52 protein-coding genes, 1 tRNA gene and 1 riboswitch (1 of these 54 cut by a window edge) are annotated in these 55,950 nt (G+C 70.5%); of the genes, 30 read left to right on the top strand and 23 right to left on the bottom strand.

The window, feature by feature from the left end:
• On the bottom strand, positions 1 to 101 hold a 101-nt coding region (locus AB0E24_RS38405; protein WP_158786612.1), incomplete at its 3' end, for a biotin carboxylase N-terminal domain-containing protein.
• Positions 102 to 446: 345 nt separating this feature from the next.
• On the opposite strand from AB0E24_RS38405, the gene AB0E24_RS38400 reads away from it, so the two are divergent.
• Complete coding sequence (locus tag AB0E24_RS38400) at positions 447 to 893, top strand: hypothetical protein (protein WP_093701423.1); 447 nt, start codon at positions 447 to 449, stop codon at positions 891 to 893.
• Between the two features lie 113 nt (positions 894 to 1,006).
• Here AB0E24_RS38400 and AB0E24_RS38395 read toward each other — a convergent pair whose 3' ends face one another.
• The 4 genes from AB0E24_RS38395 to AB0E24_RS38380 form a co-directional block, all read right to left on the bottom strand.
• Positions 1,007 to 1,636, bottom strand: coding sequence for a Maf family protein (locus AB0E24_RS38395; RefSeq protein WP_359384226.1), 630 nt, complete (start codon positions 1,634 to 1,636; stop codon positions 1,007 to 1,009).
• 193 nt (positions 1,637 to 1,829) lie between these two features.
• Entirely contained in the window at positions 1,830 to 1,961 is a 132-nt protein-coding gene (gene mmpB, locus AB0E24_RS38390) for a morphogenic membrane protein MmpB (RefSeq protein WP_256114580.1), read from the bottom strand.
• A 116-nt stretch (positions 1,962 to 2,077) separates the two neighbouring features.
• Positions 2,078 to 2,284: an acyl-CoA carboxylase epsilon subunit gene (locus tag AB0E24_RS38385; RefSeq protein ID WP_069873468.1), complete on the bottom strand. Its 207-nt coding sequence runs from the start codon at positions 2,282 to 2,284 to the stop codon at positions 2,078 to 2,080.
• Positions 2,285 to 2,297: 13 nt separating this feature from the next.
• On the bottom strand, positions 2,298 to 3,896 hold the full coding sequence (locus AB0E24_RS38380) for an acyl-CoA carboxylase subunit beta (protein ID WP_069873466.1): 1,599 nt from the start codon (positions 3,894 to 3,896) through the stop codon (positions 2,298 to 2,300).
• A 232-nt stretch (positions 3,897 to 4,128) separates the two neighbouring features.
• On the opposite strand from AB0E24_RS38380, the gene AB0E24_RS38375 reads away from it, so the two are divergent.
• The 6 genes from AB0E24_RS38375 (at position 4,129) to hutH (ending at position 12,471) form a co-directional block, all read left to right on the top strand.
• Positions 4,129 to 5,010: a biotin--[acetyl-CoA-carboxylase] ligase gene (locus AB0E24_RS38375; RefSeq protein WP_069873464.1), complete on the top strand. Its 882-nt coding sequence runs from the start codon at positions 4,129 to 4,131 to the stop codon at positions 5,008 to 5,010.
• Positions 5,011 to 5,155: 145 nt separating this feature from the next.
• Positions 5,156 to 6,334 carry an adenylate/guanylate cyclase domain-containing protein gene (locus AB0E24_RS38370; RefSeq protein ID WP_102934887.1) on the top strand — a complete coding sequence of 393 codons (1,179 nt, stop codon included), beginning with the start codon at positions 5,156 to 5,158 and terminating at the stop codon, positions 6,332 to 6,334.
• 392 nt (positions 6,335 to 6,726) lie between these two features.
• Positions 6,727 to 8,064 carry a cytochrome P450 family protein gene (locus tag AB0E24_RS38365; RefSeq protein ID WP_231981420.1) on the top strand — a complete coding sequence of 446 codons (1,338 nt, stop codon included), beginning with the start codon at positions 6,727 to 6,729 and terminating at the stop codon, positions 8,062 to 8,064.
• A gap of 272 nt (positions 8,065 to 8,336) precedes the next feature.
• On the top strand, positions 8,337 to 9,131 hold the full coding sequence (locus tag AB0E24_RS38360) for an enoyl-CoA hydratase/isomerase family protein (RefSeq protein ID WP_069873458.1): 795 nt from the start codon (positions 8,337 to 8,339) through the stop codon (positions 9,129 to 9,131).
• A gap of 197 nt (positions 9,132 to 9,328) precedes the next feature.
• On the top strand, positions 9,329 to 10,528 hold the full coding sequence (locus AB0E24_RS38355; RefSeq protein WP_435865370.1) for a GGDEF domain-containing protein: 1,200 nt from the start codon (positions 9,329 to 9,331) through the stop codon (positions 10,526 to 10,528).
• 398 nt (positions 10,529 to 10,926) lie between these two features.
• Positions 10,927 to 12,471, top strand: a complete 1,545-nt coding sequence (gene hutH / locus AB0E24_RS38350) for a histidine ammonia-lyase (protein WP_069873455.1) — start codon at positions 10,927 to 10,929, stop codon at positions 12,469 to 12,471.
• A gap of 184 nt (positions 12,472 to 12,655) precedes the next feature.
• Here hutH and AB0E24_RS38345 read toward each other — a convergent pair whose 3' ends face one another.
• The gene (locus AB0E24_RS38345; protein ID WP_435865368.1) at positions 12,656 to 12,961 is read right to left on the bottom strand and encodes a hypothetical protein; all 306 of its coding nucleotides are present in this window, start codon (positions 12,959 to 12,961) and stop codon (positions 12,656 to 12,658) included.
• A gap of 100 nt (positions 12,962 to 13,061) precedes the next feature.
• Here AB0E24_RS38345 and AB0E24_RS38340 point away from each other — a divergent pair, with 100 nt between their 5' ends.
• The 3 genes from AB0E24_RS38340 (at position 13,062) to AB0E24_RS38330 (ending at position 15,984) form a co-directional block, all read left to right on the top strand.
• The gene (locus AB0E24_RS38340; protein WP_167459919.1) at positions 13,062 to 13,388 is read left to right on the top strand and encodes a hypothetical protein; all 327 of its coding nucleotides are present in this window, start codon (positions 13,062 to 13,064) and stop codon (positions 13,386 to 13,388) included.
• A 271-nt stretch (positions 13,389 to 13,659) separates the two neighbouring features.
• Positions 13,660 to 14,937 carry a L,D-transpeptidase gene (locus AB0E24_RS38335; RefSeq protein ID WP_079257927.1) on the top strand — a complete coding sequence of 426 codons (1,278 nt, stop codon included), beginning with the start codon at positions 13,660 to 13,662 and terminating at the stop codon, positions 14,935 to 14,937.
• Between the two features lie 264 nt (positions 14,938 to 15,201).
• The gene (locus AB0E24_RS38330) at positions 15,202 to 15,984 is read left to right on the top strand and encodes a VOC family protein (protein ID WP_359384218.1); all 783 of its coding nucleotides are present in this window, start codon (positions 15,202 to 15,204) and stop codon (positions 15,982 to 15,984) included.
• Positions 15,985 to 16,062: 78 nt separating this feature from the next.
• Here AB0E24_RS38330 and AB0E24_RS38325 read toward each other — a convergent pair whose 3' ends face one another.
• Positions 16,063 to 17,526, bottom strand: coding sequence for a DUF2079 domain-containing protein (locus AB0E24_RS38325; protein ID WP_069873444.1), 1,464 nt, complete (start codon positions 17,524 to 17,526; stop codon positions 16,063 to 16,065).
• Positions 17,527 to 17,609: 83 nt separating this feature from the next.
• Here AB0E24_RS38325 and AB0E24_RS38320 point away from each other — a divergent pair, with 83 nt between their 5' ends.
• From AB0E24_RS38320 to AB0E24_RS38305, 4 genes are all read left to right on the top strand, one after another.
• Positions 17,610 to 18,305, top strand: coding sequence for an HNH endonuclease family protein (locus AB0E24_RS38320; protein ID WP_232637958.1), 696 nt, complete (start codon positions 17,610 to 17,612; stop codon positions 18,303 to 18,305).
• Between the two features lie 144 nt (positions 18,306 to 18,449).
• On the top strand, positions 18,450 to 19,067 hold the full coding sequence (locus AB0E24_RS38315; protein ID WP_359384216.1) for a SurA N-terminal domain-containing protein: 618 nt from the start codon (positions 18,450 to 18,452) through the stop codon (positions 19,065 to 19,067).
• A complete protein-coding gene (locus tag AB0E24_RS38310; RefSeq protein WP_202543849.1) occupies positions 19,028 to 20,074 on the top strand; it encodes a nucleoside triphosphate pyrophosphohydrolase in 1,047 nt (348 codons plus the stop codon). Before AB0E24_RS38315 ends, AB0E24_RS38310 begins: the two co-directional genes overlap by 40 nt.
• Positions 20,075 to 20,183: 109 nt before the next feature.
• Positions 20,184 to 20,603: a DUF6479 family protein gene (locus AB0E24_RS38305; protein WP_167501988.1), complete on the top strand. Its 420-nt coding sequence runs from the start codon at positions 20,184 to 20,186 to the stop codon at positions 20,601 to 20,603.
• Between the two features lie 137 nt (positions 20,604 to 20,740).
• Here AB0E24_RS38305 and AB0E24_RS38300 read toward each other — a convergent pair whose 3' ends face one another.
• The 7 genes from AB0E24_RS38300 to AB0E24_RS38270 all read right to left on the bottom strand — a co-directional run bounded on the left by AB0E24_RS38300 (position 20,741) and on the right by AB0E24_RS38270 (position 27,492).
• On the bottom strand, positions 20,741 to 22,114 hold the full coding sequence (locus tag AB0E24_RS38300; RefSeq protein ID WP_069873434.1) for a tryptophanase: 1,374 nt from the start codon (positions 22,112 to 22,114) through the stop codon (positions 20,741 to 20,743).
• Positions 22,115 to 22,164: 50 nt separating this feature from the next.
• Entirely contained in the window at positions 22,165 to 23,313 is a 1,149-nt protein-coding gene (locus AB0E24_RS38295; RefSeq protein WP_079257922.1) for a tryptophan dimethylallyltransferase family protein, read from the bottom strand.
• A gap of 346 nt (positions 23,314 to 23,659) precedes the next feature.
• Positions 23,660 to 25,006: a cytochrome P450 gene (locus tag AB0E24_RS38290; RefSeq protein WP_079257921.1), complete on the bottom strand. Its 1,347-nt coding sequence runs from the start codon at positions 25,004 to 25,006 to the stop codon at positions 23,660 to 23,662.
• A 9-nt stretch (positions 25,007 to 25,015) separates the two neighbouring features.
• On the bottom strand, positions 25,016 to 25,606 hold the full coding sequence (locus AB0E24_RS38285; RefSeq protein ID WP_079257920.1) for a GTP-binding protein: 591 nt from the start codon (positions 25,604 to 25,606) through the stop codon (positions 25,016 to 25,018).
• Positions 25,581 to 25,952 (bottom strand): DUF742 domain-containing protein, encoded by a 372-nt coding sequence (locus AB0E24_RS38280; protein ID WP_069873427.1) that lies wholly within the window; start codon positions 25,950 to 25,952, stop codon positions 25,581 to 25,583. Before AB0E24_RS38280 ends, AB0E24_RS38285 begins: the two co-directional genes overlap by 26 nt.
• Positions 25,949 to 26,350 (bottom strand): roadblock/LC7 domain-containing protein, encoded by a 402-nt coding sequence (locus tag AB0E24_RS38275; protein ID WP_069873425.1) that lies wholly within the window; start codon positions 26,348 to 26,350, stop codon positions 25,949 to 25,951. Before AB0E24_RS38275 ends, AB0E24_RS38280 begins: the two co-directional genes overlap by 4 nt.
• Positions 26,347 to 27,492 carry a sensor histidine kinase gene (locus AB0E24_RS38270; RefSeq protein WP_069873423.1) on the bottom strand — a complete coding sequence of 382 codons (1,146 nt, stop codon included), beginning with the start codon at positions 27,490 to 27,492 and terminating at the stop codon, positions 26,347 to 26,349. The genes AB0E24_RS38275 and AB0E24_RS38270 overlap by 4 nt, the downstream gene beginning before the upstream one ends.
• Before the next feature lie 668 nt (positions 27,493 to 28,160).
• Between AB0E24_RS38270 and AB0E24_RS38265 the strand changes: the two genes are divergently transcribed.
• From AB0E24_RS38265 to AB0E24_RS38225, 9 genes are all read left to right on the top strand, one after another.
• Complete coding sequence (locus AB0E24_RS38265; protein ID WP_359384210.1) at positions 28,161 to 29,414, top strand: cytochrome P450 family protein; 1,254 nt, start codon at positions 28,161 to 28,163, stop codon at positions 29,412 to 29,414.
• A 153-nt stretch (positions 29,415 to 29,567) separates the two neighbouring features.
• Entirely contained in the window at positions 29,568 to 30,566 is a 999-nt protein-coding gene (locus AB0E24_RS38260; protein WP_359384208.1) for a transglycosylase family protein, read from the top strand.
• Between the two features lie 253 nt (positions 30,567 to 30,819).
• Positions 30,820 to 30,987: riboswitch (cyclic di-AMP (ydaO/yuaA leader) on the top strand.
• A gap of 7 nt (positions 30,988 to 30,994) precedes the next feature.
• Positions 30,995 to 31,681: a transglycosylase family protein gene (locus tag AB0E24_RS38255; protein ID WP_147966224.1), complete on the top strand. Its 687-nt coding sequence runs from the start codon at positions 30,995 to 30,997 to the stop codon at positions 31,679 to 31,681.
• 228 nt (positions 31,682 to 31,909) lie between these two features.
• Complete coding sequence (gene eno / locus AB0E24_RS38250; RefSeq protein ID WP_069873415.1) at positions 31,910 to 33,190, top strand: phosphopyruvate hydratase; 1,281 nt, start codon at positions 31,910 to 31,912, stop codon at positions 33,188 to 33,190.
• Between the two features lie 92 nt (positions 33,191 to 33,282).
• On the top strand, positions 33,283 to 33,765 hold the full coding sequence (locus AB0E24_RS38245) for an FtsB family cell division protein (RefSeq protein WP_069873413.1): 483 nt from the start codon (positions 33,283 to 33,285) through the stop codon (positions 33,763 to 33,765).
• 70 nt (positions 33,766 to 33,835) lie between these two features.
• Positions 33,836 to 34,384: a DUF501 domain-containing protein gene (locus tag AB0E24_RS38240; protein ID WP_099014010.1), complete on the top strand. Its 549-nt coding sequence runs from the start codon at positions 33,836 to 33,838 to the stop codon at positions 34,382 to 34,384.
• Positions 34,381 to 35,340 (top strand): Ppx/GppA phosphatase family protein, encoded by a 960-nt coding sequence (locus AB0E24_RS38235; protein ID WP_359384204.1) that lies wholly within the window; start codon positions 34,381 to 34,383, stop codon positions 35,338 to 35,340. The genes AB0E24_RS38240 and AB0E24_RS38235 overlap by 4 nt, the downstream gene beginning before the upstream one ends.
• Positions 35,341 to 35,735: 395 nt before the next feature.
• Entirely contained in the window at positions 35,736 to 37,115 is a 1,380-nt protein-coding gene (locus tag AB0E24_RS38230; protein ID WP_079257915.1) for an NAD(P)/FAD-dependent oxidoreductase, read from the top strand.
• A gap of 218 nt (positions 37,116 to 37,333) precedes the next feature.
• A complete protein-coding gene (locus AB0E24_RS38225; RefSeq protein ID WP_099014009.1) occupies positions 37,334 to 38,644 on the top strand; it encodes an SAM-dependent methyltransferase in 1,311 nt (436 codons plus the stop codon).
• Between the two features lie 75 nt (positions 38,645 to 38,719).
• On the opposite strand, the gene AB0E24_RS38220 is transcribed toward AB0E24_RS38225, so the two are convergent.
• Together AB0E24_RS38220 and AB0E24_RS38215 are read right to left on the bottom strand one after the other, a co-directional pair.
• A complete protein-coding gene (locus AB0E24_RS38220) occupies positions 38,720 to 41,260 on the bottom strand; it encodes an ABC transporter permease (protein ID WP_359384201.1) in 2,541 nt (846 codons plus the stop codon).
• 94 nt (positions 41,261 to 41,354) lie between these two features.
• Positions 41,355 to 42,137, bottom strand: a complete 783-nt coding sequence (locus AB0E24_RS38215; RefSeq protein ID WP_069873402.1) for an ABC transporter ATP-binding protein — start codon at positions 42,135 to 42,137, stop codon at positions 41,355 to 41,357.
• Positions 42,138 to 42,540: 403 nt separating this feature from the next.
• Between AB0E24_RS38215 and AB0E24_RS38210 the strand changes: the two genes are divergently transcribed.
• Both AB0E24_RS38210 and AB0E24_RS38205 read left to right on the top strand, forming a co-directional pair.
• Positions 42,541 to 42,623 (top strand) — tRNA-Leu (locus AB0E24_RS38210).
• 185 nt (positions 42,624 to 42,808) lie between these two features.
• Positions 42,809 to 43,705 carry a Bax inhibitor-1/YccA family protein gene (locus AB0E24_RS38205; RefSeq protein ID WP_069873400.1) on the top strand — a complete coding sequence of 299 codons (897 nt, stop codon included), beginning with the start codon at positions 42,809 to 42,811 and terminating at the stop codon, positions 43,703 to 43,705.
• 156 nt (positions 43,706 to 43,861) lie between these two features.
• On the opposite strand, the gene AB0E24_RS38200 is transcribed toward AB0E24_RS38205, so the two are convergent.
• Entirely contained in the window at positions 43,862 to 44,092 is a 231-nt protein-coding gene (locus tag AB0E24_RS38200; RefSeq protein WP_069873484.1) for a DUF4287 domain-containing protein, read from the bottom strand.
• Positions 44,093 to 44,220: 128 nt separating this feature from the next.
• On the opposite strand from AB0E24_RS38200, the gene AB0E24_RS38195 reads away from it, so the two are divergent.
• Positions 44,221 to 44,553 (top strand): hypothetical protein, encoded by a 333-nt coding sequence (locus AB0E24_RS38195; RefSeq protein WP_435865369.1) that lies wholly within the window; start codon positions 44,221 to 44,223, stop codon positions 44,551 to 44,553.
• Between the two features lie 166 nt (positions 44,554 to 44,719).
• Here AB0E24_RS38195 and AB0E24_RS38190 read toward each other — a convergent pair whose 3' ends face one another.
• From AB0E24_RS38190 to AB0E24_RS38180, 3 genes are all read right to left on the bottom strand, one after another.
• On the bottom strand, positions 44,720 to 45,643 hold the full coding sequence (locus AB0E24_RS38190) for a hypothetical protein (protein WP_079257912.1): 924 nt from the start codon (positions 45,641 to 45,643) through the stop codon (positions 44,720 to 44,722).
• A 202-nt stretch (positions 45,644 to 45,845) separates the two neighbouring features.
• Entirely contained in the window at positions 45,846 to 47,066 is a 1,221-nt protein-coding gene (locus tag AB0E24_RS38185; protein ID WP_359384195.1) for an acetyl-CoA C-acetyltransferase, read from the bottom strand.
• A 474-nt stretch (positions 47,067 to 47,540) separates the two neighbouring features.
• Positions 47,541 to 48,572, bottom strand: coding sequence for an SGNH/GDSL hydrolase family protein (locus AB0E24_RS38180; protein WP_069873392.1), 1,032 nt, complete (start codon positions 48,570 to 48,572; stop codon positions 47,541 to 47,543).
• Between the two features lie 197 nt (positions 48,573 to 48,769).
• Between AB0E24_RS38180 and AB0E24_RS38175 the strand changes: the two genes are divergently transcribed.
• Positions 48,770 to 50,155, top strand: coding sequence for a cystathionine beta-synthase (locus tag AB0E24_RS38175; protein WP_069873390.1), 1,386 nt, complete (start codon positions 48,770 to 48,772; stop codon positions 50,153 to 50,155).
• Positions 50,156 to 50,523: 368 nt separating this feature from the next.
• Here AB0E24_RS38175 and AB0E24_RS38170 read toward each other — a convergent pair whose 3' ends face one another.
• Positions 50,524 to 50,961, bottom strand: a complete 438-nt coding sequence (locus AB0E24_RS38170) for a hypothetical protein (RefSeq protein WP_069873388.1) — start codon at positions 50,959 to 50,961, stop codon at positions 50,524 to 50,526.
• Between the two features lie 123 nt (positions 50,962 to 51,084).
• Here AB0E24_RS38170 and AB0E24_RS38165 point away from each other — a divergent pair, with 123 nt between their 5' ends.
• Together AB0E24_RS38165 and AB0E24_RS38160 are read left to right on the top strand one after the other, a co-directional pair.
• A complete protein-coding gene (locus AB0E24_RS38165) occupies positions 51,085 to 52,464 on the top strand; it encodes an acyl-CoA synthetase (protein WP_174885199.1) in 1,380 nt (459 codons plus the stop codon).
• An 85-nt stretch (positions 52,465 to 52,549) separates the two neighbouring features.
• On the top strand, positions 52,550 to 52,825 hold the full coding sequence (locus tag AB0E24_RS38160) for a hypothetical protein (RefSeq protein WP_174885198.1): 276 nt from the start codon (positions 52,550 to 52,552) through the stop codon (positions 52,823 to 52,825).
• Positions 52,826 to 52,847: 22 nt separating this feature from the next.
• Here AB0E24_RS38160 and AB0E24_RS38155 read toward each other — a convergent pair whose 3' ends face one another.
• The gene (locus AB0E24_RS38155) at positions 52,848 to 53,627 is read right to left on the bottom strand and encodes a helix-turn-helix domain-containing protein (protein ID WP_359384191.1); all 780 of its coding nucleotides are present in this window, start codon (positions 53,625 to 53,627) and stop codon (positions 52,848 to 52,850) included.
• A gap of 350 nt (positions 53,628 to 53,977) precedes the next feature.
• Here AB0E24_RS38155 and AB0E24_RS38150 point away from each other — a divergent pair, with 350 nt between their 5' ends.
• The gene (locus AB0E24_RS38150) at positions 53,978 to 55,285 is read left to right on the top strand and encodes a tetratricopeptide repeat protein (RefSeq protein WP_359384188.1); all 1,308 of its coding nucleotides are present in this window, start codon (positions 53,978 to 53,980) and stop codon (positions 55,283 to 55,285) included.
• Positions 55,286 to 55,364: 79 nt separating this feature from the next.
• Here the strand turns inward: AB0E24_RS38150 and AB0E24_RS38145 are convergent, their stop codons facing one another.
• Positions 55,365 to 55,950, bottom strand: partial view of a purine-cytosine permease family protein gene (locus AB0E24_RS38145; protein ID WP_359384185.1) — the 3' end only. The gene runs 890 nt beyond the window's last position; only the last 586 of its 1,476 coding nucleotides appear in the window; its start codon lies off the right edge, out of view; the stop codon is at positions 55,365 to 55,367.

Raw genomic sequence — 55,950 nt, 5'->3', positions numbered from 1 at the left:
GGATCGGCGTAGACGGCAACGCTCGCGATCCCGGCATCCCGGCAGGCACGGGCAACACGGACAGCGATCTCGCCACGGTTGGCGATGAGCACCTTGCGCACGATGGCTCCCTCCTTGAAACAAGCCGAGTTTAGGTACAGGCGACACCTCGCGCCGAGAAGACTCCAGGCGTGAGCTTGACCACACGGAGCGTGAACCTCGCATTGGGCGAACGGCCGAAACCCCCGTCGCTCCACGGTACGCCCGGTTTTCGGGTCCGGTGTGCCGTCCGCGATGTGGGCAAGGTCTCCGGCACACCGTGCTGCGGCGCTTCACGTTTCTTTGTGGAAACCCTACGAATGCCGGGCGGAAACTTTGCCACGGCGTTCTGCTCGTCCGCACCCCTTGTCGCGGCGCTTACCCGTTAGTAGCGTGCTTCGGCACCAACAGAGTGGAGGGGGAACGCGGTGGCGCGCAGACCAGTGGCCGCGGTGGCGGCCGTCACGCTGATGCTCGAAGCGGTCGGCATAGCGCTGCTGAACTGGATCCTCGGCCTGGTCGTGGACCGTCAGCAGATGTCCATGGGCGGTATCGACACCGACGCGATGTCCGTCGGCACCTGGGTCGCGGGCGGCCTCTTCGGCCTCTATCTGCTGGTGTGCGGAGTGGTGCTGCTGCGCACCGCCGTGCGCGATCGCGCGCCCGGCCGCCTGGCCCGCATTCTGCTCATCACCTGTGCGGTGGTGCACGGGCTGTTGGGCGCGTTCTCGGTCGGCCTGGTGGGCTGGCCGGCGTTCGCGTTCATGATGGTGGTGCTGGGGCTGATTGTGCTGACCCTCCTGGGGTACGAGGCGGAGTCGGCCGCCGGGCCCTCCGCCGAGACCGCGAGTGGAGACGCCCCCAGCCCGGCCTGATCCAGGGAAACTCCTAGCCGAAAATGCCTAGCCGGGGTCCGCCACGGGGTGTTCGGCGGACCGCGCGGGCTTGCCCCTGGACCCTGGGGGAGGGAAGCGGCCCGCCGCGGGCGTCAGGATTCGGCGGACACCACCCCTTGGTCGCTCCAGAGGTCCGTGATCCGCACGTCCAACTCGGCCAGCAGCCGGCGGAGCAGCGGCAGGGACAGCCCGATCACGTTCCCCGAGTCGCCCTCGATGCCGTCGATGAACGGCGCCGAACGGCCGTCGAGGGTGAACGCGCCCGCCACGTGCAGCGGTTCGCCACTGGCGACGTACGCTGCGATCTCCTCGTCCGTCGGCTCGCCGAAGTGGACGGTGGTGGACGCGGTGGCCGAGGCGCGGCGGCCGTTCGCCGTGTCGATCACGCAGTGTCCGGTGCGCAGCACCCCGGCCCGGCCGCGCATCGACTTCCAGCGGGCGGTGGCCTCCTCGGCGTCCGCCGGTTTGCCGAGTGCCTGCCCGTCGAGCTCCAGCACCGAGTCGCAGCCGACCACGAGGGAGCCGGCGGTCCCGGGCAGTCCGGCCACGGCGGTGGCCTTCGCCTCGGCCAGCACCCGGGCCAGCTCGGCGGGTGTCCCGGCGCTGAGCGCGTCCTCGTCCACCCCGCTGACGATCACCTTCGGCGCGAGCCCGGCCTGCCGCAGCAGCCCGAGCCGGGCGGGTGAGGCGGATGCGAGAACGAGAGTGCGCTGCGCAGTCATGCGGACCAGGGTAAGCCGCCCCCGAAACGGCCCGGCCAGGGGCCGGAGCCCGGCCATGGCCCCCTCATCCCGGCCGGATCAGGACCATGCGCCGATCACGGCCGCATGGCTCGGGAGCATGCGCTCGAAGGCCGTGTGCTTCAGGGGCAGAAGGCCGTGTGCTTCAGGGGCACATGCTTCGGGGCCGCATGCTTCAGGGCCACATGCCGAGGAGGCACATCGCCAGCAGCACGGAGACCGTCAGGACCGTGCGGGCGCGGCGGAGCATGGCCTCGGCGCGCCGCAGCTCCTCGGGCGGCTCATCGGGCGGCTCGGACCACAGCATGGAATCGATCCTGAGGCCATGGACGCCGGGGCGCCTGAGTACGCGTACTCAGGCGCCCCGGCGCGATGGTGCCATTCCGGCCTGCCGTGCTCCTCTCACGGCCTGCCGTGCTCCTCTCAAGCGGGCCAGTACGTGGTGCGCCATGCCTTGGGGCCCGGATGCGGCACCCGGCGGCTGGGGACGGTGCGGGCCGGGTCGGACCACTCCTCCGGATCGTCCTCGCTGTGCGCAGCGGCCGTGCGGGCCGCCGCGCGTGCTTGCACCACCGCCAGAGCGGCGGCCAACTCCTCGGGGGTCGGGTTGCCCCGGACAATGCGGATCATGGAACACCCTTCGCTAGAGGGGGATGTTGCCGTGCTTCTTGGGGGGCAGCGCTTCGCGCTTGTTCCGCAGCGTCCGCAGGCCGCGGACGATGTGGCGGCGGGTCTCGGAGGGCATGATCACAGCATCCACATACCCTCGCTCGGCCGCGGTATACGGATTGAGCAGGGTGTCTTCGTAGTCCGCGATCAGCTCGGCGCGGGTGGTCTCCGGGTCGTCGGAGGCGGCGATGGTGCGCCGGTGGAGGATGTTGACCGCGCCCTGGGCACCCATGACCGCGATCTGCGCGGTGGGCCAGGCCAGGTTGAGGTCGGCGCCCAGGTGTTTGGAGCCCATCACGTCGTACGCGCCGCCGAACGCCTTGCGGGTGATGACCGTGATCAGCGGGACGGTGGCCTCGGCGTAGGCGTAGATCAGCTTGGCGCCGCGCCGGATGATGCCGTTGTACTCCTGGTCGGTGCCGGGCAGGAAGCCGGGCACGTCCACGAAGGTCAGGACCGGCACGTTGAACGCGTCGCAGGTGCGTACGAAGCGTGCGGCCTTCTCGGAGGCGTCGATGTCCAGGCATCCGGCGAACTGCATCGGCTGGTTGGCCACGATGCCCACCGGGTGGCCCTCGACCCGGCCGAAGCCGGTGATGATGTTGGGCGCGAAGAGGGCCTGGGTCTCCAGGAACTCGTTGTCGTCCAGGACGTGCTCGATGGCCTTGTGCACGTCGTACGGCTGGTTCGCCGAGTCCGGGATGAGGGTGTCCATCTCCCGGTCCTCGTCCGAGACCTCCAGGTCGGCCTCGTCGGGGAAGGCCGGGGGCTGGGAGAGGTTGTTGGAGGGGAGGTAGGACAGCAGGGTCTTGACGTATTCGATGCCGTCCTTCTCGTCCCCGGCCATGTAGTGCGCGACACCGGAGGTGGTGTTGTGGGTCCGGGCGCCGCCCAGCGCCTCGAAGCCGACGTCCTCACCGGTGACCGTCTTGATCACGTCGGGGCCGGTGATGAACATATGCGAGGTCTGGTCGATCATCACCGTGAAGTCGGTGATCGCCGGGGAGTAGACCGCCCCGCCCGCGCATGGGCCCACGACCAGGCTGATCTGTGGGATCACACCGGAGGCGTGGGTGTTGCGGCGGAAGATCTCGCCGTACATGCCGAGTGAGACCACGCCCTCCTGGATGCGGGCGCCGCCGGAGTCGTTGATGCCGATGACCGGGCAGCCGGTCTTCAGCGCGAAGTCCATGACCTTGACGATCTTCTCGCCGAACACTTCCCCGAGCGCGCCGCCGAAGACCGTGAAGTCCTGGGAGAAGACGGCGACCGGGCGGCCGTCGACCGTGCCGTATCCGGTGACCACGCCGTCCCCGTAGGGGCGGTTCTGGTCGATGCCGAAGTTGGTCGAGCGGTGCCGGGCGAACTCGTCGAGTTCGGTGAAGGACCCCTCGTCCAGGAGGAGGCCGATGCGCTCGCGGGCGGTCAGCTTGCCCTTGGCGTGCTGCTTCTCCACCGCGCGCGCGGACCCCGCGTGGGTCGCCTCTTCGATGCGGCGCTGAAGGTCCGCGAGCTTCCCCGCGGTCGTGTGACGGTCTGGAATCTCGGGGGCGGTCTCCGGCTCGGTGGACATCGGGTTGCGGCTCCTGCTCGTCCTGGGGGCGGATACGGCGGACTGCTTCAGGGTCGGGGGGAAACGGGGGAAGGGTTCGGGATCGTGATCAGACGGGGCCTATGGGGGTTCCGGCGTTTTCGGACCGTTCGGCGGCTTTGCGCTGGCTGGGCTACCGGCACGTAGCGTATCGGCGGCACCGCCCGGTGGCACTGCGTCGTTGGCCACACCTCCTGACCCTAGGCTGGCCCCCATGACGCCTTCTGACACCTCAGGGAGCCCAGGTGACGGCCGCTGGTCGGACCTGGAGCGGCCACCGCTGAACGCCGCCGCGCTGCGCCGGGGGCTGGTGCGCCCCGGCGGGCTGTGGACCGAGCTCGAGGTGGTGCGGGCGACCGGCTCGACCAATACGGATCTGGTCACCCGGGCCCGGGCCGGAGCCCCCGAGGGCGCGGTGCTCATCGCCGAGGAGCAGACCGCCGGGCGCGGCCGGCTCGACCGCACCTGGACGGCCCCGGCCAGGTCCGGGCTCTTCTTCTCCATCCTGCTACGACCCGGCGGCGCCGGCGTGCCCACCGAGCGCTGGGGCTGGCTGCCGCTGCTGGCCGGGGTCGCGGCCGCCGGGGCGCTCAGCCGTACGGCGGGCGTGGACACCACCCTGAAGTGGCCGAACGACCTGCTGGTGAAGGTCGAGGGCGAGGAGCGGAAGTTCGGCGGGATCCTCGCCGAGCGGGCCGGGGACGCGGTGGTCATCGGCATGGGGCTGAACGTCTCGCTGCGCGCCGGTGAACTTCCGGTGCCCACCGCGGGGTCGCTGGCCCTGGCCGACGCGATCACCACCGACCGCGATCCGCTGCTGCGGGCCGTGCTGCGCTCGATCGCGGAGTGGTACGGGGAGTGGCGCCGCTTCGGGGGCGACCCCGGGGCGAGCGGGCTCCAGGACGCCTACGCGGCGGGCTGTGCGACCCTCGGGCGCCTGGTGCGCGCCGAGCTTCCGGGCGGCCGGGAGCGCGTCGGCGAGGCGGTCGCGATCGACCGGGACGGGCGGCTGGTTCTGGCCACCGAGGGCGGGGTTCAGGAGCCGGTCTCCGCCGGGGACATCGTGCATCTACGCTCCGTATCCAGGGAGGAATGACCCTCCCGCGCAAGAGTGAGCTACGGCACACCTGACGTATCGTGGTCGCGGTCGCTCCAGCTCGGGGCGGCTGTGGACGGGTCGAAACCCCACCGGGAAGAGGGAACGGAAGGGCAGTGCGCAGGGATCGGACAGGGGGCGGACGGTGACCGCCGACGACGCGGGTTCCGGCACGGCCGAGGAGCGCGAGGCGCACGACGCCGCCGCGCCCGACGGGGCCCTACGGGACACCGGGGCGCGGGAGAGCGCCGCCGCGGAGGCCCCCGAGGAGGACGACCAGCCGGATCCCATCGCGCTCCGGCTGGAGCAGCTGATCCTCGGCGCCGAGCGGCGCTACACCCCCTTCCAGGCGGCCCGCAGCGCGGGCGTCTCGGTCGAGCTGGCCACCCGCTTCTGGCGGGCCATGGGCTTTGCCGACATCGGCCAGGCAAAGGCGCTCACCGAGGCCGATGTGCTGGCGCTGCGGCGGCTGTCCGGTCTGGTCGAGGCCGGGCTGCTGAGCGAGCCGATGGCCATCCAGGTGGCGCGGTCCACCGGCCAGACCTCGGCCCGGCTCGCCGACTGGCAGATCGACTCGTTCCTGGAGGGGCTCACCGATCCCCAGGAGACCGGGATGACCCGGACCGAGATCGCGTATCCGCTGGTCGAGCTGTTGCTGCCGGAGCTGGAGGAGTTCCTGGTCTATGTCTACCGGCGCCAGCTCGCGGCCGCGACGGGCCGGGTGGTGCAGGCGGCGGACGACGTGGAGATGGTGGACCGGCGGCTGGCGGTCGGCTTCGCGGACCTGGTGAGCTTCACCCGGCTGACCCGCCGGCTGGAGGAGGAGGAGCTCGGCGAGCTGGTCGAGGCGTTCGAGACCACGGCCGCGGACCTGGTGGCGGCGCACGGCGGGCGGCTGATCAAGACCCTCGGCGACGAGGTGCTCTACGCGGCCGATGACGCGGGCATCGCCGCCGAGATCGCGCTGCGCCTGATCGAGACGCTGACGCATGACGAGACGATGCCCGAGCTGCGGGTCGGGATCGCGTTCGGCACGGTCACGACCCGGATGGGCGATGTCTTCGGCACCACGGTGAATCTGGCCAGCCGGCTGACGTCCATAGCGCCCAAGAACGCGGTCCTGGTGGACGGCGCGTTCGCGGAGGAGCTGAGCCGCACCGGGGAGGCCCCGGTGTCGGAGGCGGAGGCCGCGGAGGCGGCCGCCGCGGCGGAGAAGGAGGGCGAGGAGCCGCCCTCGTACCGCTTCGCGCTCCAGCCGATGTGGCAGCGGCCGGTGCGTGGTCTGGGGGTCGTGGAGCCGTGGCTGCTGAGCCGTCGCGCATGACGCCGTGCGGAGCGCGCGGGGCCGCCGCGTCCGGGTAGCTCCGGGTGGCTTCGGCTGGATCATTCCGGTGGCCGCGGCGGGATCGTTGAAGTGGGGGCGGAGCGAAGCCTGTTGGGCTAGCCTACGTGCGGCAAGATCCACTCGATGGATCCCAGGTCCTGTCGTCGAAGTAGCACCGTCCGCGACCGCCCGCGGGGTGGGCCCGGCGGTGTCCAGGAGCGCGTGTGTCACAGCTTTTCGATTCGAGTGCTCAGCGTCCGGGCGCCTTACCTCCACAGGGCTGTCCCGCCCATCCGGGGTCCGGTGCCGAACCGCTCCACGCGCCCGAGTTCGGGAGAGACCCGTTCGCGGTCTACCGGCGCCTGCGCGAGGCGCACGGTCCGCTCGCGCCGGTGGAGCTGGACCCAGGTGTCCCGGCCATGTTGTGCCTGGGGTACGACACGGCGCTGGAGATCATGCGGCGCCCCGAGACCTTCTCCAAGGACCCCCGTCACTGGCGGGCCAGGAACGAGGGCGTGCTGCCCGAGGGCAGCTATGCCCCGCACATCATCAGGCCCCGGCCGCAGGTCGACTTCGTGGACGGCGAGGAACACCGGCGGCTGCGCGGCGCGATCGAGGACACCACCGGCCGGATCGACTCCGCCGCGCTGCGGAACTATGTCGAGCGGATCGCCGACTCGCTGATCGACCAGTTCTGCGAGGCGGGCGAGGCCGAGCTGATCGGGACGTACTGCGCCCTGGTCCCGATCATGGTCAGCAGCCAGCTCTTCGGCTGCCCGCAGGAGATCATGGACCAGCTGCTGCGGGGCGTGGCGTCGTTCATCGACGGCTCGGACCCCTCGGGCGGGGACCGGACCTCCGGCGCGGCGCTGCGCGAGCTGATCGACCTCAAGCGGCGTGAGCCCGGCGCCGACATCACCTCGTGGCTGATCGCACATCCGGCGCGGCTGACCGACGAGGAGCTGATCGAGCAGCTTCTGCTGCTGATCGGGATGGTGACCGGGGTGGTGCCCGGTCTGATCGGCAACTCCCTGCGGGTGCTGCTCACCGACGAGCGGTTCTCGGGCGAGCTCATGGGCGGCAGCATGCTCGTCGAGGACGCCCTGGACGAGGTGCTGTGGACCGACCCGCCGGTGGCCAACATGGGGCTCTACTTCCCGGTCCATGACACCAACCTCGCCGGGAAGCGGCTGCGTGCCGGTGACGCCGTGATGATCAGCTTCGCGGCGACCAACCGGGACGCCCTGCTGAGGTCGCCGCACAAGCAGGGCAACCGGGCCCATCTGGCGTTCGGCGCGGGCCCCCACGCCTGCCCCGGCCGCAGCTCGGCCCGGCTGATCGCCTCCGTCGCGCTGGAGAAGCTGCTGGACCGGATCCCCGACCTCGCCCTCGCGGGGGAGATCGAGGAGCTGAAGTGGCTGTCCGGGATCTTCGTACGGGGTGTGATCACCCTGCCGGTGCGGTTCGCCCCCGTCGCCCGGCCGGGTGGCCGGCTCACCTCGGCGCCCCCCGCTCGTCCGGGCGAGCCTGACCAGCGGCAGGATCTGCCGGCGGGGGCGCCCCCGCCGCCGCCCATCCCGCCGATCTCGCTGCCGTTCGCCACCGACGCGGCCTCCGAGGGCGAGGCCCTGATGGGGCCGGGGCCGGAGCTGGAGCAGCAGGCGGAGGACCGGCAGAAGCAGCAGTCGTCCCTGCTCGGCTTCCTGAACCGGTGGCGGCGGGCCCGCTGAGCGCTCCGCGGGAGGTGCCCTGAGGTGCGGTCGATCGTCTGCGGCGCCGTCGTGGCTGGTCCCACGCGGCGGAGCCGCATATCGACACAGCCGCGGCGGAGCCGCATATCGACACGGTCCCGCGCCCCTTCGGGGCGTCGTTCGAACCGCGGCCGACTTCCGGCCGATCTGTTCAGGGCCCGTACGGGCGGCTCACAGGTTCCGCACGCCCCGGGGAGCTGGAATGATCGCGGGCAGTGGGTTCACGGTCGTTAACCGGGAGGGTGTGGGTGATGAGTGAGCAGCGGTACGGGGAGTGGGTCGCGGTCCGCAGGGACGGCTTCGTGGCCGAGCTGGTGCTGGACCGGCCCAAGGCCATGAACGCCGTCTCCTCGGAGATGGCGCGCGGTATCGCGGCGGCCTGTACGGCGCTGTCCGAGGACCGTGACGTCCGGGCCGTCGTGCTGACCTCGACCCATGAGCGGGCCTTCTGCGTCGGCGCGGACCTCAAGGAGCGCAACTCGCTCTCCGACGCCGAGATGATGCGGCACCGGCCGGTCTCCCGCGGCGCCTACACCGGGGTGCTGGAGCTGCCGGTGCCCGCCATCGCCGCGGTGCACGGCTATGCGCTGGGCGGCGGCTTCGAGCTGGCCCTGTCCTGTGACGTGATCGTCGCCGACCCCACCGCCGTGGTGGGGCTGCCCGAGGTGTCGGTCGGGGTGATCCCGGGCGGCGGCGGCACCCAGCTGCTGCCGCGCCGGGTGGGCGCCGCCCGCGCCGCCGAGCTGATCTTCTCGGCGCGCCGGGTGGCCGCCGCGGAGGCCCATGAGCTGGGCCTGGTGGACCGGCTCGTGGCGGAGGGCGAGGACCGGGCCGAGGCGCTGGAGCTGGCCCGGGGGATCGCCGCCAACTCCCCGGTCGGCGTGCGGGCCGCCAAGAAGGCGCTGCGGCTGGGGCAGGGGCTGGATCTGCGGGCCGGTCTGGAGGTCGAGGACGCGGCATGGCGGACGGTGGCCTTCTCCGGCGACCGGGCCGAGGGCGTCGCCGCGTTCAACGAGAAGCGTCCCGCGAACTGGCCGGGGGAGTAGCCGACCCGGACCGGGGAAGCCGACCGGATCCGGGGAGTGGCCCCGGATCCGGGGCGAGCGGTGTCACCGGGGTGCCGGGGGTGACCGTTCGCTCGGATACCCGGGGTGAACGGCCCGCAGCGGATTGTTCTCGACGTTCTTACGCTGGAGAGCAGAGCGAACGTATGCATGGCCGTGAGGAATGCGAGGCCGTCGTGATGGACAACGGGGTGATCGGCAGACGGCCCGGCGGGGTCGACGGACGATTGCGGGCCGTCGTGCGGCTCGCCCAGGAGATGGCGGCGGCGCACACTCCGCAGGAGGCGGTGGGCGTGGCGGCCGAGGCGGCCCGCCGCGCCCTCGACGGCGGCTTCGCGGCGATCTCGATGTGGGAGCGCGAGCGGGGGCGGCTGCGGGTCCTGGTCAACGTGGGCGAGCTGATGGCGGGCGAGGAGCCGCTGCCGGAGGACGAGTCGTATCCGGTGCACGACTTCCCGGAGATCGCCGAGTTCCTGCACGACCACTGGGCCGCGGGCGGCGAACCGCACGCCTGGGTCGAGACCGCCGAGGGCGCGGGGGCCGGCCCGGCCCCGCACGACCGCCAGGGGGCCCCGCCCAGCGGCAGCTGGGGGAGGGTGGCCGCCCTGCGGCGGCGCGGCCGCGGCAGCTGTGTGGTGGCCCCGATCGTGCTGCACGGGCGGGCGTGGGGCGAGCTGTACGTGGCCCGGGCGGTCGGACGCCCCGTCTTCGACCGCGACGACGCCGACTTCGCGACCGTGCTGGCCTCGGTGACCGCCGCCGGGCTGGCCCAGACCGAACGGCTGGAGGAGGCCCGCCGCCTCGCCTTCACCGACCCGCTGACCGGCCTCGGCAACCGCCGCGCGGTGGACATACGGCTGGACGAGGCGCTGGAGGCGTATCACGCGGACGGCACCGTGGTGAGCCTGGTCGTCTGCGACCTCAACGGCCTCAAACGGGTCAACGACACCCTCGGCCACGCGGTCGGCGATCGCCTGCTGGAACGATTCGGCTCATTGTTGTCCATATGTGGCGCGATGCTGCCGGGGGCGCTGGTGGCCCGGCTGGGTGGCGACGAGTTCTGTCTGCTGGGGGTCGGGCCCCCGGCGGACGAGGTGGTCCGGGTCGCCGACGAGCTGTGCCGGCGGGCCGCCGAGCTGGAGATGGGCGAGGGTGTCGCCTGTGGCATCGCCTCCACCGGCGATCCGATCGGGCCCGTACCGTCCGCCCGCCGCCTCTTCCGCCTGGCGGACGCGGCCCAGTACCGGGCCAAGGCGGCCCGCTCGCCCAAGCCGGTCGTGGCGGGCCGCGAGGGTGGGCCCGAGGACCCGGTGATCCGGCTGGCCGACACGTCTTCCGCGCGTCCGCCGGAGCGGCGGCGCTTCCGGGGGCGCCGCTGATGGCGGCCCCCCCCACGGCCGGGGGGGGCCGGGGCCTTGCCCCGGGCCCCGCTCCTCAAGCGCCGGAGGGGCTGAAGCGGGGGCTCCCGCCGGACCCCAGGGTGGGGCTTCGCCCCGGGCTGAGCGTTCCGCTGTAGTGCCCCTGACGTGTCGTTGATTCTCTGCGGCGCCGTTGTGGCTGGTCGCGCGCACGCGGCGGAGCCGCACATCGACACAGCCCCGCGCCCCTTCGGGGCCCTGCCGGGCCGTAGCCGGGTTTCACCGTGTGCCTGGGGCCCGTTCAGGCTCTCCGGCGGTTGAGGAGTGGGGGCCGGGGCGGGGTCCCGGTTCGGGGAGGGGCGGGGTGGGGAAGGCCGCCGGGGTGACACTTGGCGATTCACTCTCTAGGGTGCCTGAATATGGATATGCACACTGTGGTGGTGGGTACCTCCGGAACAACCGCCGACGACGTCATCGCCGTGGCCCGCGGCGCCGCGCGCATCGAGATCTCCGAGGCGGCGCTGGAGGCCGTCGCCGCGGCACGGCAGGTGATCGACGATCTCGCCGCCAAGCCCGAGCCCGTCTACGGCGTCTCCACCGGCTTCGGCGCGCTGGCCGTACGCCATATCAGCCCCGAGCTGCGCGCCCAGCTCCAGCGCAACATCGTCCGCTCGCACGCCGCCGGCATGGGCGAGCGGGTCGAGCGCGAGGTGGTGCGGGCGCTGATGTTCCTGCGGATGAAGACGCTCGCTTCCGGCCATACCGGGGTCCGGCCCGTCGTGGTCCGGACGATGGCCGCGCTCCTCAATGCGGGGATCACCCCCGTGGTGCGTGAATACGGTTCGCTGGGCTGCTCCGGCGACCTCGCGCCGCTGTCCCACTGCGCGCTGACCCTGATGGGCGAGGGCGAGGCCGAGGGGCCCGACGGGGCGGTGCGCCCGGCGGCCGAGCTGCTGGCCGAGCACGGTATCGAGCCGGTCGAGCTCCGCGAGAAGGAGGGGCTCGCGCTGCTCAACGGCACGGACGGGATGCTGGGCATGCTGATCATGGCCTGTGCCGATCTCGCCCGGCTGTTCACCGTCGCCGATGTGACCGCCGCCCTCTCGCTGGAGGCGCTGCTCGGCACGGACCGCGTCCTCGCGCCCGAGCTCCACGCGATCCGCCCCCACCCGGGGCAGGCCGCGAGCGCCGCCAACATGCTGCGGGTGCTGGAGGGTTCGGGGCTCACCGGGCACCACCAGGACGACGCGCCGCGGGTTCAGGACGCGTACTCGATCCGCTGTGCACCGCAGGTCGCGGGCGCGGGCCGGGACACGCTCGCGCACGCCCGGCTGGTCGCCGAGCGCGAGCTGGCCTCCGCCGTGGACAACCCCGTGGTGCTGCCGGACGGGCGGGTGGAGTCCAACGGCAACTTCCACGGCGCGCCGGTGGCGTACGTCCTGGACTTCCTGGCCATCGCCGCGGCCGACCTCGCCTCGATCGCCGAGCGCCGTACCGACCGGCTGCTGGACAAGAACCGCTCCCACGGTCTGCCGCCCTTCCTGGCCGGCGACCCGGGCGTGGACTCCGGGCTGATGATCGCCCAGTACACCCAGGCGGCGCTGGTGAGCGAGATGAAGCGGCTGGCGGTGCCCGCCTCGGTCGACTCCATCCCGTCCTCCGCGATGCAGGAGGACCATGTCTCGATGGGCTGGTCGGCGGCGCGCAAGCTGCGTACGGCGGTGGACAGCCTGGCCCGCGTCCTGGCCGTCGAGCTGGTCGCCGCCACCCGCGCCATCGAGCTGCGCGCGGGGCTGGAGCCCGCGCCCGCGAGCCGGGCGGTGCTGACGGCGGTGCGCCGGGCGGGCGTCGAGGGACCGGGCGAGGACCGCTATCTGGCGCCGGACTTGGCGGCGGCGGACGCGTTCGTACGATCCGGAGAGCTGATCGGGGCCGTGGAGTCGGTGACGGGTCCCCTGGACTGAACGGGGCGGGCGCCGGTACACCTCTCCGGGTGGGACCGAGCGGATCGGTGGACGTCGGCCGTGGTTCGGAAGGCGCCCTGAAGGAAGGGGCGCTGGGCCGTGTCGATGTGCGGCTCCGCCGCGACCGGCCACGGACGCTGCCGCGGATGGTCGACGGCAGGTCAGGGCCCTTCCGGCGGAGCGCTCAGTACGCTTCCGGGCGGGTGCGCCGCACGGAGGCGGTCACCATGGCGACGCCCAGGCCCAGGAAGGCCGTGCCGCCGAAGAGATACGGGGTGATGTCCACGCTGCCGGTGTCGGCCAGATCCCCGTCGGGCACGGCCTCGGTCCTGGGCCCGGCCCCGGTCGAACTCCCGGGCGTCTGCGAGGTCGCCGATGACGACCCAGGGTCCTCGACCGTGGCGTTGGCGGACGGGACGAACCACAGGGCGCACAGCAGCGAACCGGCAGCGGCGGCGGTCAGCAGCGGTCGGCGTGCGGACAACGGCATCCTCCTTGAGGCTGCGGCAATTTGACCCCGTGCGCCCGATCGTAGTGACAACTGCGGGTCGTGCGGAAGCGAGACGGGTTGGACCCCTAACCTCCGTCGCATGACGAGTACCGAGACATCACGGTTTGTCCGTCTTCGCGTGGACCTTGTGGTGGAGATCGCCGATCCGGACCAGCTGCGGCGGGCGACGTACGAGCAGATCGACGGCGATGAGTCCTTGGCCGAGGAGGAACGGGGCCACGCACGCCGCATGGTGGAGTCGGACGAGGCCGAGGCGCTGGCCTATCTGGTCGAGCCGTTCGAGCTGGTGGAGGAGGTGCCCGGGGTCGAACTGGTTCAGGCGTCCTGGAGCAGCGAGCATGTCGACTACGATCCTCGCGCCGCCGAGTGGTCAGGGGCCTTCGTCGATCTGGACGAGGACGATTGAGGGCAACGGAGGGCAACTGAGGGCAGCCGAGGACGAATGGGACGGCCGGGACGGTCGGTCGGCATCGGTCACCAGCCATCAGTCGGTACTTCGAGCGGTCACGACGGCGGAGCCGTACGGGTCCGGGTACCGGAGGGACTTAGGCTTGGGCCATGCCTTTGCTAAGTGGCCTTGCACACAGTTTTACTGTGCGTGGAACCGGCCAAAAGGTACAGGCGTTCTTGTCAGGCAGGTCCGGGGTTTCTGGGGTCCAGATCAAGATCCAGGTCAAATGGAGAAGCGTGTGATGACGGACGGCAAGCGCCGTAAGGGGCTGGTGGCCGTGGCCGCCGTGCTCGGCGGCGTACTCACTCTCGCCGCGTGCGGTGGGGATGGCGGCGGCGACGACGCCAAGAACGACGGGCACAAGTCGCAGTCGGAGGTCGACGAGGCGGCCGCCAAGGACGCGTCGGACGCCCACATCAAGATCACGCCGAAGGCCGGTGCGACGAACGCGGGCATCAACAGTGACACCAAGGTCACGGTCAGCGGGGGCAAGCTCTCCTCCGTCACGATGACGTCCGCGGCGACCGGCAACACCGTGGCCGGGACCATATCGGCCGACAAGACGTCCTGGAAGCCGAGCGGGCAGCTGGAGCGGTCCACCCAGTACAAGATCACGGCGTCCGCCGAGGACTCCAAGGGCCGTAAGGCGACCGAGAACTCGTCCTTCACCACCGTCTCGCCCGCCAACAGCTTCATCGGCAACTTCACGCCGGAGGAGGGCTCCACCGTCGGTGTGGGCATGCCGGTGTCCATCCGGTTCGACAAGGCGGTGACCAACAAGAAGGACGTCGAGTCGCACATCAAGGTCACCTCCAGCAGCGGCCAGCAGGTGGTCGGCCACTGGTTCGGCGGCAACCGGCTCGACCTGCGCCCGCAGGACTACTGGAAGGCGGGCTCGACCGTCTCCCTGAAGCTGGACCTGGACGGCGTCGAGGCGTCGCCCGGTGTCAAGGGCGTCCAGGAGAAGACCGTCAACTTCAAGATCGGCCACTCCCAGGTCTCCACGGTCGACGCCGAGTCGAAGGAGATGAAGGTCGTCCGCGACGGCAAGCTGCTGAAGACCATCAAGATCTCGGCCGGCAGCCCCGAGAACACGACCTACAACGGTCAGATGGTGATCTCCGAGAAGTTCAAGGAGACCCGGATGAACGGTGCGACGGTCGGCTTCACGGACGACGACGGCAAGGGCGAGTACGACATCAAGGACGTGCCGCACGCGATGCGGCTGTCCACCTCGGGCACCTTCATCCACGGCAACTACTGGGGCGCCAAGTCCATCTTCGGCAACGTCAACACCAGCCACGGCTGTGTGGGTCTGTCGGACACCAAGGGCGCGGGCGACCCCAAGACGGACGGCGCCTGGTTCTACGACAACTCCCAGGTCGGTGACGTCGTCATCGTGAAGAACTCCAAGGACAAGACCGTCCAGCCGGACAACGGCCTCAACGGATGGAACATGGACTGGAACCAGTGGGTGGCCGGAAGCGCCGTCGGCGGCGCCTGACACACCCTCACCCTCACCACCGCCGGGCGGCGGTCGGCCTTCGGGCCGGCCGCCGCCCGGCGGTTTGACGTGGGGGACGCGGCGGGTGCGACCACGATGGATCCGGGAGCGGCTGGAGAGCCGGGTGACGGCCTGTCCATGGGCGGGTGCGCGCGGTGGCCGTCCCCGCCGAGTGGCGTGACGGCCCGGCCGGAGGAGAATGGGCCATGGGGGCATCCCGTACCGGCCGCGTACGGCCGGAAGTGGCGATACGGAGGCGGCCCCATGCCCGAAGTCACGTCCTATCAGCCCGGAACGCCCTGCTGGATCGATCTGATGGTCCCCGACCAGCGGGCCGCCCTGGACTTCTACTCCGGGCTGTTCGGCTGGGAGGGAGAGGTCGGCCCCGCGGAGGCCGGGGGCTACGCCATGTGCACCCTGCGGGGCAAGCCCGTCGCGGGTGTCATGTCCGCACAGTCGGTGGGCGAGGAGGCACCGCCGCCGACGGTCTGGACCACCTACTTCTGCTCCGCCGACGCCCAGGCCACCTCGGAGGCCGTCAGCCGGGCCGGGGGCACCGTGCTGCTGCCGGTCATGGAGGTGATGGACCTCGGGCGGATGCTGGTGGCCGCCGACCCGCTGGGCGCCGTCTTCGGCGTCTGGCAGCCGCTCGGCTTCTCCGGCGCGGGTCTCGTCAACGAGCCGGGCACGCTGATCTGGAACGAGCTCAACACCACCGACCGGGAGGCGGCTTCGGCCTTCTACGCGGAGGCGCTGGGTCTGGAGTCGACCCCGATGGAGGGCGCCGAGGGCTACTTCGGGATCTCCGTGGACGGCCGTACGGTCGGCGGGCTCCAGCCGCTGCGGGAGGGGATGCCGCCGGAGGTGCCCCCGCACTGGCTGGTCTACTTCGCCGTGGAGGACGCCGACCGCGTCTCGGCGAAGGTGTCCGCCGCGGGCGGTACGGTCCTGCGCCCGCCGTACGACATGGTCGCGGGCCGGATGTCGGTGGTGAGGGACCCTCAGGGGGCGCCGTTCGCCCTCATCGAGCCGAGGCCCATGAGCTGAGCCGCGGGCCGCGGCTGAACCGGCGCAGAGCCCCGCTCAACGGCTTCAGGACCCCGCTCGGCGGCTCCTGGACCCCGCTCAGCCCCGCTTGAGGACGAAGTAGCCGGAGGTGGAGCCGAGGGGCGTGTAGGGCGTGCCCGGGTGGAGCTGCCCCGCGTAGTCGAGCACCTGTCGCTCGGTGCGCTCCGGCGGCTCCTGGAGGGCTATGTAGTCCGGCTGTATGTCCCGTGTGGCGCCGACCCACAGCACCCGGCAGCGGCTGGTGAGCCGGCTTATCGGCCCGACGTTGGCCTCCACCGTCGCCCCGTCCGGGATCCGGTCAAGCAGCCGCTCCACCGCGCGGGTCTGCGACGGCCTGTCGTACGTGGCGCCCTGGGTGAGGCCGTACAGGGGCATCGAGGACGACAGCGCCAGGGCCGCCCCGCACACCGCGGCGGGCAGCTGGCGGGCGTACGAGGCGAGCCAGGGCCGGTGGGTGTCGCGGACCCGGTCCAGGGCGTCCACCAGGGCCAGCAGGACGACCGGCATCAGCACCGCGCTGTAGTGCCAGTCCGTGCCCCAGTAGTGGTCGTCGTGGGAGAGGAAGCGCCAGCCGAGGGTGGGCACGGCGGCCAGCAGCAGCGGGGAGCGCAGCGCCAGCAGACCCGTGGTCGGCAGCAGGATCCACAGCAGGGTGCGCAGCGCGGTGGCGAAGGGGATGGTGCCGGTCTGCTCACCGCCGCTGCCGACCTTGTCCCAATAGTCGTACGAACCCCCGCCGTTGAAGCCGGGGATGACCACGCCGAGCGCGAGCGCCGAGACCACCACGCCGAAGCCCATCAGCGCGACGGCGAGCGGGACGGCGCGGTGGCCGCGCTCGGGGTCGCGCCGGGCGCGGAGCCAGATGACCGCGCCGATCGCGGCCACCGTGGCGCCCATGTCCTCCTTGACGAAGACCAGCGGGGCGGCCCACAGCATCGCCGGGTACCAGCGCCCGCGGATCACCGCCTCCAGGGAGAAGGCGATGAGCGGTACGGCGAAGCAGATCTCGTGGAAGTCGAAGTCCACGGCGCGCTGGACGCCCCAGGACACCCCGTAGGCGATGCCGATCGCGAGCCCCCGGCCGCGGCCCAGCAGCCGGGCGGCGACGCGGGTGACGGGGACGGCGGAGACGGCGAACAGCGCCGCCTGCGCGACGAGCAGGGTGACCGGGCCGGGGAAGAGCCGGTAGACGGGGCCGAGCAGCGCCGTGATGGGGCTGAAGTGGTCGCCGAGGATATTGGCGCCGGGGCCCTTGAGGTCGGCTATGGGGGCCTGGAAGTGCGCGTACGCCCGTATCGCCTGCTCGAAGATGCCCAGGTCCCAGGACATGGTGGCCATGCGGCGGTAGCGGCAGACCGACAGCGCCGTGAAGGCGGCGAAGAGGGCGAGGGCCAGCCAGTACGGATCGGCCCGCGGATGCCGCAGTACGCCTGCCCTCGTGAGAAGCCGGGTACGCCCCGTGGTGACGGCGGTCGCCCCCTCGGCGCCGGTGCCGGGCGGGGCGGTTGCGGCCGTGTCCATCCAGGGTCCTTATCGTGTGGGCGGTCTGTGCGAAAAGATACGCGAAGGGGGCGGGAAGGTTGCAGGGACGGTTTCGCATACCGATGCGGGGTTCTGCGGCGGTGCTGGCCGCGTTGCTGGCGGTCGGCGGCTGCAAGGCCGGTGACCAGGACGGCAAGGCCGGGGAGAAGGGCGGGGGCGGTACGAGCGGGCCCGCGGTGTCCGGATCGGCCCTCTCCGCTGTGGCCTCGCTCACAGTCAAGGGGCGTGCGCCGAAGACGGGTTATGAGCGCGATGAGTTCGGCAGCTCGTGGGTGGACACCGACGACAACGGCTGCGGGACCCGCGACGACATCCTCAAGCGGGACCTGAAGGACGTGAAGTTCCGCGACGGCCACTGCCTGGTCGCCTCGGGCACGCTCACCGACGATCCGTACACCGGCCGCGATGTGCGGTTCGTCCGGGGCCGCAGCAAGGTGGACATCGACCACGTGGTCGCGCTGTCGGACGCCTGGCAGAAGGGCGCCCTGAAGTGGGACCGGGACAAACGCGTGGCGTTCGCCAACGATCCGCTCAACCTGATCGCCGTGGACGCCTCCGCCAACCGCCGTAAGGGCGACGGCGACGCGGCGACCTGGCTGCCGCCCAACACGGCGTACCGCTGCGACTATGTGGCGCGTCAGGTGGCGGTGAAGAAGGTGTACGGGCTGTGGGTGACCGGGGCGGAGAAGGCCGCGATGCGGCGGGTGTTGGGCGGCTGCCCCACCTTGAAACTGCCCGCGCGCACCGGCGGCCGGTAGGCCCTGCCGGGTGGACGGCGGCCGGAGGCTGACCAAGACCGTGGTGAATCGTTGTCCAGGCAGTGGCCTAGGCCGCGCCGACTCCATACCATCGATCAACGCCAGATCGTTTGTCGCGCCGCACGATCTCTGCCGGGAGGCTCAATGATCCGCCGCCGTACTGCGCTCACCGTCTCCGCCGCGTCCGCGCTGCTGCTCTCCGCGCCTTTGCTCACCGCGTGCGGCGACGCTCCGCGGCCCGGCGCCGCGGCGGTCCTGGACGACGGCCGGATCACCGTGTCCCAGCTCCAGTCACAGGTCAAGGCCGTCCGGGAGGCGCAGGGCAATGACCCGAGGGCGGCTCAGATGGTCGCGGGCAGCGGCCGGCTGAGCCAGGACACGCTGATCCGGATGATCCAGTTCCGGGTGATCGAGCGGGCCGGTAAGGACAACGGGATCAGCCCCAGCCGCCGCGAGGTCCAGCGTGCCCGCGCCGCCGCCGAGAAGCAGAGCGGCGGGGGCACCGCCCTGCGCGCCCTGTATCTCCAGCAGGGCATCGCGCCCGACGGGATCGACGGGGCGGTCCGGATGGACCTCACGCGCAACGGCCTGCTGCGCAAGCTGGGCACCTCCAAGGTCAACGAGGTGTTCACCCAGACCTCCAAGGCGCTCCACATCAAGGTGAACCCCCGCTACGGAAAGTGGGACAACACCCAGGGCACCGCCGTCCTGGCCAAGGAGGCATGGCTGCGCACCTCCGGCGGTACCCCGGAGCAGGCGTAAGTTACGTTTCAGGGGTGACCGCACCTGACTCGCCCGCCCCCGCCGACGCCACCGCCCCCACCGGCCGCATCGTCCTGCTCACCACCAGCCACCGGGTGGCGCCCGGGCTGCTGTCCTGGCCCGCCTGGCAGGCGCTGCGCGGTGCCGACCGGGTGCTCTCCGGCGATCCGGACCATCCGCAGCTGCCGTATCTGCGGGAGGCGGGCGTCGAGGTGGAGCCGGGCTCCCCGGCCGCGCGCGAACTGGTCGACTACTGCCTGGCGGAGGGCGGCCGCACGGCCGTCGTGATCACCTCCGCCGAGGGCGAGTCCGAGCTGACCGACGGGCTGGCGCGGCTGGCCGGATCCGGCCGTGCGGCGATGCCGGACCTGGAGCTGCTGCCCGGTTCCTACGATCTGCCGGGCGCGCGGCTGCTCGATCTGGTGCAGGTCATGGACCGGATCCGCGCCGAATGCCCGTGGAGCGGCACCCGGACCAACGAGGAGCTGGTGAAGTACGGCATCGAGGAGGCGTACGAACTCGTCGAGGCCATCGAGGAGGGCGACCGCGAGGCGCTGCTCGAAGAGCTCGGGGATGTGCTGCTCCAGGTCGTCTTCCACGCCCGGATCGCCCAGGACGACCCCGAGCACCCGTTCTCGATCGACGATGTGGCGGGCGGCATCGTGGACAAGCTGATCCACCGCCATCCGCATGTCTTCGGCGACGAGTCCGCCGAGACCGCCGAGGACGTCCGGCGCCACTGGCTGCGGACCAAGGCGGCCGAGAAGCGGCGCGATTCGGTCACCGAAGGGGTGCCGCTCGCTCAGCCCTCGCTCGCGCTGACCGCCAAGCTGGCCTTCCGCGCCCGTACGGCCGGTCTCGACGTGGCGCTGCCGGACGGTGCGGGCATCGGCTATGAGCTGCTGGCGCTCGCGGTGCGCGCGGAGGCGGACGGTGTGGACCCGGAGGCGGCGCTGCGCGCGGCGGCCCGCGCCTACCGTGACGCGATCCGGGCGGCGGAGGGCTGAGCGGACCGGCGGAAGTCGACCGGGCCCAGGCGGCGCGGTAGGACGGCGCGGGAGCCGTGTGGTCCCGGAGGCCGGGTGATATCCGGGCGGGTCCGGGTACCCGGCCGGCATGGATACGTACACCGAGGATCTCGCCGTGGCCCGGGACCTGCTGATCGGGACGGGTCCGTTCATCGTCGGTCTGGTGGTCGTCATCCTGTGCGTCGGGGCCGTGTGGTGGGGGATACGGCTACGGGCCCGTGAAGCGGCCCCGCCCCAGCGGCCGCAGCCCCGCGCCGGTGCCTGGCAGAAGGCCCAGGAGGCCGACCACGAGGCCAGGGCGGCGGGCCACGGCCCGGGGCACCAGGACGACGGGGACCGGGTCGGCTATGTCACCCAGCACCGCGAGCCCGATGAGCTGGACCGGGACGGTGGCCGCCGCCGTCCGTACGAACTGGGCGGCTCCGGGACCCGGGACTCCGGCGAGGGCGGCGCGGAGACCCGGCCGACCTGGACCGAGGGCGGCAGCGGCTCGTTCGGCAACGGCTGAACGGCGTGCACCCGGCACGCGGCACGCGGTGCCGGGGCGGCGCCGGGGTGCCGGGGCGGCGCGCCGGGGCGGGCGTACGACGCGGGCCCGGCACCGGTGGTTTCCGGTGCCGGGCCCGCGGTCCGGTCGTGCGGCGGTCAGCCCCTGAGGGGCACCGGCTCCAGCGTGGCGCGGAAGTGGCGCAGGATCGGGGACTGCTCGGTGATCCGGAAGCCGTACACCTGGTCCGCGTTCTTGGCGATCTTCGCGAGCGTCTCACCCACGTGGTCGTAGTGGCTACGGGTGTAGACCCGGCGCGGCAGGGCGAGCCTGACCAGCTCGTACGGCGCGCTCTTCACCGGGTTTCCGTGTTCGTCCTCCTCACCGAGGTAGAGCGATCCCAGCTCGGCCGAGCGGATGCCGCCCTCCAGATAGAGCTGGCAGGCCAGGGCATGGCCGGGGTAGTGGTGGGACGGGATGTGCGGCAGCAGCCGTCCGGCGTTGAGGTAGAGCGCGTGCATACCGGGCGGCTCGACGATGTCCACGCCCGCGGCGCGGACCCGCTGGGCGAGGTGGGAGGCGATCCCGGCGCGCTCGGCGAGATAGCTCACCTCGGTCACCTCGGTCAGCCCCTGCGCCATCATGTCGAGGTCGCGTCCGGCCAGACCGCCGTAGGTCGCGAACCCCTCGGTGGCGATGAGGAGCAGCTCGCACTTCTGGGCGAGCTCCGGGTCGTTGGTGCCGATGAAGCCGCCGATGTGGACGATGCCGTCCTTCTTGGCGCTCATCATGCAGCCGTCGGCCAGCCGAAACGCTTCCTCCGCGACCTGCCGGGGGGTGCGGTCGCGGTAGCCCTCCTCATGGCGGGTGACCAGCCAGGCGTTCTCCGCGAACCGGGCGGCGTCCAGGAAGAGCGGAACCCCGTGCTGACGGCAGAGCGCGGCCGTCCGCTTGAGGTTCTCCATGGAGACGGGCTGGCCGCCACCGCCGTTGTTGGTGATCGTCATGACCACCACCGCCACCCGGGAGCCCTCGGGCCCGGACAGCGTCCGGGCGAGCGCGTCCAGGTCGATGTTGCCCTTGAACGGGTCGGTGCTGTCGAGGTTCTTGGCCTCCGGACACGGCAGGTCGCGCGCCTCGGCCTCGTTCAGCTCGACATTGGCCCGGGTGGTGTCGAAGTGGGTGTTCGACAGCACCAGATTGCCGCGCTCCAGCAGGGTGGTGAACAGCACCCGCTCCGCGGCGCGCCCCTGGTGGGCCGGGAGGACATGTGCGTAACCCGTGAGCTCGGTGACCGTCTCATGGAACCGGTAGAACGAGCGGGATCCCGAGTAGGACTCGTCGCCGGCCATTCCCGCGGCGAGCTGGGCGGCGGAGAGTGCCCCGGTGCCCGAGTCGGTGAGCAGATCGATGGTCACCTCTTCGGCACGCAGGTCGAAGAGGTTGTAGTTGACACGCTTCAGCGCTTCTTCGCGCTGCTGCCGTGTGGTGAAGGGTATCGGTTCGACAACCTTGATCCTGTACGGCTCCACGCTGACCGCTGCTCCTGTCTTCTGTTCGTTGTTCCGTGTCTCGGCGGATGTCACAGCCGTGCCCGCACCCGGTCGCGGGTGGGGAGCGTCTCGCGGGGCGGCCGTGTCTCATACGCCTCGGAGGAGACGTAGACGGTCACCCGCAGCGGTCGGCCGCGCTGGTGGACCAGTGCCAGATAGGCGATCAGGCCCACACCGTCGCCGAGGGGGCGCGGGCTCACTGCCGCCAGCGCCCGGTCCAGGGCCGTACTGTCCATGCCATTGCCGCGCAGTACGGCCACTGCCCGCTCCCGTGCCTCGCCGTCGTGCCGGACGTAGTCGCGGACGGGCACGTGGAGGGTGTATCCGCTGGGCAGTCCGCTCGCCGTCTCCGTGAAGGAGTGGCAGGTGAGGGCGGGGCGTCCGGTGAGCCGGTCGGTGCCCTCGTCGTCGGCGCCGAGTTCCCCGGGGGCGGGGAGGTCGCCGACGGTGCGGAAGAACTCCTCCAGCCCCTCCCGGCCCGGCGCGGGCGTCATCCTGGCGAGGGAGCCCGCTTCGGTGGGGGACAGGCCGGGGTGCTTGAGGTAGACCTTCACCCGTGGGGCGTCCCAGTCGCCGAGGTCCAGGGCGAAGAACGGGAAGCCCTCCGCCCGGGGCAGCGAGTCGAACGCCTGGTGATGGCCCAGCCTGGCCAGCGCCTCGCGGATCGTTTCCGCGGCCCGGTCGGCGCCGTTCGCCGAGGGGTTGAGATAGACCTTCACCCCGGGGACCCCGCCGGGGCGGAGCTCCAGGGCACACCACAGGGCCAGCGGGCCCTGGGGGGAGCCGGGGAAGAACAGGTCCTCGAGCCGGTCGAGCTGGTTGGTCGAGAACCCCCAGCGGTCCGCCATGGCGTGGATCGCCTGGAGACCGGCCCGGCCATTTTCGGCCAAGTCGTCGCCGCTGGAGCAACCCGGCTCCACCAGCACCCGCAAATCCGGAGCCCGGCCCGGCAGGAACGCCAGGGAGAACTCCACGGGGCTGTGGTCGTCGGAGAGAAAGGTTCGCGACGGGGGCGGCAGGGCCAACGGCCGTCCGGCCGAGGCCCCCAGACTCTCGATCAGCACCCCCCTGTAGGCGGCCGTATCGGCCTCACTCAACCCCGCCACCTGGCACAGCTGGGTCAGCTGCCCCGTGGCGAGGTCACCGAGCAGCACCTCACCCGAACGGAAACCGTTCATCGAACCTCCCGCTGAATCGAGAGGAACGGCTGTTTGGGTTTGTGCGGCGGGAAAACCCGCTCTTCACGTCCCACGAGAAGATACCCGCCCGGTGGGGCGGGTATCTGGGTTCCCATCGCGTGTGCTTCCGCGAAATTAGGGTAGGTGTTCGATTGGCCGCAGGGGTGGGGGTGCGGTCGAGGTATGAGTGAAACCGCGGATCGTCGACCGACACTGATGTCGTCGGCGGCGGGAGACCTCACGACAGCTCCTCTTAGATTTTGGCCAACAAAAATTGCGCGATAGTTCCTACCCGTCCTGTTGAACATTCATGCGGTATGAAATGGGAACCCCGGTGTGACCTAGATCACGCCCTCCACCAGGTGAGGAACGAACTCCACAAGCCGCCCCTCTCCTGCTTATTCTGGGCGTGGGCGCGATGATCGCCCGTGGGGATCTCCTGCCTGGTAACAGGCTGTTTATCCGTACGTATCGGAGTGAATCGGGCGGGTAGTGCGGTAAGCCCGCGGTTGAACGGGCCCGGACGCCAAGTGAGACTCGACTCCGGCACCGCGATTTCGATGTCCGGCAGCTTGTTGAGCAGTTTTTCGATGGCCACCACACCAATGAGCTGAGCGGTGTCCTTGGCCGGGCAGGCGTGCGGACCGGCGCTCCATGCGAGGTGGGCCCGCTTGCTGAGCTGCTGCCGGGAGGCGGACAGGGCCGGGTCGGTGTTCGCAGCCGCGATGGAGACCAGTACCAGATCGCCGGCCCGCAGTCGGGTTCCGGCGAAGTCCACATCCGAAACCGGATAATGCGGAGCGTAGTTGGCCATCGGCGGGCTGTTCCACAGCACATCGTCTATGGCGTCCTCGACCAGCAGCCCGGCTCCCGAGTACCGCTCGTCGGAGAGCAGAAGCAGCAGTGCGTTGGCGATGAGATTCCGCTGGGGCTCGGCGCCGGAACCCAGCAGCAGCACCAGCTGATGAACCATTTCTTCATCGTTCAGCTGGGAATGGTGCTGCATAAGCCAGGAGGTGACATCCTCCCCGGGCTGCTTGCGCTTCAGCTGGACGAGCTCGGCGACGCTCTGGCCGAGTACCTCGTTCGCCTTCTCCGCATTGATTCCGTCGAAAATCCCGGAGATACCGAAGATGACCCGGTCGCCGATCTCGGCCGGGCATCCGAAGAGCTCATTGAAAACGAACAGCGGCAGCAGCTTGGCGTAATCGTTGAGCAGATCGGCGGAGCCCCGGGCGAGGAACTGGTCCATCAGATATTCCGAGACGCGCTCGACATGGCGGCTCAGTCGATGCGCATCCACCCGGGCCAGGCTGTCGGTCACCGCCTGACGCAGCCGCATATGCTCGGCGCCATCGGTGAACATGCAGTTCGGCCGGTATTCCAGCAGCGGGACGACCGGATTGTCCCGACTGACCTTGCCTTCGTTGTAGTCGCGCCAGCGGCGCGAGTCCTTCCGGAAGGTGTCCGGATTCTGAAGCAGCTGGAGCGCCGCCGAGTAGTCGGTGACCAGCGTGGCCTCGACCCCGGGGGAGAGCTCTACCGGCGCGGCCGGGCCGTACGAGCGCATATACGTGTAGTAGGCACCCGGATCGGCGGCGAACTCCGTCCCGTACAGCGGCACCCGCTTGCCGCTGCCATGGGCGGGGCAGCCGGGTGGTGGCACCGCCGGAAAATCCGATTGCATGTTCATCAGGTGCTCCTAGCGGGTACGTTCCTGTAGGTAACGGACAAGCGTTATCAGCGCGTTGGCCGATGACTTCTCGTCACGTGCGTCACAGGTGACGATCGGGGTCTCGGGCAGCAGATCGAGCGCCTCGCGCAATTCCTCGTCGGGGCGGTCCGGTGTGCCGGCGAAGTGGTTGACGGAAATCGCATAGGGGAGCCCGTAGTGCTCCACCAGGTCGATCACCGGGAAGGACTCCTTGAGCCGTTCGGGATCGACGAGAATCAGTGCCCCGAGAGCGCCTCGGGTCATGTCCTCCCACACCTGGACGAAGCGTTCCTGTCCAGGTGTGCCGAAGAGATACAGGACAAGTCTGTCGCTGAGTGTGAGGCGACCGAAGTCCATGGCCACGGTGGTCGTGGTCTTGCCCCGGGTGCCCATGAGGTCATCGACGTGGGCTCCGGCCTGAGTCATCCGCTCCTCGGTGCGCAGCGGAGGGATCTCGGACATGGTGCCGATGAACGTCGTCTTGCCGACCGCGAAGTGCCCCACGACCAGGATCTTGGCCGCGATCTGCACCGCATCGTTCAGATAGACGTCGTCATCCGAAACGGGCCTGGAGCCCATCCAGCACCTCCTGAAGGAGCGAAACATCGACAAGCTGCGCGGGGGGCGCGGGGGCGCGGGTGACCAGATATCCGTCCGTCGAGAGATCGGACAGCAGGACCTTCACGATGCCGATCGGAAGCCCCATGTGCCCGGCTATCTCGGCAACCGACAGGTAACCACCCGCGCACAGCTCCAAGAGCCTGCGCTTCTCCGGGTCGAGATGACCGGGTTGTCTCTGTTCGGACGCGGTGACCAGTGTGATCAGGTTGAACTGGTCATTCTCCGGGAGCCCTCGACCGTTGGTGATGACATACGGTCGCACTAATTGAGCGGACTCGGGCTCCTGCTCGCCTGGTGCCGTCATGCCTGGATACCGGTGTTTTCGCGAGGTGGTGTGGTCAGCGCCTTGCCGAGCTGCCCGACAAGCTGCTGCATCCGGAAGGTGATGTCGGCCATGTCGACATCCGGAGCGGAGGAGACCGCCAGATAGGCGCCCTCACCCGCGGAGATGAGGAAGACCCAGCCACCGTCGAACTCGACCAGGGTCTGGCGCCACGTCATATGGGTGCCACCGCAGAAGCCGGCCATGGTGCGGCTCAGCGACTGGATGCCGCTCATCGCCGCCGCGACGGTGTCGGCCTCGTCCTTTGCGACCTCTTGAGAACGGGCCATCAGCAGACCGTCGGCGGAGACCAGGATCGCGTGACGAGCCCCTGGTACTTCCAGGGCGCTCTCAAGCATCCATGACAGGTCGTTGTTCACTGAGGATCATGCCCTTCCCTGTTCGGGTTTGATGCTGAGCGTCCGGACTGAGTGCCGCGCTGGAAGGCGCCCATGATCGAAGCGGTTTCCTCGCTCGTCCGGCCCTGGGCACCCTGGGCGTCCGTTCTGGGGACGATGGAAATCGCACCCTTGCGGCGACGTTTGGGCAGGCCCCCGGTGGTGGAACCGCTCACGGTGGAAGCACTCAAGGTGGAACCGCTCATATGCGGCTCGTCGGCCGCGTCGGGAACGTGGGTCGTCGGCTGCTCTTCCGGCTCGGGCATATTGGTCAGAAGGTCCTCGGGGAGAAGCACAACCGCGCGTACACCACCGTAGGGAGAGGCCGAATCGACGGACACCGTGAAGCCGTAGCGCGCGGCGAGCACACCGATCACCGCGAAACCGAACTGCGGCGGATTGCCGAGTCCTGTTACACCTGTGGCGTGCGTGGCCGAGAGCAGCTTGTCCGCCCGGTTCTTCTCCTCCTCGTTCATACCGACGCCGGCGTCGTCGATGATGACGCAGACGCCCTTGGGGACGGTACGAATGGTGATGTCGATCGGCGAGTCGGGAGCGGAGTAACTGGTCGCGTTGTCCAAAAGCTCGGCCAGCGCCAGTGCGACCGGCTCCACGGCCCGGCTCACCAGGGCGAAGTTGCTCTGCGAGCGGATCTCCACCCGGGTGTAGTGACGGATGCGGCCCTTCGCGCTGCGCACCACGTCGTACACCGAGGCGACGGCCCGCTGCCGGCCCAGCCAGCCGTCACAGAGCACCGCGATGGACTGGGCACGCCGACCGAACTGCGAGTTCATGTGGTCGATCTCCAGGAGGTCCTGGAGAAGCTGGTGCTCGCCGTACTTTTCCTGGGTCTTGGAGAGGGCCAGCTGCTGCTCGTTGGCGAGACCCTGAAGCGTACGCATAGCGGACTTCAGCGCACTCTTGGTGGCTTCCTCGGCGCGACTCTGGGCGTCCTGCACCGCCTCGGCGTAATTGTTCTCGAGCTCGGCCGAGCGTTTCTCGAGCTCCGCCTTCTCCTGGCGCAGATTCGCCCGCGCCCTTCGCCCGCGGATAATGGCGGTTGCGGCGAGAGGCGTGCCAGCGATCAGGGCCCAGAGTGCTGGATCCTGTAGATATTGCGTCATTGAGACTCTCTTTAAACGACTAGACCGCCAGGGACTTTAGGGGGTGTGGTGCGTTTGCGTCTGGAATGGTCTGAGCGGCGGTAAGTCAGCGCCCGTACGGCGCCCGCGGGTTCCGGGGACATCGCACTCGTCTTGCCGACGGCAGCGCACAGGCGTCGGTGCGCCGGAACGGCTCCATATGCCCAACTGGCGGCATAATGCTCCTCAGAGTGGGGATCCTCTCGGCTGATGTGCCGGATCGCCGTGTGTCTTACGCGCCCTTGGCTCGCCTGGCAAGCGCGGTGATCGTATCACCGGTAACCCCGGTCTCCGCGCATGTGCCCCGGTCCCATTCGTTCATCTGACGTTGGCTCATGCGCACCGCCAGTTCACTGCGTTGACCGACGTCAGGGCGGGTCTCGGGGGTTCGTACCAGGGCGGCGCGGGCATCCGCCGAACGGGGGCCTCAGCCATCAGATATCCGGGCATTCGACCCGCGCTGTGTGTGGATCGTGAAGGGTGTGTGGAGATGAATGGTGAATTCCGCTAGCCATTCATCCCGCTCATGACTCCCTTATTCTCTTTGTTCCGCTTTGTTTGGCTTTGTTTCTCTTATTCCGTTATTTCGCTTGTCTCCCGGTACTTCCGGCAGGCCGGGCGGGGCGGGCCCTCGCCGGTATCGTCGGGGGGTGTCGGAACAGCCCTGTGACAACTCCGCTCCCACCCTCTTCACCTGGGAGTTCGCCACCGATCCCTACCCTGCGTACGCCTGGCTACGCGACCACGCCCCCGTGCACCGCACCACGCTGCCCAGCGGTGTCGACGCCTGGCTGGTGACCCGTTACGCGGATGCAAAGAAGGCGCTGGCCGATCCCCGGCTCTCGAAGAACCCCCAGCGGCACAGCGCGGCGGCCCACGCCAAGGGCAAGGTGGGCATCCCCGGGGAGCGCAGCGCCGAGCTGATGACGCATCTGCTCAATATCGACCCGCCGGACCACACCCGGCTGCGGCGGCTGGTGTCGAAGGCGTTCACCCCGGGCCGGGTGGCCGAGTTCGCCCCCCGGGTGCGGACCCTCACCGATCAGCTCATCGACGCCTTCGAGGAGAGGGGAGAGGCGGACCTCATCCATGAGTTCGCCTTTCCCCTCCCTATCTATGCCATCTGCGATCTGCTCGGGGTGCCGCGGGAGGACCAGGACGATCTGCGGGACTGGGCGGGCATGATGATCCGCCACGGCTCCGGACCCCGGGGCGGAGTGGCCCGAGCGGTGAAGCGGATCCGCGGGTACCTCGCCGAGCTGATCCACCGCAAGCGCGGCGATCTCGGCGAGGACTTGATCTCGGGGCTGATCCGGGCCAGCGACCACGGTGAGCACCTCACCGAGAACGAGGCCGCCGCGATGTGCTTCGTGCTTCTTTTCGCCGGCTTCGAAACGACCATCAACTTGATCGGCAACGGCGTCTACGCACTGCTGCGCAATCCGGAGCAGCGCGCCCAGATGCAGCGGGCGGTGGAAGAAGGGGACGAGCGGCTGCTGGCCGCCGGGGTCGAGGAGCTGCTGCGCTACGACGGACCCGTGGAGATCGCCACCTGGCGGTTCGCCACCGAGCCGCTCACCCTCGCGGGGCAGCGCATCGCCGAGGGCGAGCCGGTGCTGGTGGTGCTCGCCGCCGCCGACCGGGACCCCGAGCGGTTCGCGGCGCCCGATGTCCTCGACCTCGCCCGCCGGGACAATCAGCACCTCGGCTACGGCCACGGCATCCATTACTGTCTGGGCGCCCCGCTGGCCCGGCTGGAGGCCCGGACCGCGATCGGCACCCTGCTGCGGCGGCTGCCCGGACTACGGCTCGCGGCCGATCCGGAGGATCTGCGATGGCGCGGCGGGCTCATCATGCGCGGGCTGCGCACGCTTCCGGTGACCTGGAATTCCACCGGCGGCTGAAGGCCCAAGCCCCGTACGGCGCGACATAGGTGACGAAACATCAGCCGTGTGACCTCGGCGTGACCTGGGATACATCCGCTTGTGATGATCGAGGGCCCTCGCTATGTTCACCGGCAAACCCAGTCGCCATAGCGCCTAGGAGAGGTCAATCGCATGCGTTCCGGTAATGGTCGACACCGTCGCCCTCGTCAGGTCCCGGCCATCATCGTCGCGGCGGGGGTCACGGGGGCGGGCCTCGCCATCCCCCTCTTCGGGGCGGCCGGCGCACAGGCCGCCCCGGCCGCCACCTGGGACCAGGTCGCCGAGTGCGAGAGCGGCGGGATGTGGAGTGCCAACGAGGGCAACGGCTTCTACGGCGGGCTTCAGCTGACCCTCGACATGTGGAAGCAGTATGGCGGCGCGGAGTACGCCCCGCGCCCCGACCTGGCCAGCCGCTCCCAGCAGATATCCGTCGCCGAGGCGATCCTCGGCGACCGTGGCCCCGACGCCTGGCCGAGCTGTGCGCTGGGCGCCGGGCTCGCCGATGACGCCGGCGCCCCCGATGGGGACCCCGGCGGTGCGGCCACCGCGGACCCGGGCACGGGCCGCGGCGGGGACGAGCCGGGGGACCGAGGGCAGGACGGCTCCTCCTCCCCGTCGCGGGACGGTTCGGAGACATCCGGCAATACCGATAAGACGGATGAGCCGGGCTCGGCCGAGGGGTCCGAGGCGCCCGACGCCTCCCAGTCCCCCGACGGGCGGGACGGCTCGGAGTCGGACCGCCGGGCCTCGGACGGTCCGGAGTCGGGCGGTCCGGAGTCGGGTGGCTCCGACCGCTCGAAGGAGCCCTCGACGACTCCCTCCGCCGACCCCACGTCCTCCGGCCGCCACCGCGGCGCCCCGGACGCGGGGGAGCGGGCCGACGACGGCGGTTCGTCGGACGCCCGGCCCTCCGGGCGCCATGCCTCGCGCGAGGCTGCGGACCGCGAGCAGAGCCCCACGGGTGACGATTACACCGTTCGCCCCGGTGACAACCTGTCAGGGATCGCCGAGCACCGGAATGTGGCCCGGGGTTGGGAAGGGATCTACGAAAACAACGAGGACCTCATCGGGGTCGACCCCGACCTGATCATCCCTGGTCAGCGACTTGACCTCACCATCAGGGAGCAGTGATTCGGGGGGAATTGCCCGATCTGGTTCCGGTGAGACATACATCTCGTCACAATATCCGGGCCGTACCCCGTGTCCGATCTCTCCTCGCCCGGCCTACCTGCGTCGATGTGGACCGGGTGAGATCAATTACATACCCATTCGCTCCGCTTGGGGTGTTTGAACGTTCTCGGAAGGTGTGTTTACCGTTTTTCCGCTCGCCACCGCGGGCACCGCCGATCGTCACGCCGAATCCTGCCGGCGGTCGGGGGAAACCGACGCGTCAGCGCCGAAGGCAGGAGCGGGGGACCCAAGGTAGGTGCCGAGTGGCCTGTGGACACGGGCTTGTCGGCTAGGGGTGAAGCCGGGCGCGACCATCGCGACCGGCCGGGCAACTCACGTCCGAACCCGACAGCTCACCTCGTAGGCGTCGGTGAGGAAACGAACCAAACATGCTCAAGTCCAACGGGAAGCACCGCCGTCCCTCCAAGGCCACCCGTATCGCCGCACTCACCGGTCTCGCCGGTGCCGCCGTGGCGGCGCCGCTGATCGGGGCGACCTCCGCTTCCGCCGCCACCACCTCCCAGTGGGACCAGGTCGCGCAGTGCGAGTCCGGCGGCAACTGGTCCATCAACACCGGCAACGGCTACTACGGCGGCCTTCAGTTCTCGAGCTCCACCTGGGCCGCCTACGGCGGCACGGCCTACGCCTCCACCGCGGACAAGGCGAGCAAGGCCCAGCAGATCCAGATCGCCGAGAAGGTCCTCGGCAGCCAGGGCAAGGGCGCCTGGCCGGTCTGCGGCACGGGCCTGACCTCCGGCGGCAGCCCGTCCGCGCCGTCCGCGCCGTCCGGTTCGCAGGACCAGTCCTCGGCCTCCACCAAGTCGGCCCCGGCCGCCAAGCCGGCCCAGCCGAAGGCGGAGCCCCGTACCGCGCCCGAGCACGCCGCGCGCCAGGAGGCCCGTGGCCCGATCAAGAAGGGTGACGGCGAGTACAAGGTCAAGTCCGGCGACACCCTCGGCAAGATCGCCAAGGCGCACGATGTCAAGGGCGGCTGGAAGAAGCTCTTCAAGCTGAACAAGGACATCATCGAGAAGGCCGACCTCATCTTCCCGGGCCAGCAGCTGCACCTCCGCTGAGCCACGGCCACGGATACGGCTACTGCCTGAACGAGCCCCGGTCGAACGTGCCGCCCCGACGGCACGTTCCGCCGGGGCTCACGCATTCCCCGGAAATCCGGATATGTAATCCGGAATCTCGCTTTTTGTGTCACGCCCCCGTCTCGTGGGGCGGGCGAACGCGGGGCGCAGCCCTCCCGGCCCGTTAGGCTCGTGCTGCTACCGCAGACCCATACGAAGGAGAACCTCGTGCCGTCCATCGACGTCGTCGTAGCTCGCGAGATCCTCGACTCGCGAGGCAACCCCACGGTCGAGGTCGAGGTCGGCCTCGACGACGGCAGCACGGGCCGTGCCGCCGTTCCGTCCGGCGCCTCCACCGGCGCCTTCGAGGCCCTCGAGCTCCGTGACGGCGACAAGAACCGCTACAACGGCAAGGGCGTGGAGAAGGCCGTCCTCGCCGTGATCGAGCAGATCGGTCCCGAGCTGGTCGGCTATGACGCCACCGAGCAGCGGCTGATCGACCAGGCGATGTTCGACCTGGACGCCACCCCGGACAAGTCCTCGCTCGGCGCCAACGCGATCCTCGGTGTCTCCCTCGCCGTAGCGCACGCCGCCTCCGAGGCGTCCGACCTCCCCCTCTTCCGTTACCTCGGCGGCCCGAACGCCCATCTGCTGCCGGTCCCGATGATGAACATCCTCAACGGCGGGTCGCACGCGGACTCCAATGTGGACATCCAGGAGTTCATGATCGCCCCGGTCGGCGCGGAGTCCTTCTCCGAGGCCCTGCGCTGGGGCACCGAGGTCTACCACACCCTGAAGTCCGTGCTGAAGGAGCGCGGTCTGTCCACCGGCCTCGGCGACGAGGGCGGCTTCGCGCCGAACCTCGGCTCCAACCGCGAGGCCCTGGACCTGATCCTCGAGGCGGTCAAGAAGGCCGGCTACCAGCCGGGCCAGGACATCGCGCTCGCGCTGGACGTCGCCGCCTCCGAGTTCTACAAGGACGGCACCTACCAGTTCGAGGGGCAGTCCCGCACCGCCGCCGAGATGACCTCGTACTACGCCGAGCTGGTCGACGCGTACCCGCTGGTCTCCATCGAGGACCCGCTGAACGAGGAGGACTGGGAGGGCTGGAAGACCATCACCGAGCAGCTCGGCGACAAGGTCCAGCTGGTCGGCGACGACCTCTTCGTCACCAACCCCGAGCGGCTGTCCCGCGGTATCGACAGCGACACCGCCAACGCCCTGCTGGTCAAGGTCAACCAGATCGGCTCGCTGACCGAGACCCTGGACGCCGTCGAGCTGGCCCAGCGCAGCGGCTACAAGTGCATGATGTCGCACCGCTCCGGTGAGACCGAGGACGTCACCATCGCCGACCTGGCCGTCGCCACCAACTGCGGCCAGATCAAGACCGGCGCCCCGGCCCGCTCCGAGCGGGTGGCCAAGTACAACCAGCTGCTGCGCATCGAGGAGATCCTCGACGACGCCGCGGTGTACGCGGGCCGTTCCGCCTTCCCGCGCTTCAAGGGCTGAGCGGACACGTCTGACACCCGTCCCCGGCCGCGGTCCCGTACCGTGGCCGGGGACGGCGTTACTCGAAGCGAAGTCATCACCGGGGAGGCGACGTGCCGGCGGATCGCGAACGGTTCTCCACCGCGACCAGGCTCAAGGCGCTCGGCGAGCACGCCGCCGCCCGGGTCTACCGCGTGCGGACCAAGCGCCGCCGGGGCCGGCTGACCGGCCGGGCGGCCCTGCTCGCGCTGGTCGTCTGCTCCCTCGTCGTGGCGCTCGCCTATCCGATGCGGCAGTACATCTCCCAGCGCTCCGACATCGCCGAGCAGCGGCGCGAGGCCCAGCGGGCCCGTGAGGACGTCAAGCAGCTGCGGGAGCAGAAGGCCCGGCTGCGCGACCCCGCCTACACCGAGCGGCAGGCCCGGGAGCGGCTGCACTTCCTGATGCCGGGGGAGACCGGCTACAGCGTGGTGGACGGCAGCGGCTCCGCCGAGCGCTCCACCGACCAGGGCGCGGCCGGCCGCCCCTGGTACACCAACCTCTGGGACGCCGTGGACACGGCGGACGCGGCGGGGGCGGCCGGCGCGGCCCGCTGAGGCGCCGCGCCCCGGCCACCACCGGCGCACCCGGTGACGAATCGAAACGAAGAAGAAGAACTTCCCACTCATGGATACGCCCCCGCCCCAGACGGAGCCCACCGCGCCCACCGACGCGGACATCCACGCCGTACGGGAGCAGCTGAACCGCGTGCCCCGGGGTCTGCGTGCGATCGCGCACCGCTGCCCCTGCGGCAATCCGGACGTCGTGGAGACCGCGCCGCGGCTCGAGGACGGTACGCCCTTCCCCACCCTCTACTACCTGACCTGTCCGCGCGCCGCGTCCGCGATCGGCACGCTGGAGGCCGGGGGTGTGATGAAGGAGATGACGGCCCGGCTGGCCACCGATCCCGAACTCGCCGCCGCCTACCGCGCCGCCCACGAGGACTACATCGCGCGCCGCGACGCCGTCGAGGTGCTCCAGGGCTTCCCCAGCGCGGGCGGGATGCCGGACCGGGTGAAGTGCCTGCACGTCCTGGTCGCCCATGCGCTCGCGGCCGGTCCCGGGGTCAATCCGCTCGGGGACGAGGCGCTCGCGATGCTGCCGGAGTGGTGGCGGAAGGGACCGTGTGTCGGCCCCCGCGGGGCCGAGGACACGAGCCGGGAGGAGAGCGCATGACCCGCGTCGCCGCCGTGGACTGCGGCACCAACTCGATCCGGCTGCTGGTGGCCGACGCCGATCCGGCCACCGGGGAGCTGATCGAGCTCGACCGCCGGATGAAGATCGTCCGGCTGGGCCAGGGCGTGGACCGCACGGGCCGGCTGGCCCCCGAGGCGCTGGAGCGCACCTTCGCCGCCTGCCGCGAGTACGCCGAGGTCATCCGGGAGCTGGGCGCCGAGCGCGTCCGTTTCGTGGCCACCTCCGCGTCCCGCGATGCCGAGAACCGCGAGGAGTTCGTGCGCGGGGTCATGGAGATCCTGGGCGTCGAACCGGAGGTGATCAGCGGGGACCAGGAGGCGGAGTTCTCCTTCACCGGGGCCACCAAGGAGCTCATGGGCCGGTCCCATGTGCCCGGGCCGTATCTGGTGGTGGACATCGGCGGTGGTTCGACGGAGTTCGTCGAGGGCGGCGAGGGGGTGCGGGCGGCCCGCAGCGTGGACATCGGCTGCGTCCGGCTGACCGAGCGCCATCTGGCGGTGGACGGCCGGATCACCGATCCCCCGACGGAGGATCAGATCGCGGCCATAAAGTGCGATGTCGACACGGCGCTGGACCTCGCCGAGCGGACCGTGCCGCTCACCCGCGCCTGCCGTCCCGCGGACGGCCACGCCCTGGTCGGGCTGGCCGGTTCGGTCACCACGGTGGCCGGGATCGCGCTGGGCCTGGCGGAGTACGAGTCCTCCGCGATCCACCACTCCCGGATCACGCTCGACCAGGTCCGCGAGATCACCGGCAAGCTGCTCGGCTCCACCCACGACGAGCGGGCGAGGATCCCGGTGATGCATCCGGGACGGGTCGACGTGATCGGCGCGGGGGCGCTCATCCTGCTTTCGATCATGGAAAGGACCGGTGCCGAGGAGGTCGTGGTGAGCGAACATGACATCCTCGACGGGATCGCCTGGAGCATCGCCTGAGCGGGCGGAATAACGTATGAGCGGCCGCGGAACCCCCTTCGGGGGCCCTCCGCGAGCCCCCTCCGGGAAAGTTCGTGAAACTCTTCACATGAAAAAGGCGCCTGGTGGCCGCCCGATGCGGCGCTCCAGGGCGGTTTCGGTGACCGGGTCCCATAACTGACCGGATCGTGAGGTGTCGGGGAGGTGTCGCGGACCCCTGCGCGGGGTGCGTGGTCTACTCCCGCGTTCAGCCACAAGCCCTGCTCAGGGGGGCCGGGAACGTGTGAATCCGGCCAGTGGTTCCGCCCCGTTCGTATGGTATCCAGCACAGGGGCGGCGGAGTGTAGCAGATACCTCCACTATGCTTGTGAAGGGGCTCACGAGGTGCCCCCCTGGGGGTGCTGGATACTCGAATCATGAGCACCACGGAGCGTCCCAGGATCCTCGTTGTAGGCGGTGGGTACGTAGGCCTGTACGCGGCGCGCCGCATCCTCAAGAAGATGCGGTACGGCGAGGCGACCGTCACGGTCGTCGACCCCCGCTCGTACATGACGTACCAGCCCTTCCTCCCCGAAGCTGCTGCCGGCAGCATCTCCCCGCGCCACGTCGTGGTTCCGCTGCGGCGCGTGCTCCCCAAGGCGGAGGTCCTCACCGGCCGAGTGTCGACCATCGACCAGGACCGCAAGGTCGCCGTCGTCCAGCCGCTCGTCGGCGAGACGTACGAGCTGCCCTTCGACTACCTGGTCGTCGCCCTCGGCGCGGTCTCCCGTACCTTCCCGATTCCCGGTCTCGCGGAGAACGGTATCGGTATGAAGGGCATAGAGGAGGCCATCGGCCTGCGCAACCACGTCCTCGAACAGCTCGACAAGGCCGACTCCACCACGGATGAGGAGATCCGGCGCAAGGCGCTCACCTTCGTCTTCGTCGGCGGTGGCTTCGCCGGTGCGGAGACCATCGGCGAGGTCGAGGACATGGCCCGTGACGCCGCCAAGTACTACCCCAATGTCAAGCGCGAGGACATGCGGTTCGTCCTCGTCGACGCCGCCGACAAGATCCTCCCCGAGGTCGGCCCGAAGCTGGGCAAGTGGGGTCTGGAGCACCTCCAGAAGCGCGGTATCGAGGTCTACCTCGAGACCTCGATGAACTCCTGCATCGACGGCCATGTCGTCCTCAAGAACGGCCTGGAGGTCGACTCCAACACCATCGTGTGGACCGCCGGCGTCAAGCCCAACCCGGCGCTCGCCCGGTTCGGCCTGCCGCTCGGCCCGCGCGGCCACGTGGACACCGCCCCGACCCTCCAGGTCCAGGGCTCCGACTACATCTGGGCCGCCGGTGACAACGCCCAGGTCCCGGACCTCGCCGTCGGCGAGGGCGCCTGGTGCCCGCCGAACGCCCAGCACGCGCTGCGCCAGGCGAAGGTCCTCGGTGACAACGTGATCTCCGGTATGCGGGGCTTCCCGCAGAAGGAGTACAAGCACGCCAACAAGGGTGCCGTCGCGGGCCTGGGCCTCCACAAGGGCGTCGCGATGATCGTCTTCGGCAAGATGAAGATCAAGCTGAAGGGCCGTCTGGCCTGGTACATGCACCGTGGCTACCACGGCATGGCCATGCCGACCTTCAACCGCAAGATCCGGGTGGTCGCCGACTGGACACTGGGGATGTTCCTCAAGCGCGAGGTCGTCTCGCTCGGCGCGATCGAGAACCCCCGCGAGGAGTTCTACGAGGCCGCCTCCCCGGTCAGCGCCGCCGTCGTGGCCAAGCCGTCGGTCCCGGCCGAGAAGGCCAAGGCATCCTGACCACCGGCCGGATACCCGGCCGGATCCGTACGAATGACGCCGAGGGCGTCCGCCATCCGTGGGGCGGACGCCCTTACGTCTGCCCTCGGACGCCCTCCGATGGCGCGCTTTTGAAGCTGTTTTGCCGATTCCAGACGTGTCGGCGGGACTGCGCAGCCGCTTCCATGGTGTTTACGTGGTGAGTGAATCTTCTTGACTCGCCATCATGGAGGTGCGAAATGGCCGACGCCGCTGGGCGGATCGCCACCCTGGCCGAGGAGGTGCTGGGAACCCCTCTCCCGATCCGCGTCCGCGCCTGGGACCAGAGCGAGACCGGTCCGCCCGGTGCGCCCACCCTGGTGATCAGGCGCCGCAGGGCGCTGCGCCGGCTGCTGTGGCGGCCGGGCGAGCTGGGCCTGGCCCGTGGCTGGGTCGCCGGGGACCTCGATGTCGAGGGCGATCTGTACGAGGCCCTCGACCGGCTGTCCGGGCTGCTGTGGGAGCGCGGCCCCGCCGGCCCGCCGCGGTCCCGGCTCCGCACCGGCCTCCAGGCGCTGCGCGACCCCGCGCTGCGCACCGCCGCCCGGCGGCTGATCGCGCTCGCCGGTCCGGGGCTGCCGCCGACCCCGCCCCGTGAGGAGGTCCGTACCTCCTTCGGCCCGGTGCACTCCCTGCGCCGCGACCGGAAGGCCATCAGCCACCACTACGACGTCGGCAACGACTTCTACGAGCTGGTGCTCGGCCCCTCGATGGTCTACTCCTGCGCCTACTGGGACGGGCCGGACTCCACCCTGGAGGAGGCCCAGCGCGCCAAGCTGGACCTGGTCTGCCGCAAGCTGGCCCTGAAGCCCGGTCAGCGGCTGCTGGACGTGGGGTGCGGCTGGGGCTCGATGGTGCTGCACGCGGCGCGCGAGTACGGGGTGAGCGCCGTCGGCGTCACGCTCTCCGAGGAGCAGGCGGCGTACGCCCGTAAGCGCGTCGCGGACCACGGGCTGACCGACCAGGTGGAGATCCGGGTCCAGGACTACCGCGAGGTTCCGGACGGGCCCTACGACGCCATCTCCTCGATCGGCATGGCCGAGCATGTGGGCGCCGTGCGCTACGCCGAGTACACCGCCATCCTGCACGGGCTGCTGCGGCCCGGCGGGCGGCTGCTGAACCATCAGATCGCCCGGCGCCCCCAGCCGGACGAAGAGGCGTACCACGTGGACGAGTTCATCGACCGCTATGTCTTCCCGGACGGTGAGCTCGCGCCCGTCGGCCGGACCGTCACCCAGCTGGAGGCGGCGGGCTTCGAGGTGCGCGACGTGGAGGCCATCCGCGAGCACTACGCGCTCACGCTGCGCCGCTGGGTCGCCAACCTGGAGCGGTCCTGGGCGCGGGGCATGCGGCTGACCTCCCCGGGGCGGGCCCGGGTCTGGCGGCTCTACATGGCCGCCTCCGCCCTCTCATTCGAACGTAACCGGATCGGGGTCAACCAGATCCTCGCCGTCCGCACCCCCGAGGGCGGGGCCTCGGGGCTTCCGCTGCGCGCCCGCGACTGGCGCTGATCCGCGGCCGCGACGCGAACGTCCCCGTCCGCCCCGAAGAGGGGCGGACGGGGACGTCCCGTGTCCGGCTCGCCGCTACTCGCCCTTGATGGCCATCAGCATGTTGAGCTTGGAGGCCCGCCGGGCCGGCCACAGCGCCGCGATGACGCCCACGAGCGCGGCCATCAGCAGGAACAGCCCCATCCGGCCCCACGGCAGGACCAGCTCGTAGGTCGGCAGTTCGGTGGCGACCAGCTCACCGGCCGCCCAGCCGAAGAAGAGGCCGAGGCCGAGGCCGAGCACTCCGCCGAAGAGCGAGATGACCAGCGACTCCAGCCGCACCATCCGCTTGATGCCGCGCCGGTCCAGGCCGATCGCCCGCAGCATGCCGATCTCCTTGGACCGCTCGAAGACCGACATCGCCAGGGTGTTGATGACACCGAGCACCGCGACGATCACGGCCATGGCGAGCAGCCCGTAGAGCATGTTCAGCATCAGGGTGAAGATCATGGCGATCTCATCCGAGATGTCCTGCTTGGTCTGGATCTTGATCGCCGGGTTCTCGCCGAGCGTCTTCTTCAGGAGGTCCTTGTTGGCCTCCGTCGCGCCGCCCTTGGCCTTCAGCATCACCTGGAAGTCGGCGACCGTGGCCATGTGCGGGCTGACCGTGGCGCTGTCGACCATGACGCCGCGGATCATCTGGTTGCCCTCGTAGACACCGCCCACGGTGAGCCGGCCCTTGCGGCCGTCCTCGTAGGTCACCGGGATGGTCGAACCGACCTTCCAGCCGTGGTCATCCGCGATCTTGTCGTCGATGAGCGCCTTGGTGCCGCCGAGCGCGGTGAACGAGCCCTCGGTGAAGTCCACGTTCACCAGGTTCCGGATGGCCTTGGGGTCGACGCCGGTCAGGGAGTCGGAGTCGCCGGCGATCCGGGCCGGGGAGGCGCGCAGCGGGCTGATCGAGGTGACCTCGGGCAGCTTCGCCAGGGTCTTGGACACCTCGGGCGACAGCGGCCGCGCGCTGCCCCCGCCCATGCTGACCACGAAGTCGGACCTCAGCCCGTCGGCGGCCATCTTGTTGATCGCCTGCTGGATGCTGCCCGCGATCACCGTCATACCGGTGATCAGGGTGAGGCCGACCATCAGGGCGGAGGCGGTGGCGGCGGTACGGCGCGGGTTGCGCACCGCGTTCTGCCGGGCCAGCTTGCCGGGCATCCCGAAGATCCGCAGCACCGGGGAGGCGGCCGCGATCAGCGGCCGGGACAGCAGCGGGGTGAGCACGAAGACGCCGATCACCAGGACGGCCGCGCCGAACGCCATCGGGCCCTGGCCGTCGCCGCCCATGCCCGCACCGGCGACCACCAGGGCGATACCGCCCGCGGCGAGGATCGCGCCGATGGTGTTGCGGACCACCAGACCGCGGGTGGTCGGCGCGGCGTGCACGCTGTTCATCGCGGCGACCGGCGGGATCTTGGCGGCGCGGCGGCCGGGCAGCCAGGCGGAGAGCACGGTCACCACGACGCCCACGAGCACCGAGACCAGCACCGTGGTCGGCGCGACGACCAGCGGACCGTCCGGGACGTTGGCCCCGGTGGAGTTGAGCACCGAGCGCAGCGCGGCGCCGATGCCGATACCGGCCACGAGGCCCACCACGGCCGCGATGGCGCCCACGATGGTGGCCTCGATCAGCACCGAGCGGGTCACCTGACGGCGGGTCGCACCCACCGCCCGCATCAGGGCCAGCTCCCTGGTGCGCTGGGCGACCAGCATGGAGAAGGTGTTGACGATGATGAAGATGCCGACGAAGAGCGCGATCCCGGCGAACACCAGCATCATGGTCTGCATGCTGCTCATGCCCTGCTCGATCGCCTCGGCCTGGTCCTTGGCGAGCTTCTTGCCGGTGGTGGCCTTGGCCTGCTCGGGCAGGATCTTGTCGATCGCGGACTTCAGCGTCGTCTGCGAGGTGCCCGCGGCGGCCTTCACATCGATCTCGTCGAACTGCCCGGGCTTGCCGAACAGCTTCTGAGCGGTGGCCGTGTCGTACAGCGCGAGAGTGCCGCCGGCCGCCACATTGCCGTCGTCGGTGGTGAACACGCCGACGACCTTCTCGGTGCGCACCGGGCCGTCGACGGACACCCGGACGGAGTCCCCGGCCTTGTAGTGGCCGCGCTCGGCGGTCCTGGAGTCGAGCGCGACCTCACCGATGGCCTTGGGGGCGCGCCCCTCGGTCATCGTGTACCGGGAGTCCTTGCCGTCGGGGCCCGGGTAGTAGTTGCCGCCCCGGTTGGAGAAGCCGCCGCCGATCAGGTCGCCCTTCTTGTCGGCGACGGCGGAGTAGCCGTCCACGACGCCGTAGGCGGAGGCGGCGCCGGCCGCCTTGCCCGCCTGGTCCAGCAACTGCTGGCTCAGCCGGGGCGCGTCACCGGGGTTGGTCGCGTCGTCGTCCTTCTTGTCCGGGGCGATGGCGACGTCGACGCCCTCGTAGCCCTTCTGAGAGCTCTTCTGATAGGCGTCGGAGATGGTGTTGGTGAAGACCAGGGTGCCGGCCACGAAGGCCACGCCGAGCATCACGGCGAGCACGGTCATCAGCAACCGGGCCTTGTGCGCAAGCACATTGCGCAGGGCTGTACGGAGCATGAGGTGTCAGTCCTGAAGGGTGGTGTGGGGAGGTGCGGGGCGGCATTGGCGAGTGAAACCGAGCCTCCAAAAAAGGGGGGAGGCGCGCCCTGCGTCAGCTCGTGCGGCCCTTGGCGTCGAAGCGCTTCATGCGGTCAAGCACCGAGTCGGCGGTGGGGTTGCGCAACTCGTCCACGATCTGGCCGTCGGCGAGGAAGACCACCCGATCGGAGTAGGACGCGGCGACCGGGTCATGGGTCACCATCACGATCGTCTGGCCGAGTTCACGCACCGAGTTGCGGAGGAAGCCCAGGACCTCGGCGCCGGAGCGGGAGTCCAGGTTGCCGGTCGGCTCGTCGGCGAAGATGATCTCCGGCTGGCCGGCCAGGGCGCGGGCCACCGCCACACGCTGCTGCTGACCACCCGACAGCTGGTTGGGGCGGTGCTTGAGCCGCCCGGCGAGACCGACCGTGGCCACGACCTGGTCCAGCCACGCCTGGTCGGCCTTACGGCCCGCGATGTCCATCGGGAGGGTGATGTTCTCCAGCGCGTTCAGCGTCGGGAGCAGGTTGAACGCTTGGAAGATGAAGCCGATCTTGTCGCGGCGCAGCTGGGTGAGCTTCTTGTCCTTGAGCGTGGTCAGTTCGACCTCGCCGATCCGGGCCGAGCCGCTGGAGATGACGTCCAGACCCGCCATGCAGTGCATCAGCGTCGACTTGCCGGAGCCGGAGGGGCCCATGATCGCGGTGAACTCCGCCTGGCGGAACTCGACGGACACCGAGTTCAGAGCGATTACCTGGGTCTCGCCCTCGCCGTAGACCTTGGACAGGTCCGTGGCGCGGGCGGCCGCCGCGGTGGCGCGTGCGGCGGTTTCAACGCCGAAGGGGGTGGTGGTCACGGTGGATGACTCCTGTCGTGCTCTGCGGGAGTGGGCGGGACGTCACTTCATCATTCCGGTTGTGAAGGGGGACGGGATCACCCCGTGCTCCGGTTCTGCGGGGGGTCTCGCGATGTAGATGGCGGGGACGGAGTCCTCCTTGAGGAGGAGAGGACACCCCGGACGGGGCGTCGAGATTGCGTCAATCCCCAGTTAATGGGGGTTCAGGGCATATCGGCAGGTCCAATGGCCGTCGGCATCTTCGGGTACCCCGCCCCGCTGCTGATGCACCCTCAGTTGCCAATAAAATAAGACAACCTCGGTCCGCGGATTCACTGTGCGGGGGCATGTCCCCGGATAGGCTCGTGCTGCTCTCTTCCAGGGGAGGGCCGTGCGCGCTCCGTGCGGCCCAGGGGGAACCGCTGCCCGGATGGTGGAATGCAGACACGGCGAGCTTAAACCTCGCTGCCCCTCGCGGGCGTACCGGTTCAAGTCCGGTTCCGGGCACCTTCAGATCCGGTGGGCGCACTCAGCGTGTGTGGACGGTCGCCCAAAGTGCGTGCGCGGGGCCCGCAGGGGCCTCGCGCGGCTTCCCCGCGCGTGAAAAGATCCTCCTTGGGCACTAGGGTGCTTTCTTTGCTTACCTATTACTCTTGAGTCAAGGTCGCGCCCGGCGGCCATGGAGGAGTGAGATGAGGAGCAGCAACCCGGTCTTCTCGCGACGGGGGTTCAGCCGCAGCGGCGGCTACGCCGGTTTCGGCGCGGCGCCGCAGGCCGGGAGTCCCGCCGCCGGTCAGGCCAACCCGTACGCCGGTGGTAACCCGTACGCGCAGACGCAGGCGCCTACGAATCCCTACGCGGCGGGCGACCAGCAGAATCTGACCCCCGACCAGCTTCAGCAGATGTACGGCGCGCCGCCGGCGGGCCCGCTTCAGACCGGCCGGATGACGATGGACGACGTCGTCATGCGCACCGGGATGACCCTCGGCACCGTCATCGTCGCCGCCGCGGTCGCGTGGATCGTGCAGCTTCCGGTGGGCGTGGGCTTCGGCGCCGCGCTGGTGGCGATGGTGCTCGGCCTCGTCCAGTCGTTCAAGCGCACGGCCTCGCCTGCGCTGATCATGGGTTACGCCCTCTTCGAGGGTCTCTTCCTCGGCGTCATCAGCCAGGTCTACAACGACCGCTGGTCCGGCATCCCGATGCAGGCCGTGCTCGGCACGATGGCGGTGTTCGTCGGTGTGCTCGTCGCGTACAAGACCCGCCTCATCCGGGTGAACGCGCGATTCCAGCGCTTTGTGCTCGCCGCCGCCATCGGCTTCGTCCTGCTGATGGCGGTCAACCTGCTGTTCGCCGCCCTCGGCGGTGGGGACGGCCTCGGCTTCCGCAGCGGTGGCCTCGGCATCGTCTTCGGCCTCGTCGGTGTCGTGCTCGGCGCGGCGTTCCTGGCGATGGACTTCAAGCAGATCGAGGACGGCGTCCGGTACGGCGCTCCGCGCGAGGAGTCCTGGCTGGCGGCCTTCGGGCTGACGCTCTCGCTGGTGTGGATCTACCTGGAGCTGCTCCGGCTGATCTCGATCTTCAGGGACTAGCGCCGGGGGCGGGGGCCTGTGGTCCTCGCCCGTACCACCGGCTCACACCTGGAAGGGCCCGCGGAGGTGATCTCCTCCGCGGGCCCTTCTGTCTGTGCGGCTTAAGCCGCCCCCTTGGGTGGGTCTGGCATACACGCTTCTGCCTCCGGGCAGCGGCTACCGCAGCTTGCGTGCCGCACGCCTCAAGTCGTGTTCATGGATGATGGCTTTCGCATGGCCGTAGGCGAGCTGGTGCTCGCCGCGCAGCCAGCTGACCTTCTCCTCGAAGCGGAAGAAAGCGGGGCCCTCGTCGACGGTGCGCAGCCAGTCGGCGACTTCACGGCCTGTGCACTGGGGGATACGGGAGAGTAGGTTCCGGTGAGTCTCGTCGGAGAAGATTTGGGACATCGGCGCCTCCGGACGCTTCCATGCCGGACCCGGGTCCATGGCCCGGGTTTCCTTCAGCTCACCGTGCCTGAGTGTTCGCCCGTTGGCAACAGTCCCTCAGTGGCGCATACGCTCGGGGCGTGGATGATGTGACCCCCCTCAGCACCGCCGTCGACCGGCTCGCCGACCGGCTGCGCGCCCTTCCGCAGTCCCGGCTGCGCGCGGGCGCCGCGGCCGAAGGACTGGCACTGGCGAGGGAATTGTCGCTGCGCGCACAGCGTCTGGAGGAGCCGGACACCCCGCCGCGGATCATGCCGGACGCGGGGCTGTTCGTGGTCGCCGACCAGGTCGCGGTGGCCGGACACGACTTGGTGCACGCGCTGGAGCGTGCGCCGGGCGGCGCCGGAAGCGGACGGACGGCGCACGGGGTCGCCGAGGCGGTGGCGCTCGTGGCGGAGGCGGCCGGGCGCTGTGGGGTCTGAGGGCGCCGGTGTGGGGGCCGCGGGGTCGGCCGTACGGTTCTCGCCGTTCCGTGGGGGCGGCTTGGCGCCGGCCGTTTCGGTTACGCCCGTTTCGTACTCGGTTCGGCTCGCCGCTTCGTACTCGGTTCGTGTTCGCCGGTTCGTGTTCGCCGGTTCGCGCCGGGGCTTACAGCGAGGCGATGACGCGGTCGGCGAGGACGTACACATTCTCCTCGCCGCAGCCGAACGTGAGCGCATACGCACCGGAGACGCCGGAGCCGCCGAGCAGCACCGGGGTGGTGCCCTCGCGCAGGGCGTCCGCCAGCCGCTCCGCCGTCTCCCGGTGGCCCGGGGTCATGCAGATCGTGGTGCCGTCGGCGAAGACATAGACATCGAGGGTGCCGAGGGGCCCGGGGCGCACATCGGCGAGCGGGGTGCGGGCCTCGGCCAGCTCGGTGAGCCGGGTCACCGTACGGTCGTGGTCGGCGACGGGTGACGGCGGGGTGAAGTCCGGGTGCGAGGGATGGCGCCGGCGGGCCGCCGCGAGTTCGGCCGACTCCCTGGGCTCGGCCGCGGGCTCCGCCCCGGCGCCCAGCTCGAGCTCCATCTCGGCCTCGACCTCGGGCTCCTGGTCCCCTGCGGGGTCCAAAGCCTCGGGGCCCAGCGCGTCCAGGCCGAGCAGCGGTTCGAGCCCGGCCAGATCGGCCTGGCGGGGCACGAAGAGCTGCGCGTCCTGCGCGGAGTCCTCGCCGAAGCCGCCCGGCCCGCCCAGCAGCGAATGGGCGTCGGCCGCCCCGGCGGAGTCCCTGGCCTCCTGCGCGGCCCAGAACGCCCGCGCCTCGGCCAGCTCGCGTTCCCGCTCCTCGGCGAGCGCGTCGGCGACGGCCGCGCGTATCTCGGCGGCCGGGGTGGCGGTGCGGGGCGCGGGCACCGTGGCACCGCCCTCCTCGCCCCCTCCGCCCGTCAGGGCACCGGCGGCGACGGTGGCCGCGAGCTCGGCGCGCAGCTCACTGATCTGCCGGCGCACACCGCGTGCGGTGTGCAGGGCGGCCGCCCCTACGGCCGTGGCGGCTGCCGCGGCCAGGAGGAGGGCAAGGGTCGTGGGGCTCACTGACGTACTCCCGGTTGGCTTCTGATCCCCCGAATTCCTACCTCAGCTTGAGGCTTATCGCCTCTCGACGTCAGCACATACCATCACCAAACGGGCGGAACTCGATACCGGAGGGGCCTTTGGTCACCGGTGCTGAGCTGGGCAGACGGCTCTCCCCCAGGACCTTTGTCACATCCTGGGGGAGATTCGGTCACGGCCCGGCTCAGCTCAGCCGCTCGATGACCATGGCCATGCCCTGGCCGCCGCCGACGCACATGGTCTCCAGGCCGAACTGCTTGTCGTGGAACTGAAGCGAATTGATCAGCGTGCCGGTGATCCGGGCGCCGGTCATGCCGAAGGGGTGGCCCACGGCGATCGCGCCGCCGTTGACATTGAGCCGGTCCAGGTCGATGCCCAGATCGCGGTAGGACGGGATGACCTGCGCGGCGAACGCCTCGTTGATCTCCACCAGGTCGATATCGCCGATCGACATCCCGGCGCGGGCCAGCGCCTGCTTGGACGCCTCGACCGGTCCGTAGCCCATGATCTCGGGGGAGAGGCCGGTGACGCCGGTGGACACGATCCGGGCCAGCGGGGTCACGCCCAGCTCCCGCGCCTTGGTGTCGGACATGATCACCAGCGCCGCGGCGCCGTCGTTGAGCGGGCAGCAGTTGCCCGCGGTGATCCGGCCGTCGGGGCGGAAGACCGGCTTCAGGCCCCGCACCGCCTCCAGGGTGGTGCCCGCGCGGGGGCCGTCGTCCTTGCTGACGACCGTGCCGTCCGGGGTGGTCACCGGGGTGATCTCGCGCTCCCAGAAGCCCTTCTCGATGGCCTGCTCGGCGAGGTTCTGGGACCGCACGCCGAACTCGTCCATCTCCTCGCGGGTGACCCCCTTGAGCCGGGCCAGGTTCTCCGCCGTCTGGCCCATCGCGATGTACGGGTCGGGGACCAGGTCGTCCTCGCGCGGGTCGTGCCAGTCGGAGCCGCCGTGCTCGGCGCGCTCGGCCGTACGGGCCTCGGCGTCCGCGAACAGCGGGTTGTGGGTGTCCGGCAGCCCGTCCGAGGTGCCCTTCTTCGACCGCGAGACCATCTCGACGCCCGCCGAGATGAAGACGTCGCCCTCGCCCGCCTTGATGGCGTGCAGCGCCATCCGCGAGGTCTGGAGGGAGGAGGAGCAGTAGCGGGTGATCGTGCAGCCGGGGAGGTGGTCCATCCCCATCTGCACGGCCACGATCCGCCCCAGGTTGTGTCCCTGCTCACCACCGGGCAGACCGCAGCCGAGCATCAGGTCGTCGATCTCGCGCGGATCGAGCTCGGGGACCTTGGCGAGCGCGGCCTGGATGATCTCGGCGGTCAGGTCGTCCGGCCGCAGATCCTTGAGCGAACCCTTGAAGGCGCGGCCGATGGGCGAACGGGCGGCAGACACGATCACTGCTTCGGGCATCACGGCTCCAGGGGGGCGCGGGTGAGGGCTGGACTCTGAGGGAAGCTACCCGCACGTATCGACGGGGTCACGGGGTGCGGGCTGTGACGCGGAACTCTTTTTTCCAAGCGTACGCTCAGCGATCCGGCTCACCCGCACCCGGGTCGCCGAAGTGCCGGGACGGGCGCCGCCCTGAGCCCCGGGCGGGGTTACGTCGGCCTCAGCCCCGGCGGGGGACTGCCGCGCTCCGAGTCCCGGGCGGGTGGCTGGGGTCAGGGCCCTGCGGGTGGCTGGAGTCAGGGGCCCCGCCCCGGCCCCGGAACGGGGGTCAGCAGCCGGGCGGGGGCGGGGTTACGTCGCCTCAGCTCTGGCGCGGGAGCGCCGCGCTCCGAGCCCCGGGCGGGGGCTGAGGTCAGCGCCCCGGGCGGGCGGCCGTGCTCCGAGCGCCCGGCGGGTGGCCGGGGTCAGGGGGCTCGCACGGGCCCCGGTCGGGGGTCAGCAGCTGGATGGGGGTGGGGAGGACGGGGACGGGGTGTCGGTGGGGGCGCCGGCGGCCGCCGGCTCCTTCGTGGGCGGCCGGTGGCGCCGCAGCAGCCGGGCCCAGGGGCCGCGGGCCGCGGTGACCTCGGTGCCGCCCTCGGCGGCCGCCTCGGCCGCCGCCGTGGCGACCGGCAGGATGCCCGCGTCGAGCATCTCCGGGGCCTCCTCGGGCCACAGGCCCAGCGAGTCGCACAGGGTCGGCAGAACGGCCATCGCGGCCGTGGCGTACCCCTCCGCCGAGGGGTGGTAGTTGTCCGGGCCGAACAGCTCGCGCGGATTGGCCGCGAACTCCGGGCCGAGCAGATCGCCCAGCGAGACCGTGCGCCCGCCCTGCTCCACCACGCCGATGGTCTGCGCGGCGGCCAGCTGTCGGCTCAGCCGCCGCGCGATCCAGCGCAGCGGCTGATAGACAGGCTCGATCGTGCCGAGGTCGGGACAGGTGCCCACCACCACTTCGCAGCCGCTCTCGCGTAGCCTGCGCACCGCGTCCGACAGCAGCCGCACCGATGTGGCGGGCGGCATCCGGCGGGTGACGTCATTGGCGCCGATCATGATCACGCATACGTCGGGGAGCAGCTCCGGGTCCTCCAGCACCAGCGTGACCTGGCGCTCCAGATCGCTGGACTGCGCCCCCGGCAGTGCCACGTTCCGCAGGTCCACCGGGCGCTCGGCGACCGCCGCGAGCCCCGAGGCGAGCAGTGCGCCCGGTGTCTGACTGGGGCGGTGGACGCCCTGTCCGGCGGCGGTGGAGTCGCCGAGAAAGGCCAGCCGCAGTGGTGGCTGGCCGGTTCTGCGGGCGAAGGCGAAGCCATATCGGCCATCAGCGCGCGGCGGCGGATCGTCCGATCCGCCCACGACCCGCTTCGCATGGGACACCTCGGTGAGCAGCAGCACGGCGGTCACCCCGCCCAGCAGCCCGATCCCGCCGCCCCCGTACGCCGCCGCGGCCGCGATCCGCCGCGCCACCCTCGCCCTCGACATCGACATGGCTCCAGGCCACCTCCGTCCGCACGCGCACGCGCCTCTTTCTCCTTTGTACGCCTTGCTAACAACTTGTTGCCCCGCACAGGCTTCGTCCCAACGCACCGGTCGGAGGGCGGGAGCGCGCAATAAGCTGACAGCACGGGCCCGCCACGGCGACCGCCCCGACGCGGAGATCCCGCGGAACCGGACCAGGAGCAGGCGTGCAGTACTACGAATCGATGATTGAGCTGGTCGGCAACACCCCGCTGGTGAAGCTCAACACCGTGACCGAGGGCATTCGGGCGACCGTCCTGGCCAAGGTCGAATACTTCAACCCCGGTGGCTCGGTGAAGGACCGGATCGCGGTCCGCATGATCGAGGCCGCCGAGCGCTCCGGGGAGCTCGAGCCGGGCGGCACCATCGTCGAGCCGACATCCGGCAACACCGGAGTGGGTCTCGCCATGGTCGCCCAGCGCAAGGGCTACAAGTGCGTCTTCGTCTGCCCGGACAAGGTGTCCACGGACAAGATCAATGTGCTGCGGGCCTACGGGGCCGAGGTCGTGGTCTGCCCCACCGCCGTGGATCCCGAGCACCCCGACTCGTACTACAACGTCTCCGACCGGCTGGTCCGCGAGACGCCGGGCGCCTGGAAGCCCGACCAGTACAGCAACCCGAACAACCCGCTCTCCCACTACGAGTCCACCGGCCCCGAGCTGTGGGAGCAGACCGAGGGGAAGATCACCCACTTCGTCGCGGGCGTCGGCACCGGCGGCACGATCTCCGGCACCGGCCGCTATCTGAAGGAGGCCAGCGAGGGCCGGGTCCAGGTGATCGGCGCCGACCCCGAGGGCTCGGTCTACTCCGGCGGCTCCGGCCGCCCATATCTGATCGAGGGCGTCGGTGAGGACTTCTGGCCGACCGCGTACGACCAAACCGTCGCGGACGAGATCGTCGCGGTCTCCGACAAGGACGCCTTCCAGATGACCCGGCGGCTGGCCAAGGAGGAGGGGCTGCTGGTCGGCGGCTCCTGCGGAATGGCGGTCGTGGCCGCGCTGAAGGTCGCCGAGCGGCTCGGCCCCGACGATGTGGTGGTCGTCCTGCTGCCGGACAGCGGCCGCGGCTATCTGTCCAAGATCTTCAACGATGAGTGGATGGCCGACTACGGCTTCCTGGAGGAGGACGGCCCCTCGGTGCGGGTCGGCGATGTCCTCCAGGGCAAGGAGGGCGGGCTGCCCTCGCTGGTCCATATGCACCCGGACGAGACGGTGGGCGAGGCCATCGACGTGCTGCGGGAGTACGGCGTCTCGCAGATGCCGATCGTCAAGCCGGGCGCCGGGCACCCCGATGTGATGGCCGCCGAGGTCATCGGCTCGGTGGTGGAACGCGAGCTGCTGGACGCCCTGTTCACCCGGCGCGCGGAGCTGACCGACCCGCTGGAGAAGCACATGAGCCCGCCGCTGCCGCATGTCGGCTCCGGTGAGCCGGTCGAGGACCTGATGGCGGTGCTGGGCGCGGCGGACGCGGCGATCGTGCTGGTGGAGGGGAAGCCGAAGGGTGTGGTGAGCCGGCAGGACCTGCTGGCGTACCTGGCCAACGGCGCGAAGTGACGGGCCGTGCGGCGGGGCCTGTGCGGCGGGGCCCGTGCGGCGAGGCCCGTAAGGCGGTCAACTGCCCCTCGGGGCACGCCTGCCGGTGCTTCGGGCAAGTGGTACGCACGTGTCACGCGCACGCAGCACGGGGTTAACACGGCTCCGGCAGATTAGAGGGCGTCGGAAGGACGACACCGACACCCGAGATGAGGCGACAGGACCTCCGGAGCGGCTCCCGGACCTCCATGGTCGCCTGGACGCGGAAGCCCGGCCCTGACCCGGCCCGCGTCCCACGCGGGGACCGCCGTCGTCCCGCCCTCGGTGCGAAGCACCGGGGTGCGGCGGTCCCCGCGCAGCTTTACCCCTTTTTTTTGCGGCCTCGGTGCCTAGACGCCGCTCTCCTCCTCCTTACGGCCTCGGCGCAGCCAGGAGAAGCCCCCCATGGCGTGGACCGCGTTGACGCCGAAGATTCCGGCCCAGGTGATCAGCAGACCGGGCAGGCCCTCGTTCACCACCCCGATCGCCGACAGCGGGATGGCCAGGACCAGGGAGACCCCCACGAAGGCGAAGCGTTCGCCGACGCCCAGCCCATGGGACTGATCCGGCTGGGTACCGGTGGCGTACGGGCGGGCGCCGCGTGCCGTCGCCATCTGCTGCTCGGCGAGTTGGCGGCGGACGTGGCGGTCCGCCGTATCGTTGAAGCGCTGTTCGACCTTCTCCATGAAGGAGTCGACCAGCTCGGACTCGTACTCCGCGCCCAGTTCCTTACGGGTCTGGAGGGCGGCGTCGAGTTCCTTTTTCAGATCTGGGTCACGGGCGTCCATGCTTAATGACGGTACGGTCGCGGGGACGCTTTGTCGGTAGGGCTAGCCCCCGAAATCAGCCCCCCCCCGTAAGACGAGCGGGCGACGAGGCACGCCTGGCCCGCTGTGGAAGGAGTCAGTTCCGTGACCGCACCTCTCCTCACGTCCCTCGCCGCGCCCGACGGCGACCGCCCCGACGCGCTGAGCGTCGGCGGCCGCGCCCTCTCGCGCGAGGAACTGCTCGGTGCCGCGGGCGCGGTGGCGGCCCGTATCGCCGGTGCGCCGGTCGTCGCGGTCCGGGCGACCCCGACGCCGGAGACGGTGGTCGCGGTGGTCGGCGCGCTGCTGGCCGGGGTGCCGGTGGTGCCCGTACCGCCGGACTCCGGCCCGGCCGAACGCGACCACATACTGCGGGACTCGGGCGCCACCCTGCTGCTCACCGGGGAGGACGTCCAGGCCCCGATCGAGACGGTCCCGGTGGACCCGGCCGAGCGGGCGGCGTGGACGAAGCCGGAGCCTGACCCGGAGTCTACGGCGTTCATCCTTTACACCTCGGGGACCACGGGGGCGCCCAAGGGCGCGCTGATCTCCCGCCGCGCGGTGGCCGCCGATCTGGACGGGCTCGCCGCGGCCTGGGCCTGGACCACGGAGGACACCCTGGTCCACGGGCTGCCGCTGTTCCATGTGCACGGGCTGGTGCTCGGCGTGCTGGGCCCGCTGCGGGTGGGCAGCAGGCTGGTGCACACCGGCAAGCCGACCCCGGCGGCGTACGCGGCGGCGGGCGGCAGCCTCTACTTCGGTGTGCCCACCGTCTGGAACCGGATCGCGCGGGACCCGGACTCCGCCCGCGCCCTGGCCTCCGCCCGGCTGCTGGTCTCCGGCAGCGCCCCGCTGCCCGCCCCCGTCTTCCGCGATCTGGAGCGGCTCACCGGCCAGCGCCCCATCGAGCGCTACGGCATGACCGAAACCCTCATCACCATCAGCACCCGGGCCGACGGTGAGCGCCGCCCCGGCTATGTCGGCACCCCGCTGTCGGGCATCAGCACCCGGATCGCCACCGAGGAGGGCGCCGAGATCGGCGAGCTCCAGCTGACCGGCCCGACCCTGTTCGACGGCTATCTGAACCGGCCCGAGGCCACGGCCGGTTCGTACACCGAGGACGGCTGGTTCCGGACCGGCGACATAGCCGCCATCGACCCGGACGGCTTCCACCGCATCGTGGGCCGCGCCTCCACCGACATGATCAAGTCCGGTGGCTACCGCATCGGCGCGGGCGAGGTCGAGAACGCCCTGCTGGACCATCCGGCCGTCCGCGAGGCCGCCGTCGTCGGCGCCCCGCACGAGGATCTGGGCCAGGAGATCGTCGCGTACGTCGTGGCCGACGGCATCGGCGAACAGGAGCTGATCGACTTCGTAGCCTCCCAGCTCTCCGTCCACAAGCGGCCCCGCAAGGTCCGATTCCTGGAGGCACTGCCCCGCAACGCCATGGGCAAGCCCCAGAAAAAACTGCTGCCCCCGGCTTGATCCCGGCCTCGGGCTTCCCACGCCGTTGCCATTCGCGACGCCGGGACCTAACTTCAGCGGCCACGGACCGACGAAGGAGAGACCGATGACCCGCGCGTGGGAAGCCGACCCGTCCGCCTCGTTCGCGCGCCGATTGGGAAAGTCGGCGCACGAACTCGGTACCACCGGAGGGCGCGACGGATGTCCCGACATCTGGCAGCTCGACAACGGTGACATCGCGGTCATCGGCCGCGACCTCACCAACACCTACCGGGCGAAACTCCCCGACGACGCCAGCATCGCCCCCGACGAGCGCATCGTCGTCATCCCGGGCAGCACGCTGAGCGCGGCGAAGCCGGACATCCCCGACGCCCGGGCTTGACGCCCCAGCCGCGTCCCGCTGGTCACTCCGGCGGGACGCTGTACCGCTCCAGAGTCGCCTTCGAGGTCGAGGTGTCCATCAGCCGTAGTTCCCACGGTCCGGTATTGACGTCGAAGTCCTTGCCGAACCCGACCCACTTGCCGACCATACGGCGACTGGTCGGCTCCACGAGCATCTGAATCGCGCCGTGGTAACACGCTCCCTGGTAGTAGCCATCCGTGGCCGTCTGCTCGGTCCAGGTGCCGGTGACCACGCTGCGGTCGACCGTGAGATCCAGGCTGAGCGGGGAATCAGGGTTCACGGACGCCCCGTCCAGCGACCGTCCCGTCAGGCGACTGCCGTGCTGGACGAGCACCACGTAATGCCTGCCTTCGTAGACGTCGTCACGGACTGACGAGTAGTACTCGTACCGGGAAAGCCAGACACCGTTGTAGTTGTCTCCCGCAGTCTTCCGACCCGCCCGGGTGTCGGCGGATGCGGGGGTGATCCCGTCCGTGCCCGGTGCCATGTCATGGCCTCCCGCCCCATCGCCCTGGACTCTCGCCACGGGTACCTGGGGGGCGAATCCCAGCGACTCGGCCCGCAGCCCCGTGACCCTCTCCAGCGCGCGGATGTAGACCGGCCTCGGCGACCTGCTGATACCGGATTCCCAGCGTTGGACCAGCCGTTTGCTGGCCTCGTTCGGCTCACCCAGCTCAACTCCTGCTCGGCGCAGTGCCTTTGCCAGGTCATCCTGGCTCATCCGCAGGCCGATCCGTACGGCCCGCAGCGCGTCGTTCGGTGCGTGCACTTCGGTCGTCATGACGTCCACGCTAGCCTCAGATGCCCACCAATGACACCTAAATGACGCCTTTTGAGGGACGTCCGAACAACGCCTTTTCTGCCGTCGCGACGGCCCGGATGACGAGGGCACCATCGCGACCGAACGCGACAGAAGAGGCGGATCGTGATGGACAGGGCAGCAAAAGGACAGCGGCTCATGAGCATGCGCGTGTCCCGTGACGGTGGCCGAACGTGGGGCGCCGAAGTGGTGGTCATCAGCAGCGATCCGCTGGCTCCCCTGCTCACCTCGGCGTGGCCGCCGTGCCAATGCTTACGCTGTGCGGCAGGACCAGGCGCGGCGCCCGGCCGGTTCACCGGTGGAACGGCCCGGTGAACGGGGAACCGTCGGCCGCCCCCAGGCCCGACCGCCACGAGGAGTCCCCGGAGAGTCGCGAGGCGGCGCTGCGTCGGGTGGTGGTCTGGTACCTGCATTCCGCGGACGCGGCCCAGACCTGGATCAACTCGCAGGAGGCTCATATCCCGCTCGACCCGCCAGGCGATGACCTCACCCCCGCGTCCTTCGCGGACTATGAGGAGGCCATGCGGTGGTACGAGGCGGAGCGCGGCAATCTGCTGGCCGCCACCCGTGCCGCCGAGGAGGCGGGTCTCGATGTGATCGCCTGGCAGCTGCCGGCGGTGCTGCGGAGCGTGCACATGCTCCTGAACCCGTTCGAGGAGTGGCTCGCCATGAGCCGTATCGGGCTGAGGGCCGCGCGTCGCCTCGGCGACCGGGCGGCGGAAGCCGAACTGCTGGAGAGCCTGGGGATGGCCTGCACGCAGTCCCATCGCCTGTCCGAGGGTGCCGAGTACCACCAGGGCGCCTTGGCCGCCCGTCGGGAGACCGGCGACCGGCTCGGGGAGGCGCTGTCGCTGAACGACATCGGGCTGATCCATTTGCGTGGACGCCGACTGGAGGCGGCGAAGGACCAGTTCGAGCAGGCCGCGGCACGCTTCCAGGAGCTGGGCGCCGCCCAGTGGCAGGCCGTCGTGACGTCGAATCTCGCCGAGGTGACGTATGAGCTGGCGCGGACCGAGGAGGCTTCCGGCTTCGTTGAGCGGGCCCTGGCAATGCACCGTGAGCTGGGCAACCAGGGCGGTGAGGGCAACGCGCTGCGCATCCTGAGCGCCGTGCAGCGGGATCGCGGGCAGGCGGAGGAGGCGCTGCGGTCCGCGGAGGCCGCGCTGGACATCGCCCGCACCCACCGCAACCACATGTGGGAGGGGTACTGGCTGCTGGAGCTGGGCCGGGCACAGCGGGCCAACGGTGAACTCGACGCCGCGCTGGTCTCGTTCCAACGGGCCGCCTCGCTCCAGCGCCGCCTCGGCGACCAGGCGCGGGAGGCGCGGGCGTGGCACGGCGCCGGGGAGACGTACCGGCGACTCGGGCGTCCCGGGGAGGCGGCCGACTTCCACCGCCGCGCCGCGGCGGTCCACCGGGAGTTGGACGACCTGTGGCACGCGGCCCTCGCCCTCGACGGTCTCGCCGGTGCGTTGCGCGAGGCAGATGAGGGGGACGGGACGCGCGCGGCCGAGGAGGCACGGCGACACTGGGCCGAGGCCCTGAGGGCGCTCGCCTCGTACGACGACCCACGGGCGGTCACACTGCGCGAACGCGTCTCCGCCGCCCTCGCGCAATAGGGCCATCAGCATGTGAACGGCTGGGTGTGACAACGCCTTTGTCGGTCCCGCCCACCCGGCCTCGCTCACCCGGGTCCGTTCACCCGGGCTCGGTGGCGTACGGGCGGTCCTCTGGTGGTTGTGGGGTGAGGATCATGTGGGTCGGGACATGGGCGGTGTCGTTGTGGGCCAGGAGCCAGTAGACGGCGGCGGGGACGGTCAGGCCGACCAGCCAGGAGATGTCCGCGCCGCCCAGCGGGGTGACGAAGGGGCCGGTGTAGAAGGCGGTGGACAGGAAGGGGAGTTGGGCGAGGACGCCGAGGGCGTAGGTGGACAGCGCCTTCCAGCGCCAGGCGCCGTAGCGGCCGTCCGGGTCGCTGAGGGCGGGGATGTCGTAGCGCTCCTTGGCGATGGCGTAGTAGTCGACGAGGTTGATCGCGCTCCATGGGGTGAAGAAGGTCAGCAGGAACAGCAGGAAGTCCTTGAAGGAGGACAGGAAGCTGTCCTTGCCGAGCAGTGCGACCGCCGTGCCCGCGACCATGATTCCGGCGATGTAGGCGGCCCGGCCGCGCGGGGAGAGGGTCGCGCGGCCGCGGAAGCCGCTGACGCTGGTCACCATCGACATGAAGCCGCCGTAGGTGTTGAGCACGTTGATCGTCAGTTTGCCGAGGGCGATGACGAAGTAG

It is taken from the genome of Streptomyces malaysiensis subsp. malaysiensis (assembly GCF_040653035.1).
Classification (GTDB): domain Bacteria; phylum Actinomycetota; class Actinomycetes; order Streptomycetales; family Streptomycetaceae; genus Streptomyces; species Streptomyces malaysiensis.
The sequence above is the reverse complement of the archived record's forward strand: the minus strand, read 5'-3'. Positions and strand labels throughout refer to the sequence as shown.

Excerpts from the sequence above, each read along its gene's own strand:
- AB0E24_RS38185 (WP_359384195.1), bottom strand. The coding sequence starts at position 47,066 with ATGCCCGAAGCAGTGATCGTGTCTGCCGCCCGTTCGCCCATCGGCCGC.
- AB0E24_RS38310 (WP_202543849.1), top strand. The coding sequence starts at position 19,028 with ATGGCTGCGCACCTCCGGCGGTACCCCGGAGCAGGCGTAAGTTACGTT.
- AB0E24_RS38255 (WP_147966224.1), top strand. The coding sequence starts at position 30,995 with ATGCTCAAGTCCAACGGGAAGCACCGCCGTCCCTCCAAGGCCACCCGT.
- AB0E24_RS38375 (WP_069873464.1), top strand. The coding sequence starts at position 4,129 with ATGACGCCTTCTGACACCTCAGGGAGCCCAGGTGACGGCCGCTGGTCG.
- AB0E24_RS38315 (WP_359384216.1), top strand. The coding sequence starts at position 18,450 with ATGATCCGCCGCCGTACTGCGCTCACCGTCTCCGCCGCGTCCGCGCTG.
- AB0E24_RS38340 (WP_167459919.1), top strand. The coding sequence starts at position 13,062 with ATGACGAGTACCGAGACATCACGGTTTGTCCGTCTTCGCGTGGACCTT.
- AB0E24_RS38235 (WP_359384204.1), top strand. The coding sequence starts at position 34,381 with ATGACCCGCGTCGCCGCCGTGGACTGCGGCACCAACTCGATCCGGCTG.
- AB0E24_RS38355 (WP_435865370.1), top strand. The coding sequence starts at position 9,329 with ATGGACAACGGGGTGATCGGCAGACGGCCCGGCGGGGTCGACGGACGA.
- AB0E24_RS38155 (WP_359384191.1), bottom strand. The coding sequence starts at position 53,627 with ATGACGACCGAAGTGCACGCACCGAACGACGCGCTGCGGGCCGTACGG.
- AB0E24_RS38330 (WP_359384218.1), top strand. The coding sequence starts at position 15,202 with ATGCCCGAAGTCACGTCCTATCAGCCCGGAACGCCCTGCTGGATCGAT.
- AB0E24_RS38280 (WP_069873427.1), bottom strand. The coding sequence starts at position 25,952 with ATGACGGCACCAGGCGAGCAGGAGCCCGAGTCCGCTCAATTAGTGCGA.
- AB0E24_RS38360 (WP_069873458.1), top strand. The coding sequence starts at position 8,337 with ATGAGTGAGCAGCGGTACGGGGAGTGGGTCGCGGTCCGCAGGGACGGC.
- AB0E24_RS38180 (WP_069873392.1), bottom strand. The coding sequence starts at position 48,572 with ATGTCGATGTCGAGGGCGAGGGTGGCGCGGCGGATCGCGGCCGCGGCG.
- hutH (WP_069873455.1), top strand. The coding sequence starts at position 10,927 with ATGGATATGCACACTGTGGTGGTGGGTACCTCCGGAACAACCGCCGAC.
- AB0E24_RS38295 (WP_079257922.1), bottom strand. The coding sequence starts at position 23,313 with ATGAACGGTTTCCGTTCGGGTGAGGTGCTGCTCGGTGACCTCGCCACG.
- AB0E24_RS38230 (WP_079257915.1), top strand. The coding sequence starts at position 35,736 with ATGAGCACCACGGAGCGTCCCAGGATCCTCGTTGTAGGCGGTGGGTAC.
- AB0E24_RS38285 (WP_079257920.1), bottom strand. The coding sequence starts at position 25,606 with ATGGGCTCCAGGCCCGTTTCGGATGACGACGTCTATCTGAACGATGCG.
- AB0E24_RS38160 (WP_174885198.1), top strand. The coding sequence starts at position 52,550 with ATGACCCGCGCGTGGGAAGCCGACCCGTCCGCCTCGTTCGCGCGCCGA.
- AB0E24_RS38270 (WP_069873423.1), bottom strand. The coding sequence starts at position 27,492 with ATGACGCAATATCTACAGGATCCAGCACTCTGGGCCCTGATCGCTGGC.
- AB0E24_RS38380 (WP_069873466.1), bottom strand. The coding sequence starts at position 3,896 with ATGTCCACCGAGCCGGAGACCGCCCCCGAGATTCCAGACCGTCACACG.
- AB0E24_RS38345 (WP_435865368.1), bottom strand. The coding sequence starts at position 12,961 with ATGCCGTTGTCCGCACGCCGACCGCTGCTGACCGCCGCCGCTGCCGGT.
- AB0E24_RS38240 (WP_099014010.1), top strand. The coding sequence starts at position 33,836 with ATGGATACGCCCCCGCCCCAGACGGAGCCCACCGCGCCCACCGACGCG.
- AB0E24_RS38395 (WP_359384226.1), bottom strand. The coding sequence starts at position 1,636 with ATGACTGCGCAGCGCACTCTCGTTCTCGCATCCGCCTCACCCGCCCGG.
- AB0E24_RS38220 (WP_359384201.1), bottom strand. The coding sequence starts at position 41,260 with ATGCTCCGTACAGCCCTGCGCAATGTGCTTGCGCACAAGGCCCGGTTG.
- mmpB (WP_256114580.1), bottom strand. The coding sequence starts at position 1,961 with ATGCTGTGGTCCGAGCCGCCCGATGAGCCGCCCGAGGAGCTGCGGCGC.
- AB0E24_RS38320 (WP_232637958.1), top strand. The coding sequence starts at position 17,610 with ATGCGGGGTTCTGCGGCGGTGCTGGCCGCGTTGCTGGCGGTCGGCGGC.
- AB0E24_RS38260 (WP_359384208.1), top strand. The coding sequence starts at position 29,568 with ATGCGTTCCGGTAATGGTCGACACCGTCGCCCTCGTCAGGTCCCGGCC.
- AB0E24_RS38305 (WP_167501988.1), top strand. The coding sequence starts at position 20,184 with ATGGATACGTACACCGAGGATCTCGCCGTGGCCCGGGACCTGCTGATC.
- AB0E24_RS38170 (WP_069873388.1), bottom strand. The coding sequence starts at position 50,961 with ATGGACGCCCGTGACCCAGATCTGAAAAAGGAACTCGACGCCGCCCTC.
- AB0E24_RS38385 (WP_069873468.1), bottom strand. The coding sequence starts at position 2,284 with ATGATCCGCATTGTCCGGGGCAACCCGACCCCCGAGGAGTTGGCCGCC.
- AB0E24_RS38290 (WP_079257921.1), bottom strand. The coding sequence starts at position 25,006 with ATGAACATGCAATCGGATTTTCCGGCGGTGCCACCACCCGGCTGCCCC.
- AB0E24_RS38335 (WP_079257927.1), top strand. The coding sequence starts at position 13,660 with ATGGAGAAGCGTGTGATGACGGACGGCAAGCGCCGTAAGGGGCTGGTG.
- AB0E24_RS38200 (WP_069873484.1), bottom strand. The coding sequence starts at position 44,092 with ATGTCCCAAATCTTCTCCGACGAGACTCACCGGAACCTACTCTCCCGT.
- AB0E24_RS38325 (WP_069873444.1), bottom strand. The coding sequence starts at position 17,526 with ATGGACACGGCCGCAACCGCCCCGCCCGGCACCGGCGCCGAGGGGGCG.
- AB0E24_RS38225 (WP_099014009.1), top strand. The coding sequence starts at position 37,334 with ATGGCCGACGCCGCTGGGCGGATCGCCACCCTGGCCGAGGAGGTGCTG.
- AB0E24_RS38205 (WP_069873400.1), top strand. The coding sequence starts at position 42,809 with ATGAGGAGCAGCAACCCGGTCTTCTCGCGACGGGGGTTCAGCCGCAGC.